Annotated in this window: 48 protein-coding genes (2 of these 48 running past the window's edge); 12 read left to right on the top strand and 36 right to left on the bottom strand. The window is 41.5% G+C overall.

The genetic code is table 11. The features are described 5' to 3' along the window. The 4 genes from tagD to ACFRAK_RS01060 all read left to right on the top strand — a co-directional run. Nucleotides 1-259: the 3' portion of a glycerol-3-phosphate cytidylyltransferase gene (gene tagD, locus ACFRAK_RS01075; RefSeq protein ID WP_057278149.1), read on the top strand. It extends 140 nt beyond the left edge of the window; 259 of the gene's 399 nt are visible here — the last part of the coding sequence; the start codon falls outside the window, past its left edge; it ends in the stop codon at nt 257-259. Further along, nucleotides 252-1,415, top strand: a complete 1,164-nt coding sequence (locus ACFRAK_RS01070) for a CDP-glycerol glycerophosphotransferase family protein (RefSeq protein WP_387601231.1) — start codon at nt 252-254, stop codon at nt 1,413-1,415. The genes tagD and ACFRAK_RS01070 overlap by 8 nt, the downstream gene beginning before the upstream one ends. A gap of 276 nt (nt 1,416-1,691) precedes the next feature. Continuing rightward, nucleotides 1,692-2,726, top strand: a complete 1,035-nt coding sequence (locus ACFRAK_RS01065) for a C40 family peptidase (protein ID WP_387601234.1) — start codon at nt 1,692-1,694, stop codon at nt 2,724-2,726. A 289-nt stretch (nt 2,727-3,015) separates the two neighbouring features. Next, nucleotides 3,016-3,942: an LCP family glycopolymer transferase gene (locus tag ACFRAK_RS01060; RefSeq protein WP_260286801.1), complete on the top strand. Its 927-nt coding sequence runs from the start codon at nt 3,016-3,018 to the stop codon at nt 3,940-3,942. 20 nt (nt 3,943-3,962) lie between these two features. On the opposite strand, the gene ACFRAK_RS01055 is transcribed toward ACFRAK_RS01060, so the two are convergent. The 3 genes from ACFRAK_RS01055 to secA form a co-directional block, all read right to left on the bottom strand. Next, on the bottom strand, nt 3,963-5,750 hold the full coding sequence (locus ACFRAK_RS01055) for an LTA synthase family protein (protein ID WP_387601236.1): 1,788 nt from the start codon (nt 5,748-5,750) through the stop codon (nt 3,963-3,965). Nucleotides 5,751-5,994: 244 nt separating this feature from the next. Then, nucleotides 5,995-6,456 carry an SLAP domain-containing protein gene (locus tag ACFRAK_RS01050; RefSeq protein ID WP_394571180.1) on the bottom strand — a complete coding sequence of 154 codons (462 nt, stop codon included), beginning with the start codon at nt 6,454-6,456 and terminating at the stop codon, nt 5,995-5,997. Further along, entirely contained in the window at nt 6,453-8,837 is a 2,385-nt protein-coding gene (gene secA, locus ACFRAK_RS01045; protein ID WP_394571179.1) for a preprotein translocase subunit SecA, read from the bottom strand. The genes ACFRAK_RS01050 and secA overlap by 4 nt, the downstream gene beginning before the upstream one ends. Before the next feature lie 261 nt (nt 8,838-9,098). Between secA and ACFRAK_RS01040 the strand changes: the two genes are divergently transcribed. After that, nucleotides 9,099-10,532, top strand: coding sequence for an alkaline phosphatase (locus ACFRAK_RS01040; RefSeq protein ID WP_394571178.1), 1,434 nt, complete (start codon nt 9,099-9,101; stop codon nt 10,530-10,532). A gap of 476 nt (nt 10,533-11,008) precedes the next feature. Here the strand turns inward: ACFRAK_RS01040 and ACFRAK_RS01035 are convergent, their stop codons facing one another. The 3 genes from ACFRAK_RS01035 to ACFRAK_RS01025 form a co-directional block, all read right to left on the bottom strand. Beyond that, nucleotides 11,009-13,078: a SpoIID/LytB domain-containing protein gene (locus tag ACFRAK_RS01035; RefSeq protein WP_394571177.1), complete on the bottom strand. Its 2,070-nt coding sequence runs from the start codon at nt 13,076-13,078 to the stop codon at nt 11,009-11,011. A gap of 256 nt (nt 13,079-13,334) precedes the next feature. Beyond that, a complete protein-coding gene (locus ACFRAK_RS01030; RefSeq protein ID WP_394571176.1) occupies nt 13,335-15,341 on the bottom strand; it encodes a penicillin-binding transpeptidase domain-containing protein in 2,007 nt (668 codons plus the stop codon). Between the two features lie 155 nt (nt 15,342-15,496). Next, nucleotides 15,497-16,933 (bottom strand): hypothetical protein, encoded by a 1,437-nt coding sequence (locus ACFRAK_RS01025; RefSeq protein WP_387704468.1) that lies wholly within the window; start codon nt 16,931-16,933, stop codon nt 15,497-15,499. Between the two features lie 465 nt (nt 16,934-17,398). Between ACFRAK_RS01025 and ACFRAK_RS01020 the strand changes: the two genes are divergently transcribed. Next, the gene (locus ACFRAK_RS01020; protein WP_260286816.1) at nt 17,399-17,542 is read left to right on the top strand and encodes a hypothetical protein; all 144 of its coding nucleotides are present in this window, start codon (nt 17,399-17,401) and stop codon (nt 17,540-17,542) included. A 28-nt stretch (nt 17,543-17,570) separates the two neighbouring features. Here ACFRAK_RS01020 and ACFRAK_RS01015 read toward each other — a convergent pair whose 3' ends face one another. Then, nucleotides 17,571-17,888: a hypothetical protein gene (locus ACFRAK_RS01015; protein WP_387601256.1), complete on the bottom strand. Its 318-nt coding sequence runs from the start codon at nt 17,886-17,888 to the stop codon at nt 17,571-17,573. Between the two features lie 545 nt (nt 17,889-18,433). Between ACFRAK_RS01015 and ACFRAK_RS01010 the strand changes: the two genes are divergently transcribed. The 3 genes from ACFRAK_RS01010 to ACFRAK_RS01000 all read left to right on the top strand — a co-directional run bounded on the left by ACFRAK_RS01010 (nt 18,434) and on the right by ACFRAK_RS01000 (nt 24,591). Then, nucleotides 18,434-19,327: a helix-turn-helix domain-containing protein gene (locus ACFRAK_RS01010; RefSeq protein WP_387601259.1), complete on the top strand. Its 894-nt coding sequence runs from the start codon at nt 18,434-18,436 to the stop codon at nt 19,325-19,327. A 673-nt stretch (nt 19,328-20,000) separates the two neighbouring features. Next, complete coding sequence (locus ACFRAK_RS01005; RefSeq protein ID WP_394571175.1) at nt 20,001-21,626, top strand: hypothetical protein; 1,626 nt, start codon at nt 20,001-20,003, stop codon at nt 21,624-21,626. Beyond that, on the top strand, nt 21,619-24,591 hold the full coding sequence (locus ACFRAK_RS01000) for a DEAD/DEAH box helicase (protein WP_394571174.1): 2,973 nt from the start codon (nt 21,619-21,621) through the stop codon (nt 24,589-24,591). Before ACFRAK_RS01005 ends, ACFRAK_RS01000 begins: the two co-directional genes overlap by 8 nt. Before the next feature lie 150 nt (nt 24,592-24,741). Here ACFRAK_RS01000 and ACFRAK_RS00995 read toward each other — a convergent pair whose 3' ends face one another. After that, complete coding sequence (locus ACFRAK_RS00995) at nt 24,742-25,350, bottom strand: LysE/ArgO family amino acid transporter (protein ID WP_387601267.1); 609 nt, start codon at nt 25,348-25,350, stop codon at nt 24,742-24,744. 124 nt (nt 25,351-25,474) lie between these two features. Between ACFRAK_RS00995 and ACFRAK_RS00990 the strand changes: the two genes are divergently transcribed. After that, a complete protein-coding gene (locus ACFRAK_RS00990) occupies nt 25,475-26,920 on the top strand; it encodes an aminotransferase-like domain-containing protein (protein ID WP_394571173.1) in 1,446 nt (481 codons plus the stop codon). 108 nt (nt 26,921-27,028) lie between these two features. Here ACFRAK_RS00990 and ACFRAK_RS00985 read toward each other — a convergent pair whose 3' ends face one another. The 8 genes from ACFRAK_RS00985 to ssb all read right to left on the bottom strand — a co-directional run bounded on the left by ACFRAK_RS00985 (nt 27,029) and on the right by ssb (nt 38,155). Continuing rightward, a complete protein-coding gene (locus ACFRAK_RS00985) occupies nt 27,029-27,445 on the bottom strand; it encodes a hypothetical protein (RefSeq protein ID WP_387704461.1) in 417 nt (138 codons plus the stop codon). Nucleotides 27,446-27,671: 226 nt separating this feature from the next. Further along, entirely contained in the window at nt 27,672-31,409 is a 3,738-nt protein-coding gene (locus ACFRAK_RS00980; RefSeq protein WP_394571172.1) for a S8 family serine peptidase, read from the bottom strand. A gap of 206 nt (nt 31,410-31,615) precedes the next feature. After that, on the bottom strand, nt 31,616-32,518 hold the full coding sequence (locus ACFRAK_RS00975; protein ID WP_387601279.1) for an ABC transporter permease: 903 nt from the start codon (nt 32,516-32,518) through the stop codon (nt 31,616-31,618). Nucleotides 32,519-32,530: 12 nt separating this feature from the next. Then, nucleotides 32,531-33,535, bottom strand: a complete 1,005-nt coding sequence (locus ACFRAK_RS00970; RefSeq protein ID WP_387601282.1) for an ABC transporter permease — start codon at nt 33,533-33,535, stop codon at nt 32,531-32,533. 114 nt (nt 33,536-33,649) lie between these two features. After that, nucleotides 33,650-35,266 (bottom strand): ABC transporter substrate-binding protein, encoded by a 1,617-nt coding sequence (locus tag ACFRAK_RS00965; RefSeq protein WP_387601285.1) that lies wholly within the window; start codon nt 35,264-35,266, stop codon nt 33,650-33,652. A 42-nt stretch (nt 35,267-35,308) separates the two neighbouring features. Further along, the gene (locus tag ACFRAK_RS00960; protein WP_394571171.1) at nt 35,309-36,277 is read right to left on the bottom strand and encodes an ABC transporter ATP-binding protein; all 969 of its coding nucleotides are present in this window, start codon (nt 36,275-36,277) and stop codon (nt 35,309-35,311) included. Next, nucleotides 36,258-37,262: an ABC transporter ATP-binding protein gene (locus tag ACFRAK_RS00955; protein WP_387601289.1), complete on the bottom strand. Its 1,005-nt coding sequence runs from the start codon at nt 37,260-37,262 to the stop codon at nt 36,258-36,260. The genes ACFRAK_RS00960 and ACFRAK_RS00955 overlap by 20 nt, the downstream gene beginning before the upstream one ends. A gap of 530 nt (nt 37,263-37,792) precedes the next feature. Continuing rightward, entirely contained in the window at nt 37,793-38,155 is a 363-nt protein-coding gene (gene ssb, locus ACFRAK_RS00950; RefSeq protein WP_387601292.1) for a single-stranded DNA-binding protein, read from the bottom strand. Nucleotides 38,156-38,515: 360 nt separating this feature from the next. On the opposite strand from ssb, the gene ACFRAK_RS00945 reads away from it, so the two are divergent. Continuing rightward, nucleotides 38,516-38,950 (top strand): YwpF family protein, encoded by a 435-nt coding sequence (locus ACFRAK_RS00945; RefSeq protein ID WP_192207234.1) that lies wholly within the window; start codon nt 38,516-38,518, stop codon nt 38,948-38,950. Between the two features lie 116 nt (nt 38,951-39,066). Here ACFRAK_RS00945 and ACFRAK_RS00940 read toward each other — a convergent pair whose 3' ends face one another. The 8 genes from ACFRAK_RS00940 to spoIIQ form a co-directional block, all read right to left on the bottom strand. Continuing rightward, the gene (locus ACFRAK_RS00940; protein ID WP_387601295.1) at nt 39,067-39,354 is read right to left on the bottom strand and encodes a hypothetical protein; all 288 of its coding nucleotides are present in this window, start codon (nt 39,352-39,354) and stop codon (nt 39,067-39,069) included. A gap of 520 nt (nt 39,355-39,874) precedes the next feature. Then, complete coding sequence (fabZ, locus tag ACFRAK_RS00935; protein ID WP_034315755.1) at nt 39,875-40,303, bottom strand: 3-hydroxyacyl-ACP dehydratase FabZ; 429 nt, start codon at nt 40,301-40,303, stop codon at nt 39,875-39,877. A 127-nt stretch (nt 40,304-40,430) separates the two neighbouring features. Beyond that, on the bottom strand, nt 40,431-40,685 hold the full coding sequence (locus ACFRAK_RS00930) for a DNA-directed RNA polymerase subunit beta (RefSeq protein WP_137016469.1): 255 nt from the start codon (nt 40,683-40,685) through the stop codon (nt 40,431-40,433). A gap of 168 nt (nt 40,686-40,853) precedes the next feature. Beyond that, nucleotides 40,854-41,696, bottom strand: a complete 843-nt coding sequence (locus ACFRAK_RS00925) for a flagellar hook-basal body protein (RefSeq protein ID WP_394571170.1) — start codon at nt 41,694-41,696, stop codon at nt 40,854-40,856. Between the two features lie 53 nt (nt 41,697-41,749). Then, nucleotides 41,750-42,589: a flagellar hook-basal body protein gene (locus ACFRAK_RS00920; protein ID WP_387704451.1), complete on the bottom strand. Its 840-nt coding sequence runs from the start codon at nt 42,587-42,589 to the stop codon at nt 41,750-41,752. Nucleotides 42,590-42,867: 278 nt separating this feature from the next. Next, entirely contained in the window at nt 42,868-43,869 is a 1,002-nt protein-coding gene (gene mreB, locus ACFRAK_RS00915) for a rod shape-determining protein (RefSeq protein WP_260286845.1), read from the bottom strand. 304 nt (nt 43,870-44,173) lie between these two features. Beyond that, the gene (gene spoIIID, locus ACFRAK_RS00910; protein ID WP_034315767.1) at nt 44,174-44,446 is read right to left on the bottom strand and encodes a sporulation transcriptional regulator SpoIIID; all 273 of its coding nucleotides are present in this window, start codon (nt 44,444-44,446) and stop codon (nt 44,174-44,176) included. A gap of 431 nt (nt 44,447-44,877) precedes the next feature. Next, on the bottom strand, nt 44,878-45,816 hold the full coding sequence (gene spoIIQ, locus ACFRAK_RS00905) for a stage II sporulation protein SpoIIQ (protein WP_387601304.1): 939 nt from the start codon (nt 45,814-45,816) through the stop codon (nt 44,878-44,880). Between the two features lie 152 nt (nt 45,817-45,968). Here spoIIQ and ACFRAK_RS00900 point away from each other — a divergent pair, with 152 nt between their 5' ends. Continuing rightward, a complete protein-coding gene (locus tag ACFRAK_RS00900) occupies nt 45,969-46,394 on the top strand; it encodes a VanZ family protein (RefSeq protein ID WP_387601307.1) in 426 nt (141 codons plus the stop codon). A 20-nt stretch (nt 46,395-46,414) separates the two neighbouring features. On the opposite strand, the gene spoIID is transcribed toward ACFRAK_RS00900, so the two are convergent. The 12 genes from spoIID to ACFRAK_RS00840 all read right to left on the bottom strand — a co-directional run. Continuing rightward, entirely contained in the window at nt 46,415-47,452 is a 1,038-nt protein-coding gene (gene spoIID / locus ACFRAK_RS00895; protein ID WP_387704447.1) for a stage II sporulation protein D, read from the bottom strand. A gap of 204 nt (nt 47,453-47,656) precedes the next feature. Next, nucleotides 47,657-48,958 carry a UDP-N-acetylglucosamine 1-carboxyvinyltransferase gene (murA, locus tag ACFRAK_RS00890; protein WP_260286858.1) on the bottom strand — a complete coding sequence of 434 codons (1,302 nt, stop codon included), beginning with the start codon at nt 48,956-48,958 and terminating at the stop codon, nt 47,657-47,659. A gap of 32 nt (nt 48,959-48,990) precedes the next feature. Further along, on the bottom strand, nt 48,991-49,740 hold the full coding sequence (locus ACFRAK_RS00885) for a YwmB family TATA-box binding protein (RefSeq protein ID WP_387601313.1): 750 nt from the start codon (nt 49,738-49,740) through the stop codon (nt 48,991-48,993). 158 nt (nt 49,741-49,898) lie between these two features. Beyond that, the gene (locus ACFRAK_RS00880; RefSeq protein ID WP_192207241.1) at nt 49,899-50,141 is read right to left on the bottom strand and encodes a DUF1146 family protein; all 243 of its coding nucleotides are present in this window, start codon (nt 50,139-50,141) and stop codon (nt 49,899-49,901) included. Between the two features lie 149 nt (nt 50,142-50,290). Further along, nucleotides 50,291-51,817 carry an NADH-quinone oxidoreductase subunit NuoN gene (nuoN, locus tag ACFRAK_RS00875; RefSeq protein ID WP_394571169.1) on the bottom strand — a complete coding sequence of 509 codons (1,527 nt, stop codon included), beginning with the start codon at nt 51,815-51,817 and terminating at the stop codon, nt 50,291-50,293. Between the two features lie 3 nt (nt 51,818-51,820). Then, complete coding sequence (locus tag ACFRAK_RS00870) at nt 51,821-53,344, bottom strand: complex I subunit 4 family protein (RefSeq protein ID WP_394571168.1); 1,524 nt, start codon at nt 53,342-53,344, stop codon at nt 51,821-51,823. Next, on the bottom strand, nt 53,341-55,212 hold the full coding sequence (gene nuoL / locus ACFRAK_RS00865) for an NADH-quinone oxidoreductase subunit L (protein ID WP_394571166.1): 1,872 nt from the start codon (nt 55,210-55,212) through the stop codon (nt 53,341-53,343). Before nuoL ends, ACFRAK_RS00870 begins: the two co-directional genes overlap by 4 nt. A 34-nt stretch (nt 55,213-55,246) precedes the next feature. Beyond that, nucleotides 55,247-55,561 (bottom strand): NADH-quinone oxidoreductase subunit NuoK, encoded by a 315-nt coding sequence (gene nuoK / locus ACFRAK_RS00860; protein ID WP_098371643.1) that lies wholly within the window; start codon nt 55,559-55,561, stop codon nt 55,247-55,249. Next, nucleotides 55,558-56,076, bottom strand: a complete 519-nt coding sequence (locus tag ACFRAK_RS00855) for an NADH-quinone oxidoreductase subunit J (protein ID WP_387601326.1) — start codon at nt 56,074-56,076, stop codon at nt 55,558-55,560. Before ACFRAK_RS00855 ends, nuoK begins: the two co-directional genes overlap by 4 nt. Continuing rightward, nucleotides 56,073-56,492, bottom strand: coding sequence for an NADH-quinone oxidoreductase subunit NuoI (gene nuoI, locus ACFRAK_RS00850; RefSeq protein WP_048685828.1), 420 nt, complete (start codon nt 56,490-56,492; stop codon nt 56,073-56,075). The genes ACFRAK_RS00855 and nuoI overlap by 4 nt, the downstream gene beginning before the upstream one ends. A 33-nt stretch (nt 56,493-56,525) precedes the next feature. Next, a complete protein-coding gene (gene nuoH / locus ACFRAK_RS00845; RefSeq protein ID WP_387601328.1) occupies nt 56,526-57,533 on the bottom strand; it encodes an NADH-quinone oxidoreductase subunit NuoH in 1,008 nt (335 codons plus the stop codon). Further along, on the bottom strand, nt 57,534-57,671 hold the 3' portion of the coding sequence (locus ACFRAK_RS00840; RefSeq protein WP_192207247.1) for an NADH-quinone oxidoreductase subunit D. Its footprint extends 960 nt past the window's final position; 138 of the gene's 1,098 nt are visible here — the last part of the coding sequence; the start codon falls outside the window, past its right edge; it ends in the stop codon at nt 57,534-57,536. It lies immediately after the preceding gene.

Raw genomic sequence — 57,671 nt, 5'->3', positions numbered from 1 at the left:
AGCTTATCATAGCTTTGAAAATAGAAAAATGATCCTTGAATCAATCCGTTATGTGGATGAAGTTATACCGGAAGACAATTGGGAACAAAAGAGGGAAGACATCGTTCGTGAAGGTGTAGATATTTTTGTAATGGGTGATGACTGGAAAGGCCAATTCGATGAATTATCCGAAGTTTGTGAAGTGGTCTACCTTCCAAGGACAATCGGCATTTCGACTTCCCAAATTAAAGATGACCTTTTACAAGTTACTAATGGCTAAAGAATTCGCGATAGGGGTTTATCTTTTTTGTTTCAAAGTTTTATTCTCTATCTTTAAACTTTTCCCTTTACATGACAAAACGACCTTTGTCACATCATTCGGGGACAATTGCCAATATATCGCAGATGAAATGGACAAGCAGGACATTTCCGTTCAAAAAGTTTTTTTAATGAAATCAAGCAGTTCTATACAAGTTAGGGACGATGGGGAAACCATCGTCCTTCCGTTTGAATCAAAAAATATCATTGCCATGATCCAGTCGATTTATCATCTGGCTACATCAAAATGGATCATCATCGATAATTATTTTGGCTTTCTTTCAGCCATTGCATTCAAAAGGCAAGTGACCTGTGTTCAAGTGTGGCATGCGGCAGGTGCCGTTAAGCAATTCGGGGCAAAGGACCCTTCCATTCAAAACCGTTCAGCCGGTGCAAGGAGAAGATTTTTAGAGGTATATAAAAAATTTGATTATGTTACGGCAGGTTCAGAAATAATGGCAGGGATTTATCAGGAAAGTTTTCAACTGCCAGCATCCCATATCCTAAGGACTGGAATACCTCGGACCGATTTCTTCTTTAATGATGAATCAAAAAGAACTGCCCGTAATGCTTTGCTGGCCAAGTATCCAGAACTTGAACATAAGAAAATCATATTATATGCCCCTACATTTCGTAATGACAGCTTGAACGACGGAGAGATTGCACTTGATTTGGAATTGCTCTTCAAGGAACTTCAGGACGAAGATTATGCGTTATTACTGAAACTGCATCCAGCTGTAAAAGCAGAGCATGATTTACAAGATAAATTTCCGGGATTCATTTACCCTGTAATTAGTGAATTTCACGTTAATCAACTGCTGATCAGTACGGATCTTTTAATTACCGATTACTCATCGATACCATTTGAATTCTCTTTTTTGGGAAGACCCATGATATTCTTTGCATATGACTTAGAAAAGTATGTGCAGGAACGGGGATTCTGGGAGGACTACTCTTCTTCCATGCCTGGACCCGTGGTATCTACCACAGAAGAGCTCTTAAGGGAAATCCGTACCGCCGATCATTCATTAATGAAGATCGCTTCCTTTAACCAAAAATGGAATGAATACTCCACGGGAAATTCAAGCAGGGATTTAGTTGATTTCCTTTTTAAATAAAACCACCCACTTCGTAAAACGAAGTGGGTTTTCATTTTTTTCATGCATACCCTAAAAACAGGTGTAGTTTTACAGCAAATGACAAACGAAAACACAAAAATCCACAATGTGAAAAAAGACTCATAATATAGAAAATATTGTAGATTACAATACTCAAACCCCACCAATATAAACCAGTAAAATAATACTATTTTCCCCATGTAATAAAAATGTAATATGTTTATCCCCAAATAATTTGTTAGAATAGGGAAAAAGACATATTAGAGGTGGAAAACCGTGAAAAAAAGTGTTGTCGCATTTTCGACATTAGCCATTTTATCTTCGACTTTTGTTTCTCCTGCCCTTGCCGGTACATATACAGTTAAAAGCGGTGATAACTTAAGTAAAATCGCCCAGAAGCATAATACGACGGTAAAAGACTTAAAACAGCTTAATAACTTAAAATCAGACTTTTTGAGAATCAATCAGAAATTAATTACACCCAACTCCACAACAACATCAAATGCTTCTTCTGTTTCCGTGAAAAAAACAAATAAAACCACATATACCATTGTTTCAGGTGATACCTTAACAAGGATAGCAAACAAGCATGACCTTACACTTGCTGAATTGATGAAAATGAATAACTTAAAATCCGATAGAATTTATGCAGGCGCCAAACTTATCGTATCTAAATCAACTACCACCACTACCATTGATTTACCAGGCAGCTCCAAACCATCCAATGTGACACAGACCCCAGCCGATTCGTCTATATACATAGTGGTAAAAGGTGACACCCTTTCTAAGATTTCCAAGGAAACCAACTTGTCTGTAGCCCAGCTTAAATCAATCAACTCGTTAAAGTCCGATTTAATCAGAGTGGGTCAAAAACTAAAATTAAGTAAATCGGCAAGCACTGCAGATAATAACGATGTTGGAAAAGTGGAAGCCCCAAGTTCGGGGAACAAAGTGGCCCAGCTCGTTTCCGAAGCAAAGAAATTAATTGGTACACCTTATTCGTGGGCGGGTGCCTCCCCATCAGGTTTCGATTGCAGCGGATTTATTTACTATACGTTCAAGAAGGCTGGGTATGATGTTCCGAGGCTTTCATCTTCCACATATTATGATATGGGTAAAAAAGTTACTTCACCGAAAACCGGCGATCTTATCTTCTTTGCAACTGGTTCCAATAAATCAGTGGTAAACCATATGGGAATCTACTTGGGCGGCGGGGAATTCATTCATGCCTCATCAAGTAAGGGAGTAACAATCAGTAGTACTTCAAACTCTTATTTCAAAAGTAAATTCATCGGTTATAGAAGTTTATAAGATTTTCTTGCCAGACTTTCCTCTTAAAGTCTGGCAATTTCATGCAAAAGTATCATAGTTTCTCTATCTCCAGGTTATACAATTTACAAAACATTCGAATGATTTGCCAACGAAGGAATTCGGTTTCTCTAGAATCCTTCGTTTTTTTGGATGAAAAAAGGTAAATATGCACTCTAAGTACAAAAAGAAACTATTCTATTTTTGACAAAAAAAAGGTATAGTTAAAAATACCGACTAGGTACTTTTTCACACCTTCCATTTTGTGGGATGGTTAAGGGAGGAATATTAGATGAGATCCGAACATAAAAAAAAGAAAAAGAAACGCAAAACGTTTAAAATAATAGGCTTCACCCTTCTTATCCTTTTCATTGGCGCAGGTGTTTATGGCGCTTCCGTTTATCAATCATTGGCCGGTGCGATCAGCACCATGCAGGGTACAGCCCATAAAACGGATAAGCGAGTAGAGGACATCAAGTTCAAAAGCAAAGATCCATTTTCATTACTAATTCTTGGTGTGGATGAAAGAAAGAATGACTCAGGTCGATCAGATACGATGATTGTCATGACGGTTAATCCTAAAAAGGAATCGATTGAGTTATTGAGTTTACCGAGAGATACCCGTACGGAGATCATCGGTAAAGGTACAACCGATAAAATGAACCATGCCTATGCATATGGCGGAATTGCCATGTCGATAAATACAGTGGAAGCCTATTTGGATATTCCGATTGATTATTACGTCAAAATGAATATGGAAGGCTTTCAGGATATTGTGAATGCTGTTGGTGGTGTCACAGTCGATAATGATATGGACCTTGCCTATAAAGGATATACCTTCAACAAAGGCACAATCGACTTAAATGGTAAAGAGGCCTTGATTTATTCCCGAATCCGTAAAGAAGATCCCCGCGGGGATTATGGACGGCAAATGCGGCAACGCCAGGTTATCCAAGCTGTCATGAAAAAAGGGGCAAGCCTTTCAACTCTTACCAATTATGACGATATATTCGAAGCTCTGGGTAAAAACGTGGAAACTAATTTAAGTTTCAATGACATGTTAAGTATCCAAAATAACTACAAATCATCCCTCAAAAATATTGAACAATATACACTTGAAGGTGACAATCAACGGGTAAACGGCATTTGGTACAATATCGTTCCAGAAGAAACAAAGCTAGAAGCCCAAAATCGTGTGAAAGCACATCTCGGATTATAATGGATGGAGGATGGCTTTTATCAGTCATCCTCTTTTTTTACCTTTTTCCCAATTGGTTTAAAGTAATCTGAACGTATCACTTGATCACTCAGTTCGATCTCCTTTTGGTCTTCAGGTGAAAAACCATCGACCTTGCCCTCCCCATTTATTTTCATTTGAGAACCATAATCCCCTTTCAATATCAAAGCATCGCCCTCATCGCCATTCAGCATGCTCTCTCCAAAGTATGAAGAACTCTTAATATTAAACAGATCATATAAAGTTGGTAGAATATCGATTTGGCCCGCTACCTTATCAATCGTTCTTCCTTCCATACCCTCCTGATAAATGATCACGGGAATGGGCATATATTTTTCAATCCACTCTTCATCGCTAATTTTACTGCCGTAATACGCTTCAACCTCGTGTTTATCTTTTAAAAATAGGCCATCATGATCTCCGTATATGACAATCACGCTGTCTTTCATTTTCCCGTCATCCTTCAACTTCTTTATGAAATCCCCGATGGCTGAATCTGTATAATGAATCGCTTCAAAATATTTGGTCAGGTAACTGTTATCTTTTCCTGCTTCAGGCTTCAATGTTATCTGTTCTTTCGGCAGTGAAAAAGGTACATGGCTGGTCAAAGTAACGAAAAAGGCGTAATAGGGATTTCGTTTATCTTTTAAGAAATCATAGCTTTGTTTGAAAAAACTGCGGTCTCCCAAGCCCATCGAAATCATCTCATCCTGCTGCATATCCTCTATGGAAAGATAGTCATCAAACCCTAACGAGGGATATGCATGCTGCCTATTCCAAAAGTCTTCTTCATCTCCGTGGAAAGCAAAACTTTGATAATCCGACTTCTTTAATTCCTTAGCAAGACCTGGAAAATCATTATAAGGGAATCGAAAAAAGGTCGCACCTTGCTTTAAAGGAAATAGACCGGTATTCACGATAAGTTCTCCGTCAGATGAATTTCCAAATACCGTCTGTGGATATACATTCGGGAAGTACAATCCCCCTTTCGCCAGTTCATTCATGAATGGCGTGACCTCCTGCCCGGCACTGCTTTGAAATAGCGGAAACGACTGTAAAGATTCCACCTGGATGATAATCAGATTCTTCCCCTCCAAGGATCCGGAATGGACATTTTCCTTTCTTTTCTTTTTGTTGAAGTAATCAGAAACGGCCTTCTTTTCTTCCGAGGACATTCCATGCCTTCCCGAGTCAATAAAATAGGCATATGTATCCAATGCGTGATGACCGATAGGCCCCCAGTTTCGCAAGAAGGTATTCGCCTCATAACGCCGGGTTATATCCACTTTGTCGAAAAAGATATTCTTAACCGGCTTTAATCCTGCTATCATCAGGAATATTACGGCCGGCACTAGTGCCATATGCTTGAGGGGGTATTTTTTCTTTATAAATGATTCAGCAATTGGGATGCCTACCAGAAGAAAGATTGCATCCTTCAGTTCCATCATACTGAATATACTTTCACCTAGCCCATTCAGATTGCTTTTTTGCATCCACATATAGGAAGTTAAAGGTGTCGAATAATAACGATAAAACCAGATGTCCCCAAGGAAAAAGACCATGATCGAAAGAAGGAAAACTGAAAAAATGATGCCCTTTACGATTCGGTTCGTTATCCATTCCTTCAAATAAACAATAAAACCGGCAACACCGATGATTATCGTAATGATTCCAATAGTAAGATCGTTACCCATCCTATCATTTGTATAAGTGAAAAGTATGGTCACGATTGAAAATGACAATATCTCAAATAGCCTCTCCTTCAATCGTTGATTCAGGTTATTCTTCATGCTCCTGCCACTTTCCTCTTCATTATTTCCAAGCCTTAGTAATGCCTGATTGCGGAAGATTACTTATAAATATTACTTAGCGTTGCCATTTATGAGAAATTGCACACAGAAAACAGCATAAATATTTGGCACTAATGACTTCCCTAATAAACAAAAAGCCTTCATCACTAAAAGGATGAGGGCTTTGCTTTGGCACTCCGGCAAAAAAGCTGCAGATTGCCGCTAGACTCATGCTGTTGTTTTCCTACTTTCCCTTCCATTCAAAAGCAATCTTCCAACCTTCATCAGGGATCGATTCCGCCAACATATCTTCTTCCTCGAATAAGAAACGCCATGGCATGCTTGAGAGTGCTGGAACCTCACCAAGCTCTGTAAGATCGAATGTCTTTTTTGCGAGGAATTTTCCATCTCCATCAACTAACAGTAAATCCACGATATCAAACCTGACAGCTTTCTCTATTGAATTTCGTAGAAAAGCCACTATGATTACATCATCTTCCACCCTGGTCAGCTTGATGCCCGAAATTGAAATTTGGTTCGGTTTTAATGCAGGCAGCCTTTTATGGTGGAATTTATATACATATTCCTCTTGCTTAGAAATTTCCCACCCTTTATGAAACATCAGGGCAGTATGAATGGTGTCATCCTGATTTAATAACTCATGTACATATGAAGCTGCATTATCCCTTTTTCCAAATAAACTCATCGTTCCTCACCCTCCAAAGCAGCTGCATCTTCCCGATTGCTTTTCATATATTCCATAAAACGGATGCTTATCTCCGACTCAATTTTACTTAATAGAAGGTTGAATTGACTGAGAGCCGCTTTTTCAAACAGTGTATATGGGTCCTGCTGACCATATCCGCTTAAACCAATGCCTTCCTTCAGACTGTTCATTTCATCTAAATGGTTCATCCAATTTGTATCAATATGCTTCAGCATGAAAGCACGCAACTGGTTTCCCCATTCTGCATCATTTTGAAAGATCATCAGCCTCAGCCTCGATTCCAATTCCCCTAAAGCATCCAACGCTTTTCCTTCAATTTGACCTTCTGGATCCTGAAAATCACTTGCCTGCCAACCTAACGACAGGAAAACATGGGAAAGCTCTTCAATATAGGCATGGGGATCAGGTTCAACCATATGTTCAGGATAATATTTCACTGTGAGCCGAGTAATATATTTTTCGATATATTCAAGTAAAAGGGCCGGCATCCTTCCAGGGTCCATATCAAGTATCCGATCTCTCATTGCATAGATGATTTTACTCTGCTCATTTAATGAATGTTCTAACTTCAATAGATGGTAACGGCTTGATTGATGCATCTGCTCTACTGTTTCCTGAACCATTTTAACGAATTTATCAGGTGCAGGGCTTAGCACCAATCCATTTTCATCCGTTTTGATTTTCTTGATATAACGCCCGATTTCTTCTTCATCATAGTAATCAAACAAATCATCTTCCAAAGAAATGATGAATTGTGTTGAACCAGGATCACCCTGCCGGCCGGAACGTCCTCTTAGCTGCATATCGATCCGGCGGCTTTCGTGCCGCTCCGTACCGATAATATGAAGGCCGCCCAATTCCTTGACATCATTCGCAAGTAATATATCAGTTCCTCTCCCAGCCATGTTCGTAGCCAGCATCACTTGATTTTTTTGCCCGGCATTCGCGATGATTTCCGCTTCATCCGCTTCCGTCTTCGCATTAAGGATTTGATGTTTGATATTGCCCTTCTTTAGTTGAACTGAAATTTTTTCAGATTGCTCAATGGAGGTCGTCCCGATCAGAATAGGTCTGCCTCCATCATGAATCCGTTTTACTTCCGAGACGATTTTGTTGATTTTACTAGTTTCATCTTTATAAATCAAATCAACCTCATCAACTCGAATGATGGGGTCATTAGTTGGAATTTCAATGACGGGGAGCTGATATATTTCCTGGAATTCAGACTTTGATGGCATGGCACTGCCTGTCATCCCAGACATTGAATGATATAATCGAAAATAATTTTGGACGGTAATCATGGCCTGTGTTTCATTCTCTTCGGAAATCTCCAATCCCTCTTTTGCCTCAATCGCTTGATGAAGCCCATCACTGAAGCTTCTCCCTTCCATCACCCTGCCTGTGAATTTATCGATGATTGCAACTCTTCCATCGATGACAATGTAGTCCGCATCCAATTTCATGATTGCATGGGCTTTTAGCGCCTGTGTAACATTATGTAATAACTCTTGATGTTCCATTCCATACAGATTGTCGATACCAAAGGCCTCTTCAATCTTGGCAGACCCTTGATCCGTAAAATAGGCAGACCTTGACTCGCTGAAAATCTCGTAATCATCATTTTCTATAAATGTCTTCATGATTTGTGCCGTGATTTGGTAAAGCTCTGTTCCGTCGCTTGCCCTGCCCGCAATGATTAATGGTGTCCTCGCTTCATCAATCAAGATGCTGTCAATCTCATCGACGATGGCAAATCGGTGTCCTCTCTGAACCCTTTCTTCTCTTCGGTAAACCATATTATCACGCAAATAATCAAAACCGAACTCTGTTGCCGTTCCATACGTGATATCTGCAGCATACGCTTCACGTTTTGCGGAAGGCCCCATTTGGGAAATGTTCAAACCAACCGTCAACCCTAGAAATTCATGAATTTGTCCCATTAACTCCATATCACGTCTGGCCAAATATTCATTGGCCGTAATGATATGGACACCATTACCGTACAGTGCATGTAAATAGCTAGGCAAAGTGGAGACAAGCGTCTTCCCCTCGCCCGTATTCATTTGTGCGATGCCCCTTTCACTCAGGACAAAACCGCCTGCAAGCTGAACATCATGGTGCCTAAGATTGAATACTCGTTTAGAAGCCTCCCTCACGACCGCAAAAGCATCTGTTTGTATATCCAATATATTGTCACCAGCATCCAATACGCTTTTAAATCTATCCTTCATTCCGCTTAATTCCAGATCTGAATAACTTTCATATTTACCCTCTAGCCGATTCACATCTTCTACCAACTTATAAATTCTCTTTAAGTCTTTAGAACCTTCTTTGAAGAACTTTTTCATACTGGATAGCATAGGGTTTTCTCTCCTATTAATTCAATTGAACTTTAGTGAAATTATATCAGTTAAATATTTACTGTTTGTTAATTATCACCTTCATATTGTAATTATATAGAAATCCTTTCTTTTTTTGAAAGATAAATTACGTAAAAAGCGGCTGGATGCCCTTCCATAAAAGGCGCTAAAAAGATTAACTCCATCCTGAAAATCAAGGAGGGGATTTTTTATCGATTTAAACAAATAATAGGAAGACTTTCAACCACTGGAGGATTACAGATGAATAAGACAAGCAGAAAATTCATTCATAAACTTGCACAGCCGCGTCACTTTGGATTATTCGTTCTTATATTTTGCTTTATTTACATGAGCTCCCCTATTCAAGCAGAGACAAAAAACACCCCCAAGAATGTCATATTGCTGATTGGCGACGGCATGGGGGTAGGGGCCATAGAGATTGCCCGGCAATTGGAATATGGAAAGACAGGTGTTCTACATTTGGAACAACTGGAGCATGTTGCCCTGATGCGCACGTATTCCGCCAATAATTTCGTCACTGACTCAGCTGCCGGAGGGTCCGCGATTGCCACTGGTATAAAAACCAACAATGAATCAATCGGTGTCGATGCCAATGGTTCCGAGGTGGATAGTATATTGGATGCGTTTCAGAACGATGGGAAAAAAGTGGGGATCATCTCAACCAATATGGTAGTGGATGCCACACCCGCTGCCTTTGGTGCAAGTGTTCCTAACCGCTGGACAGGTGGCGCAAATATCGCGAGGCAGCTATTTGATAACCGAATCGACGTCATTCTCGGCGGAGGTGCTAGCTATTTCAAGGCGGATAAGCAGAATGGCGAGGATTTAATCGCTAAATTTAAACAAGCTGGATATGGGTTTACGACGACGAAAGAAGAACTGAATTCCATTAATAAACCGGAAAAACTTTTAGGGTTATTTCACCCTACCTATATGAATTTTAAACTGGATAAAGAAGTATTACATTCTCAAGAGCCATCCCTGCCCGAAATGACAGCCAAAGCGCTGGATATTTTATCAAGGGGTGATAAAGGATTTTTCTTGATGACAGAAGGTGCGCGTATTGACCATATGGAGCATGCAGCCGATATCACCGGAATATGGAAAGAAACGATCGAATTTGACCAAACCGTGAAAGAGGTAGTAAATTGGGCAAAAAATCGAAATGATACTTTGATTGTTGTACTTGCAGACCACGAAACAATGGGGACCTCCGCTTCTGAAACAATGGATATCACCGCATTGAAAAAAATCAAGGTTTCATCTGAATATATGTCCAAACAGCTTACATTCGATAAAAATAATGAAATCAATCCAGAAAGTGTCGTTTCCACATTCAAGAAGTATGCACATATATCCCTTACGGATCAGGAAGTCGACCATTTCATCGATAACGTAAAAAAGAATAGAACGCTTGTCTATCGACAACATCAAATCGATTGGGAAATCGGAAGCACCATCGCCAGGCACCATAAGGCGGGTGTAGCTGATCGAAGCATACGGGCAGCCAGTTCCACAGGAGGGCACACAGCCAATATGATTCCCGTTTTCGCCTCTGGTCCAGGAAGTGAAGTCTTCGATGGAGTCCTAGAAAATACGGATATTTCGAAAATCATCACAAAAGCCGCCGATGTTCCGTTCACTCCCGGTCAGCATAAAACAAAAGAGGAATGAAGACATTCATTCGCCTCTTAAAATTCTATCTCATACATTTGATTTTTTTCGGTACGCATTTCTATTGAAGTCCGTTAACTCAAAGCTTTAGTGAGTATACTCGTGAGTTTGGGGCGTTTACTCGGAGTTGTGCCTTTTACTCGTGAGTTTGTGCCTTTTACTCGTGAGTTTGTGACGTTTACTCGTGAGTTTGGGGCGTTTACTCGGAGTTGTGCCTTTTACTCGTGAGTTTGTGACTTTTACTCGTGAGTTCGATGCGTTTACTCGTGAGTTTGGTGTGTTTACTCGTGAGTTTGGCCCATTTACTCGTGAGTTTGTGACTTTTACTCGTGAGTTTGGGGCGTTTACTCGTGAGTTTGTGCCTTTTACTCGTGAGTTTGGGCGTTTACTCGTGAGTTTGCGGTTTACTCGTGAGTTTGATGAAGAATCTAAATATCTTTATACAAAAAGACGCCATAAATTGACGTCCTCCTCATTCATTTTTTTACATGTTTTTTTAATACATACCCAATTTGGCTTCCCTTTTTCACTTTATACCATTCATCTTGTTGAGACAGGATCGTTACGGCTTGGTGCCTGTATAGATTCCCGACCGTTTCAGAGGATGCATTTTTATTTTCTTTCATATATAATTCGCTTGCTGTCACTATTCCCGTGGTCTTCCTAATGGAGACTTTCGTTGAAATGGATTTCTTGTTTTCACTCTTATCCTTAGCGGAGATTGTCACCGTAAACATCCCGTTGGACATATTTTTGAAATCCCAGGTTGCCGATTGCCTGCCTTTATTGAACTGCCTTTCAGAAAGGATGCCAACAACCTTTCCTTTACTGTTCTTAATTGCCACTGTTACATTTGCGTTTTCATTAATGGTATAGGTTATGTTCGCTTTCTCGGTACTATAATCACCCGATGTATTGACATCGGTTATTTTCGGTGCCGACGTATCTTTACTGATCTTAATCGCCATCATGTCCGAACCTTCAATCCCGCTTCGGTCCATTGCTGATATTTCTGCTTCATATGTACCGTTACTTACCGCTTTTGTATTCCAGATTGCTGAATGGGTACCCTTTTTCATTGTTTGGTCACGGACTGGGGTAGCTAAGGCTTTCCCTTTACTATTTTTAATCGTGAGTGTTACCACAGCATCTTCTTTTAGGGAGTATGTGATTCCAACCTCATCATTTAAACGATCCGTCTCCGCTTTCATGTTTACTGAATTCGGTTCCGACTTTACGACAAGTTCCGTTTTAGATCCAGCACCTGGTCCATATTCCTTTTCTATAGTTGTGTCAGGATAATAAAACCCCAAAATCTCTTGATATGATTGGCCTCCCTCCGCTCTGTTTTTCGCTCCAAACTGACTTAGTCCTACACCATGCCCATATCCTAATCCTTTAATGGAAATTATTGAAGGATCGGTAGATGAATGGTCAACCAAATAGCTTTTCATCACCTCTTGCCCCACCATGCCCCTGATTTTGGAAGCCGCGACATTAGTAAGCTTAACCGTTTGCTGCAAAAGTTTCCCCCTGTCATCAACGAGATCCCTTACATAGAAATTCAGTTGGATGGAGCCTTTCGTTACACGGCCTCCCGTTTTTTCATCTGTAAATGTTAACAAGGGAATATCCGTTATTTTAATATCTTTATTCGCATATCCATTATTCTTCAGCCAAACCTTCAGTTTCGGCACAACCGTTTCATCTTTTTCCTTTACACTTGCCCACCATTCTTCCGGTTTAGATAAATCCATTTTTGAAAGGTCGATTTGCTGTTTGTCCAGCATTATCTCCCAATTGGTTTTCGAATCATAGAGATCTTCTTTTATAGATAAATATGCAAGGGGGTTGCCACTTGACCAAACATTTGAATTCAATTCGGTCATTCCTCCATTGCTTGAGGAAAAGAACGCTTCGATTATTTCGCCATCATGTTTGATTACCATGCCCTTTGTCTGTTCAATGGCTGAATTAGTTCGATAGTGACCGGCAGCCCCCCCATATACTTGGTAAGAAAACGTATCATCAATTATTGTGGATTGATGGCGAAGTGCATAAGTCCGGGCGGCAATCGCCTGTGCTTTTAAGGCTTCGGCATGCCATAGTGCGGGCATCTCCAGCGGGACAACACCCTTTAGATAATCTTCCATATAAACATGATTGATTGGCCGGATGTAACCGTCCTCCGCTGTAAATGAAAATGAGCCAAAATACGGACGGCCGTTTATGGACAATGAAGCATCAGGTTTAACTGGAATTGCCTTAAAGGAAGCATAAGACCCCGTTTTCTTAAAACCTTTGTATACGGCAAGTTTAGCCGACTCCACTTTCAAAGTCAGATTTTCACCCGCTCTAATGAATATCTCCCCCCCTGAAGTACGGTAGTCCCCGGTTGCCGTTATTTTGACACTGGTTCTATTCCCCAAATAATTCTTCAGTTTCACTTCCATCGTTGTATTCTCTTCCGCTGCCGTTTCTTCATGAGAAGGAAATGTAAAAAAAATGATAAAGAAAGCGATAAACAAATACCTTAAACTTCTCATTGCTTTTCATCCTCATCCCTATTCTATTTATCTTTAGCATGGGTAATGGCCTGGAAGATGTCACTGCTGCAGAAATCGGATCCCGCTTGCGGTACTCTTTTTACATTCTGTATGTCCGACTCATTATCCTTCAAATCCAGTTTTATTGTCTTAACAAAATGGAATCCTCAACGTGTGAAAAAATAAAAGCAGGACATGGAAGAAACCATGTCCTGCTTTTTAGTGGTAAATGCTTGCTGCATTTTCACCCGCTTCTTTACTTCAAATACTTTTTCAACACCGGTTTCATATGATCGATAACGACATGGCTGCCGCCTCGTCCTTTTACATCTTCCATCATCCATGCCATGAGAAGTTCCGGGTCTTCTGTGTCCATGGCAACAAACCAGCCATTTTCTGTTCCGTCGGCATTTTTGGATGCCTTGATTTCGGCAGTTCCCGTTTTGGCAGCGATTTTGATGCCAAGATCATCTATTCCATGTCCGCTTCCTTTAGGATGTTCCACCACTTGTGTCAGCATCTTGGTGACCTGATTTGCTTGGTCTGCTGATATCGCATGTTCTTTCCATATTTTCTTTTCTGTTTTATCTCCTGTTATTAACGAAGGTGTCAGGATGTTTCCTTCATTCAAGAAGGCTGAATAGGTCATGGCGAGATGTAGCGTGCTCATTTGGACTTGCGCTTGACCATATCCGGCATCCGCCAAGCGCCCCTCACTGTCGATCTTACCGATGCTCGATGCTTTTATCGGATAATCGAAGTTCAAAGACTCATCAAATCCGAATGCCTTGAGTCCATTTGTGAATTTTTCCTTTCCAAGCCCCAAAGCTTTTTGGGCAAAGTAAATATTGTCTGAATAAATTAATGCTTTTTCCATATCGATTGGAACACCGGGGTCCGCCACCCTTGTAATGGAATGATCTTTCCATGTTGATTTGGCCCACGTTTTCCCTTGGATATTGATCGAATCTTTCGGATCCACACCATTTTTCAGAGCGATTGCCGCAGTGATGGCCTTAATGGTTGAACCGGGTGCAAACGTCGAACTGAAGCGGTTCAAAAGTGGTTTGTCCGGGTCTTCTTCAAGCGCCTTTTGTTCCGCCTTTGTTATCCCGAAAATATATTTATTAGGATCGAATGACGGACTTGAAACAAGTGCAAGCGTTTCGCCTGTCTTCGGATCAATTGCCGATGCCGATCCAGTTTCGTTCTTATATTGCTCGAAGATATCTTTTTGAAGCTCGGCGTCGATGGTCAAGGTAATTGTTTCTCCCTCTTCAGCAGGCTTTTCAGCAATCACTTTTTCTTCGCCATCTTCGGTTTTAATAAAGATTTTACCTCCAGGTTCACCTTTAAGCCGCGCTTCCAACACTTCCTCAAGACCTCGCTTGCCAATAACGTCACTTGCGGTATAACCTTTTCCTTTGAATTTCTCCAGATCTTCCGCAGATGCCTCACCGACATATCCAATTAGATGGGCAGTAGCCTCTTTATACGGATATATACGCTCTTCCGTATTATTGACAGATACACCTGCAATGTTCAATAGCTTTTCCAAGGTTGCCGTATTATCATTTGACATCTTCTTGATGGGCACGAAATAGCTTGGCTTTACCCATGATTGTTTTAATTTCTGATTCACTTCGTCGGTTGACATTTTGAGGATTCCAGCGACCTTTTTAACCGTTTCGGATTCGTTGGCCATTTTCTCTGGCACTATCCCCACTTCTGCTACCGTTCCATTCATGGCAAGGCCGCGTTCATTTCTATCGACAATTTCGCCGCGAATGGCTGGATACGATTCAACCGATACCTTCTCTCCGGCTTCCAATTGAGGGAATATATAGCTTTCATCCCACTTGATGTACCAATTTTCTTCCTCGCCTTCCCCTTCCTTGACAAGTGTCGCTTTATGGTCAGAGCTGACAGCACCAGCCATAGTGGACATGTCAACGGTATATGAAAGGCTTACCTTTTCTCCATCTTTATGCTTTTTCTCTTCTTTAGGCTGTTTATAGTCCACCTTTAATTGGTCGGCTTCTATGCCCGTATAGATTTTTTCATAACGCTTCGCAAATTCATCCTCACTGATTTCTTTCTTTGTATCAGGCGACAGATACTCGTACATCTTCGCAAAATCCTGTTTATTCCAAAGCTTCGTATATGCCGCAAAGCGATCTTCCGGACTTGGCTCATTCGAGCAGCCGGCCAGGAACAATACGCTCATCAACAATAAGCTGGAAACTAAAGCTAGTTTCTTCATGATTTCCTCCTAATGAATAGTTAGAATGATATACCTATAGTTTAGCAAAATATTAGGGGATTGGGGGATTTTGCATTCCGAATTTCTTAATTTTTCTAGTCGACCATGTTTTTTCTAAAACAAAAGTCCTGTACATGGTGTACAGGACTTTTATATTAAAGCATTCTTTTTTTTCGGCTTTTTTTCTCTTGCAGCCATTTTTTCAAAAAGAAAAAGCCCAAGATGGCCGAGATGACCAGACCGCTTGTCGTAACAATGACAGCTACCCATTCGTATAGGGTGTAATCCATATAGGCTTTCCACGGTAATTTCCCTTTCCAATCTTCAATATATAGATTCATTCCGAATATCCCGGAAACAACCGTATAGATCGTTAGTATTTGCAAGAGATAATTACTGCTTTTCCCAGACAGTTTATCCTGATTTTGATAAAGATAAGAAAGTGTTTCCTTCACTTCCTTGTAGAGAGCGGCAATCCTGAAGGCATCATCCGTTTTTTTGAATAGCTCTTTACCGATTGACGTACTATTAACTTCAGTGAATAAGTACTTTGCAGAAAACTGAGTGATCATGAAAATCAGCTGTTCCGTATTCGACTGATCTTTTTCCACATCTATCTTGGAATGTTCATGGGACAATTTAAGCAGTACGATTTTATAATAGAAGAAAAGCAACACTGTATAAAAATGCTGGCCATACATTTCGCTTGCCAGTTCCTGCTCCAGTTTACCTTTAGCTTTCGTGACACACGCAAAATGATACATGCTAGTTATATAATAGGTTTCCTTGCCCCACCTGTCATATACCCTTTCTTGATAATACTTGTCTATATAATCGGGGTTTAATGCGCCTATATATGGCTCACCATCATTGTCATACCCGTTCAGCTCACTGATGCGGAATAAATCATTTTTAGTAATATCACGATTCTCAGGGAATGCAGTATAACTGATCACGTACATTCTTTCATCGATGAAGAAGGGTAAACTGCCAAAATATGTAGGGTTACTTTGTTCTTCATCCATATATTCCTCAATTGGCGGCAATAGTTCATTGAAAATGAAATCCTTCACCTGTTCATACTGATTTTCCCGACAGCTTACTTTCGTTTTTTCTTCATCATCAGCGATCGGTTCGAGGATTCGGAATGTATCGCCAAAATAGAGCACATCATCATAAGAAAGCCCCTCAGGCAAAGTAATGCGAAGATTCATCATGCCAATATGAAATGGGCATATGAAAATATCTATAGAGTTGATAATAAATGGGGTATTTAGATAGGGTGATTCGAAGGTACAATCAATATCCAGCTTTTTCGTAAAACGCCGCAAGCCTTCCTTCTGTTTTGCATTGCTTGGAAATAAAATCGGCTCGATGTAAGGCATGAAATACTTTTCCAATTTACGGTGAGAAACATTATGGCCACCGTAAAATTGATTTTCTTGTTCCATATCTTTCAAATTCAAAAAAACGAAATTGTCCTTAAACAACTTTTCCACAAACTTTTCAATCATCTTTCCTTCAAGCGCAAATGGAAAAATGTACTGCTGGAAAGTTCGCTTAGTGGGATCATTTTTCATTTTCACATACATATAATATATTCCTCCGATTAAACTGCTGAAAAAAGGTTTAATTCATCTTATTTCTTATAATTACCCATGTATAGACAAACAAAACGAAACATATTATAGAAATAAAGTGGACAAATTGCCCAAATAAAAAAATCCCCCAAGCAAGTCCTCGGGGGCCATCGAAAAGAGTTCTTCAACCCTCTTCACTTTAGGGTACTAGAAACTGATGTTTCTAATGAAAAATCCGATATTCGGATTATTTTAGCATTTATTTAACGTATGAGAAAACGCGAAATTCCTCCATATTTAGGCAATACCACTTATTATTACCTTATTAATCCTTATATACAGTGATTCGCAGAAGAAAATATAACTATAGGAATAATTATGTAAATTTTTTGTTCATTATTTTTCCCTTTATAATGAAAATCATGTTTTAACTAATGAGAAACGGGTAAACAAAAAAAGCAAAGGAGAGACATCATCATGAAATCCGATAGCAATAAACAACACTTTAAATTTTTTGAAAGAACAAATAACGCTAAACCAAGTGAACGGAAGCAAATGAGCGATTTCATCAAAAAGAAGATGAATACTCAAAACTCTCATTTAAATGGTAAAAACTCATGACGGGTTGTATGTCATGAGTTTTTATCGTTTAAAATGCGATTTCATTTCCCTTAAGGTTATGCTTTATACATTTCTTGATGCCGATTACATTCAAAAAATGTTTGATTTTCTTCATCGAGGTTGCCTGATATTCATCTGCAATGGAAAACTCTTTAATATAAGCGATTTTTTCTTGTATATCTGTATCTATATGATCTTGGTTGTATTCTTTTTGATCTGATTTTTTGCATGTGTACACCACTGCTTCACCAATATTCCTGGTGGCCTTATCAAAATAAAAAGAAAACACAATGGCACATTCATCATCGTAAAAAGAGGGCTGAATCTTCATATTAATATCCATCATTAACCTTACACCTCTCTCCGTTTTGTTATTTACACTATAACAAAATCATTAAAGGGAAATAGGCGTTACAAACTACGCTCACGTTTCTTCCGCACCTACCAAATGAATCTTACACCCTCCATTCATAGATAATTATAACTACAGGAATATGCGCAAAAGAATAATCATTTAATAATGATAAAAAAAACATCTTCTAATGAAGATGCTTGAATGATTGATAGGGATGCTCCATTACTTATTTATATAAACCTGGAAGTTCTGCGTAAAGGCCTGGTAATTCGCTTGGGACAATAACAAAAGCAGCGATGATAAGAAAAGATACGACTAATGCTTTAGTACTTTTTTTCATAGGTCATTCCTCCTTTTCTTTTAAAAAAATATTGGTTAAAATAGAAATTAATTCTATAGTTATATTTAACCACACTTCTAAAAACCATATATTTCGACTAAAGATTCTATTTAAACCGTTCAGGACCTGTACATACCGCTTTCACCGATTTTTCATGACAAAATATAACTCTAGGCATATTTTAAGGAGAATCAAAATGGATTTTTTTGCAGTTGGACAAAAGATCAAAGAGCTACGTAAACAAATCGGGCTTTCCCAGGAAGAGTTGGCATCCGGTATTTGTACACAAGCACAGATAAGCAAGATTGAAAAAGGCGATGTCTATCCATATGCATCCACCCTCTACTTAATTTCCCAACGTTTAGGCGTTGATGTAAACTATTTTTTCGATATTGGAATGACCCCTAGGCTGGATTACGTCGAAGAAGTGATTTATCAATTAAAAATAGCCAGGAGAACCCGTAATTACGAGGAAATGCAGCAGATTGTAAAGGCTGAGGAAAACAGTCCCCTCTTTCTTCAGAATAAAAGGAATCATCAATTGATTCTTTGGCACAAGGGAATATACGAATATGAAAAAAATAAAGATTTAGATAAAGCCATCGAATTCATTAAACAGGCCATCGCCATTACTCATACGACCGACAAAATATATTCTGAACGGGAGCTTGAAATCTTAAGCAGCCTTGGTGTAATGTATGTTGCCGAAGAACAGTACGAAAATGCATTCGCCTTGTTAAGGAAAGCTTTGGATCACTTGAAAGCCCTACCCTTTTTGACGGATAAAACGCTAAAGACACGCCTATCCTATAATTTTGGCAGAGTGTTAACACGCCTGGTCCGATACGAAGAGTCCATTGCCTGCTGCCAAGATGCCATAAAGTGGTGCCTTGAACATGATCAATTATATGCATTAGCTGATTTACACTACCATTTGGGTTACAATTTTGAACTTATAGGTAACTTTGAAGAGGCAAAAGAGTACTTGGAAAAATCAGCGTTTCTATTCGATTTACAAAAAAATCATACCTTTGTTACATTCATCAACAAAAAGTTGGATAGTTGGAAGAACGAAATGAAAATAAACTAATTCTATATTTTTGGCCATTCCCTCGGGAATGGCTCCAGACTGGCAAACTCGATGAAAGTTGAGTTTGTCTACATTTTTTTTAGGAATGTACAATTTGAACGTTGCCTCCAGGCTCCCTCTCCTGTCAACTTTGTATTAACTTTTATAGAGAAACCCATTTGCCTGCAAACTGAGCCATTCATCAGGAATTTGTATAATTTCACACGCATCATTTTCAAAACCTCCATTCTACATTTTAAATTCCAAGCCAAAATGAAGTATAATAAAGAGATGCTTCAAAAAACGCACCTTTAAAAAAGGTTCCCGCCCCTCATCAATTAGTTTTGTGAAGCGTGATGAGGATGAAGGATTTCAGGCATGGTTAACGTTAATGCCAGTTATTCCTGTTTATATCCGAACCGCTTATATTCAAGGGGATTTTTGACGATATTGACTTTTACAGGGTTTTTATGAATATACGGCTAGAAGCAGTGATGCCTTGTTCGATTAACTGGATTAGAACGTAAAGAGAACGGCCATGAAAAAAGCCCGCCAATCAATCTCGGGATGTAATATATGCAAGGCCCAAGAATAACCAGGGGCAGGATTACGATATGTTAAAGAACTGATGGTTCATGATCATACAAAAAATATAAATTTTGTTAAACAGGGCTTGTCCCTGAAGGAGGAGAGTATGGAGCGGGAGTTGTTGTTAGTTGGGGAGCGGCTGGCGGAATTTTTGGAGGCCGGGGATCCGGAAGATTCGGATGTGGTGAATCAAGGGCTCCAGTTATACCGTCAGGGGCTCGTTGATATTAAAGAAGAAGCGGCGGACACGATTGCGGCTGAGGTACAGGATGGGACACGCTTTAAGGCCAGGCTGAATCTGCTCTTCCCTCAGGATGGAAGCTGTACATGTGATTCAAGGTTCATATGCCGGCATCAAATGGCCGTTTTCTTTTCTGCATATTCTGAACACGCTAGTGTTTCCGAATGGCTGAGTGAATGGAAAGCGCCAAAAAACACCTCAACTGCACAAGCACTGCAGCAGGTTAAACGGGCAAGTGAATTACTTAAACAGACGGCGGGGAATTCCATCACCTTAGATAAAAGCTACCCATCATGGAAGCAATTCGTCCATGATGCCTTTGCGGAACATATCGAGCCTCATATAGGCGAGGCTACTTATATGATTGAAAATCATATACAAACTTACTTTAAACGCCTTAGCTCAAAAGCTCCAATGGAAAGGGAATGGAAGTTGCTTTATCATTTCGTTACGCAATTTTGCACGATGCAGCAGACACTGAGAGTGATTCAGCTGCATAAAAGTGAGACGCAAACGATCAGGGTCTTTTATGCACTTGCCGTCGACCTGGCAGAAGAGCTGCATGAATCGGTACAGCCGCTAAGCAGGCAAGCGAGGCCCTTCGCCTTTGATCCCTTCGTTTTCAGCATCAAGGAAGATGTAGCTAAACTACTGGATGGTGGAGAAGGCCTGGAATACGAAAAGATTGACCTCTACCGGGAGATATGGAGCTACTTGTTCTCCAACTCCTCATGGCGTAAAGAGGAACTGGAACGAATCAATAAGGAACTTCCCGACAAGTATATGGGCACTACAGAGAGGACGTCCTATTCCCTCGCAGCCATTCACCTATCCCTTTTGGAGAACCATGATAAACAAGCGATTGAGCTTCTTCATGAATTGAAGAAGGAAGCCTGTCCATACATTTTTTATTGGCTGAATCTCCTGGCTGAATCTGACAACCGGTCACGTGCCATCCCTTTCATTGAATTCATCAATCATAATGTCCAGGAATTCCTTGCCGGTTTATCCGATTATTACAAACGGGTGGATTTCGTCCGAACGTTCACGACTTTAATTAATAGTTGCTGTTATAAATTAAAACGGACTGATTTGCTTGAGAAATTTTACAGGGCCACCCTTCCGCACAGCTATTGGAACTATGCAAATTTCCTTTTTGAACAAGGACAATATAAAAAATGGGTGGAGATGCATATTTACTCGGAAATCAGCATTGACTTAATCAGCAGTGAATCCATCAAAGAAGTGGTTTCAAAAGAACCGGAACTAATCCTGCCCCTTTATTATCATGCGGTCCAGGAAAAGGTTTCTTTAAAAAACCGGCCTGCTTATAAGCAAGCTGTCCGTTATTTGAAAAGGATGCGCACCATCTATAAAAAGAGCAAAAAGGAAGACGTATTCGATCGTTATATACTTTATGTAGCAGATTCAACCAAACGGCTTCGCGCTTTCCAAGAAGAACTAAAAAGGGGTAAGCTTATCGATGTTTAATCCAGGGAAATTAAAAATCAAAATAGCGGCTCTCGAAAACGGAACCTACGCCCTTGGTGTCGTCAATGAAGAGAATACCTTCCTCACTACGAATTATATACGCAGGCTGTTATTCAACTGGGATGACGCAAGCTTTTATGGTACCAAAATGACTACGGATATAGTGGATGGAAATCAAGTATTCATTCTTGACGCTTGGGGACTTCTCAACTTTTTTGCTAGGGAAAGCTTTAACTCCTTCATAGATTGGGAGTGGTCCGAGTTATCCTCCCTCTGCCTTTCAGCAGCGCCCGTTCTACATGAATCCATTGAAGCCGGAATCCCCGTACCGGATTTCACTAATCTTCAGTTGGACTCCATCGGCTGGAAGCTGCCGGAAGAAGTGGAAGAGGAATTCCTCCCTTCCTTTTGGGAAGAAGAAATATCTTTGGATCTCCCTTCACCTGAACTGGAAACCAACCGTACTTTTATCGAAAAGTGGTATAACGGTGCCGCTAATATGTATTTAAAAAACTATTCACCCATGCAGCATAAATGGAGCGAAGCCGTCGGGGCATTAAAGGATACACGACTTTCTCCCGAAGAATTGCAGGCCTTTTTTGACAAAGACAGCTGGCAGGAATGGCTCGGTACGGTTCCTGATCCCAAGCCATTCACTATAGGTCTCCGCTTAACTGAGCCTCCTGATGGCAATGGGCCTTGGATACTCGATGTTACCCTTCGTTCAAAGAGGGATGAGAATATCATTGAAACATATACAGGAAAAAAACTGCCGCGCGGCTGGAATAAGTATGCAAGTGAAGTGGTGCGTGCTACGAAACGCTGGCAGCTCGTCGTGCCATGGCTTGGGGAGAATGGCCGTCTGAAAAGGGAAATTTCGGAAACAGATGCATGGGAATTCTTGACCGATGCAAGCGAAAAGCTCCTGTTTCTTGGCGTCGAAATTCTCCTTCCATCGTGGTGGCTTGCCTTGAAGGAGTCCTCATTGAAGGTCAAGGCGAAAGTGAAGAGCCAATCGAATCGCGGCCCGTCTTATGTCGGGTTAAAAGCTTTAATGGACTTTGATTGGCGGTTCTCATTAAATGGCAAAGAGCTCACCGAGGCGGAGTTCGAGGAGCTCGTCAATGAAAAAAGGCGGCTTGTCTTCATCCGCGGCCAATGGGTCAAGCTTGATCCAGCTTTCATTAAACAAATTCAGGAGCTGATGGAAACAGCTAATGAAAAGGGCATCCAATTGACAGACTTGCTGCAACAGGAACTGTTGAATGGCATAAATGAAGATGGCGATGACGATTCTGAAAACGACGAGATGCTCAGGATTCAATTTGAATTGAACCAGGAGCTCCGTAAAATGGTTGGAAGACTCCGGGAAACCAAGAACATTTCCATCCTGCCCGTCCCTAATGCACTTCAAGGTGATTTACGCCCCTATCAAAAACTGGGCATGAGCTGGCTCCTTTTTTTAAGGGAGCATGGTTTTGGTGCTTGTCTAGCCGACGATATGGGACTTGGAAAAACCGTCCAGATGATCGCCTACCTACTTCATGTGAAAGGCAAGGAAGGAGCCGGTAAAGAGCTCCCCACAGCCCCCAGGGATAAACATAAAAGTGAACCGATCATTGTCGAAGAGGATAGCGGCACAGAGAGCAGTGATGAGGCTGAGATCATTGCCACTGCCCCCGAATCCGTCTCTGTACAATCGGCGCTCATCGTCTGCCCGACATCGGTCCTGGGCAACTGGCAAAAGGAATTGGAGAAATTCGCACCATCACTTAAAGTTCACCTTCATTACGGATCGAATCGTGCTAAAGGTGAAGCATTTACTAAACTGGCAGCCGATCATGATATTGTCTTAACATCATATGGACTGACCCACCAAGATGAGGCTGAACTGACCACCATCCATTGGAGCAGCGTTATCCTTGATGAAGCGCAAAACATCAAGAATGCCCAAACAAAGCAATCCAAAGCGGTCCGCAAGCTAAACGGCAGACATCATATCGCCTTATCGGGTACGCCGATGGAAAACCGTTTAAGTGAGCTGTGGGCGATTTTCGACTTCATCAACAAAGGTTATCTCGGAACGCTAGGTCAGTTTCAGGAAAAATATGTGGCGACCATTGAGCGTGATGAACAGAAGGATAAAATCAAGGAATTGCAGCGTTTGATTCAGCCCTTCTTGCTTCGCCGTACAAAACGCGATAAAGAAGTCGCCCTTAATCTTCCAGATAAGCAAGAACAAAAGGAATTCGTTCCGCTTACCACCGAGCAAGCATCGTTGTATGAACAACTGATAAAAGATACATTCACTGATATCGAACAACTGTCTGCCTTTGAAAGAAAAGGCATCATCCTCCAGATGCTGAATAAGCTCAAGCAGCTTTGCAATCACCCAGCTCTTTACTTAAAAGAGACGGAGAAGGAAAATATCATGAAGGCACCTAACCGATCAGGCAAACTCGAGAAACTGACCGAGATTATCGATGCTGTCCGCGAACAGGATGAAAGCTGTCTCATTTTCACACAATATATCGGGATGGGCAATATGATTAAAGAATTGCTGGAAAAACGATATGGCTTTGAAGTGCCATTCCTGAACGGGAGTGCGAACAAGAAGCAGCGTGATGAAATGATCACCCGATTCCAAGATGGGGAATTCCCCATCTTCATACTCTCGTTGAAAGCAGGCGGCACTGGACTTAATCTTACAGAAGCGAACCACGTGATTCACTATGATCGCTGGTGGAACCCGGCTGTTGAGAATCAAGCCACCGACCGTGCTTACCGAATAGGGCAACAGCGTTTCGTTCACGTTCATAAGCTAATCTGCACAGGGACCCTGGAAGAAAAAATCGACCAGATGCTTGATAAAAAGCAAGCCCTGAACGACGAGATCATCAGCAGTGATAACTGGATCACCGAACTTTCCACAGAGGAAATCAAGGACTTGGTTGCTCTTCAATAACCCGCTCTCACGATGTGAAGATGAATGAGGGCAGGCTGTCAGCTTATCAAGACAAAAAAAGGGAGAATGCATATATGATATGCATTCCCCTTTTTTAATACATAAGCGTCCTGTAACTTTTAAACCCTGGTTCGAATACGTTTATCTGATTCAAAAAAGCGATTTCACCATAAAGAGAGCTGTGATCCAAATGATGATTGCAGAAATTTTATTTAATATTCCAAGGAATTTCCCGGATGTATCAACCTTTTTCAGCAATCGCCCCGCAAGACATAATCCATGGAACCAGCACCATGACACAAAGATGCACGTTATGGTGAATATCATTTTATCTTTCCCAGAATAAACAAGGGAGCTTGAACCGATTACACCTATCGTGTCCAAGATTGCATGCGGATTCAGTAACGAGACTGATAAAGTAAACACAATTTGCTTTTTGGCCGACATCTGCATGGATTTGGCACCTGCCTGTGAATTCGGTTTGGCAAACCAAATCTGAAAACCCATATACAATAAAAATATAACTCCGATTATGATTAATGTAAGGCGCAGCCAATCATATTGCATCACAACCAACGAAACACCTAAAATAGCTAACAGAATGAGCACTGTATCACAAATTGCAGCTGTGATCGTTGCTGGCAATGCTTTTTTTATTGTAGGTTGGATTGCACCTTGATTAAAAATGAATACATTTTGCACTCCCAACGGAAGTATCAGCCCTAATGCCAATAATAATCCATGAAAAAATGGCCCCATACGAATACCCCCTCCCCTCATATTCAGTATAATGAAAACAACAAAGGAATTAACCATCCAATTGGTTGGTTTTCAAACCAACCAATTTATAATGACTATAGAACATGAAAGGAGTGGTTTTCGCATGTTCATCGAATGGAGACCAAACCGGGCTTCCGACCAATCACTTCACCAACAAATTGCAGATTGGGTCAAACAACAAATTACACGAGGCGAATGGCCGGTTGGTACTAAGCTTCCATCACAACGCTCATTGGCCGACTCATTTGGTGTAAACCGAAGTACCCTCATCACAGCCATAGATGAGTTGATTGCAGACGGATTATTGGAAACTAAGATTGGATCCGGCACATTCGTTTCAAATAACACATGGAATGTGCTCGTCTCCAGCAAACAGCCCGACTGGAAAAACTATGTCCGGAATGGCCTTCATGAACCCAATTTAAAAACGATTCAGGACATTAATCAGTATGAAACGGATACCGCCATCATCAGATTGGGCACGGGCGAACTATCTCCAGCTCTATTGCCTACAAAACAAATCGAAAAGACGTTGCGATCCACTTCTTTTGATGCCCGCACATTAGGTTATTCCGAACCAAAGGGTGATAAGAGACTTCGCCAATGTATAAGTGCTTATTTAAAAACAAAAGGGATCAGCGCAAGTCCCAGCTCCCTCATGGTCGTTTCTGGCGGGCTCCAGGCACTCCAGTTGATTTCAGTTGGTTTACTTCAAAGGGGATCGTTGATCTTACATGAATCCCCTTCCTATTTAAATTCCATTCACCCTTTTCAATCTGCGGGCATGCAATTAGTAGGTTTATCAATACAAGGCAGGGAAAGTATTCCCACACAAATAAAGCGCATCAATGGAAGGAAGAAAGCGTCACTATTTTATACTGTTCCAACGTTTAACAATCCAACAAATACTACATGGACAAAAGAAGAAAGACTAAACCTCCTATCACTGTGCAAAAAAGAACAGATTCCGATTATTGAAGATGACGTATATAGTGATTTGTGGTTTGAAAAGGAACCGCCGCCGCCTTTAAAATCCCTTGATGCAGATGGCCTTGTATTGCACATTGGCAGTATGTCCAAAACATTGAGCCCCGGATTGCGTATCGGATGGATTGCTGGCCCGATAACTGTAATTGAACGTTTAGCGGACATTAAAATGCAAATGGATTACGGTTCCAGTGCCCTTTCCCAACACCTTGTGGCAGAATGGTTAGCAAATGGTCAATATTCAAGGCATTTAGAGTGGCTTAGGCATGAGCTGATAGATCGCAGAGATTTTACATTGACCCTACTCGATCAATATTTTAAGGGACTGGCTGAATGGCAAATACCTCAAGGCGGATTTTATATATGGTTAAAATTATGTAAACCCATCGTGAATCCAAACCTTTTCAAGCAAGCGATAAAGGAGAACATACTTCTTAATCCGGGATACATATACGAACCAAATAACCATACACATATACGGCTTTCCTATTCATACGCTTCGAAGGATCAATTAGCTTATGGCATCCAAGCCCTTTCAAAAATCATTCGGCGGATGGTTTGACATTTTGAAGGATAGGAGACGCTTATCATGTCGAGGAGCTGTTCGCGGCAGCTCCATTCTTATTGGGTAAAGTAACATATTAATGTCCTGCAGTTCCAGAAGATGATATTACGGATTGGCAGCTTTCACTTTTACGTTCCGCCCTTTTTGCTGGATGATGAAAAAAGAATGGTGATAGCCATGATTGATCATGATATGATCGAGGATTGCAGTAAGCGCCTCACCCTTATTCGGCTGATATGTCTCTGAACTTTCCTCAATGATGATTTTTTCTTGGTGGGGGTCATATTTAATAGATGTTTTAGCACCTCTTTCAAAAAAAGAAAGGGTTACTTCCTGACATAGAGGAAATTCCTGATAAGGTGAATCTGAGCGGGGATTCTTTTCAAAGGGAGAATGGACGTGCTGAAGTGCATCAAAAAAACTCGGTTTTGTAAGATATGATCTGTCGGTTCCTTTCCTTTCGAATTTCACTTTAATTCCGAGACTACTAACTTTATTGCTGGATTTCTTCTTATAATTCATAGATACCCTCCTTTTAGTAGGTTCTTTATACCTAATTCTTTCATCCTATTCCATATACCTGCCAGAAAATGAAATTACTTCCTCACTAATAGATTTCCATATTTGCACGGTGAAAACGCAGTAAACTACTTCATAATCCTTTCTAAAGAAATTCATTCATCAAATCCATACTCGGGAAATCTGATTACGCAAAAACAGCCCTCCTGGATAAGAGGGCTGTTTCTCATTATTTTTTGGCTTTATTGATATTAAAGGATTTCTTCGATTCATTTCCGGCAAGATCGGTCACCTTGAATTCAAACTTGTTGTTGCCTGTTTTAAGCGGCAACTCCAAATCCTCTATCTTCTTCTTATAGGCACGCATTTTGTATGGTTCCTTGAATTCATGATAGAATACTTCGCTTCCGTTCAGGTAAAGGCGGATTTCATCGAAATTATCCTCTACCGTCACGTCCACTTTTGGATTCTTTCCTTTGGCTCCCACAGTTTCCGGTACACCTTTAACTTTTAAACCTGGCTTTGTTGTATCGACCATAATCGTCCGTTTAAAGGAAACTGTGTTATCCCATTTATCGGTTGCTTTAACCGTGAAGCTTTGGACACCATCTACAAATTTCTTTTCATATGAGAATTGATATTTATTATTCGACTTGTTATACGTTACAGGTACCGTTTTATTGTCGATTTTAAATTCCGTTATTTCCGATGCTTCTTCAATTTCTCCAGTTATTTTGATTTTTGTTTTATTGTTCACACTCAAGGCTTCAGGACTCTTGATCTTTACAGCTGGTGCATGATTATCGATTGGAGCCGAATCGCTTGCTAATTCGGTTTCAGCCGTTTTTTCATTACCTGCATAGTCAATTGCCACAACCTGAACCTTTTCCCCTTTTACATCTGGCAGGGTGAACTGTTTCGCATTCGCCGGGAGCGGTTCTTTCATGATCGATGCTCCATCGACTTGCACATCGTAATAAGCAAGCCCTGAACCATTCAAATTATCCTTACCTTGGATGGTCAATACATTGCCTTTTTTCGAAATTTTGACTGTCGGCTTTACCGTATCGATTTTGATGGGCATTTTAAACGTCTGCCATTTAGCACCCTCGTAATCTATCATCGCTTTGATTTCAAAATAATAGACCCCATCCTTAGCGAGTGCATTATTGATTTTACCGTCCCATTTACGGGCTGGATCCAGGGTGTATGCAGTTCCCCTTCCGCCATCATAATAGTCCTTACGTACATTATTCTCTGTGCGAAGTTTCCGGACTGACTTGTTTTCACCATTCAATATATTGTATTCTACCTTTTTCGCATTCCTTAAGAATGATAGGACCGGCACGAAGTCATCCTGTGCCCCATCACCATTTGGGGAAATTGCAATATTTTTGCCATTGAATGTTTTTCCCGCAGGGTCATAGCCGAGATAAGTGAAATCTTCACCTGCAGTCGATACTCCCCCTGCCATTCCATAGAAAGACTCTTTATCATATTTAGTGCCATCCAGGATCGGGGCTTTGTCCCACTCTCCTTTAAACCCTACATACGGTACATTCAGTTCCGGATTCGTATCGGCTGGATCCTTCAATGAGATGAACCCTTCAACAAAATATCCGTTTGGAAAGATCTTGTCAATGTCTACAAGAGTCTGAAGGTCATCTCCAAGTACCTTTGCATTGGATATGTCCACTTTCACTTCGAATGTAACCGATTTTTTTGCAGGAACGGTAATCTTATTTGTATTTTTATTATTGATTTTAATCGTAGCGTTCTTAATTTCCTGTGCTTCCAGCTCATTAGCGGAATAACCCAGCTGTCCCTGGATTGAATAGTCCGTTTGGATGTTTCCTTTTACATCATACTTGACCGCTTTGTTGCTGAAGTTTTCAACCTTTAAAGTAAAGGCGAACTTATTGCCGATCTCCTTCATTGCAACCTTCGCTTCTTTCGTGAATGCCTCGGTCACGACAGCAGGTGTGGACAATGCGGATTGCAGCTGCATGACCCCGGCTCCCTGCCTGCGAGGCGAGTAAGGGTTTTCCCAGTCAAAGGCCTTATTGACGACCCCCTGATCCGTTAAAGGTTTTGAAGTATTCATCATTAGATTTTTAGCTAAATTAGCCCGGGCAGATCCTTCTAATTTAAATTCTTTATCCACTCTTTCAAGAACCAGTGCCGAGCCTCCGGAAACATGTGGTGCTGCCATTGAAGTACCGCTCATCATTCCATATTCATCGTTGTTCAGCGTCGAATAAATTTGTCCGCCCGGAGCAGTGATTTCCGGTTTGAAATCCAAGTTCGGTGCTACTCCCCATGAACTGAATGAGCTCATTTTCCCTGCTTCTGGATTTACAGCTTTTGTTTTATCCCCATTAAAGGTAATCTTCACCTTTTCACCATCCGTTATGGCCGCTTTCAGCTTTGCACCATCCGATTTCAACATGAACAGCTGAGGTATGGTGATGCTTGGATCTGTAGCCATGGAAATATATCCGTCAGCATTATTGTAAATGATGACTCCTGTCGCTCCTGCTGCCTGGGCATTTTGCGCCTTTTCTATAAAAGAAAGCGTACCGCGCTCGATGAGGGCGAACTTGCCTTTAACATCCACTTTGGAAAGCTCCTCAGGCGTCCCAAGTCCTGCTGCCACCAAGTCATGTGTTTTATCCTTCAAAGCATTGGGGTGTACGCTTGAAGCCGACATGAACGGAGCTTTACCTGCTTGTCCGTTTACATCATAAGTCGCTGCATCCAAATCCATATAGTTATTCTCTACCGATGCCACTTGTACAGAATCGTAAGCAAGCCCAGGTGAACCTGAAACGCCAATATCCGGGTTCGAGGCTGATGGGTTTGCAAAACCATTTCCAAAGTGTGCCGAGTTTCCTGCTGAAATCGACATGAGGATCCCATTATCAACAGCCCTGGATACCGCCTGCTGCTCCGGATCTTCTGCTGATACAAAACCTGCAGTAGAGCCAAGGCTCATATTCAGCACATCCGCCCCAAGGATAATGGCATCATCAATCGCCTTAATGTATATATCGCCCCATGTTGTCTGCATGTCGGGATCATTCCCGAAGACCTTTAAAGCAAGGAGCTGGGCTTCAGGAGCAACCCCTTTAATGCCGCCATTCTCTTCATCTCCATTGGCACCAGCCGTACCCGCTACATGCATTCCATGCATGGAAGCCCCTTCACCAAGGTCAAGGATTTCTTCATTTTCATCCATGTAATTGTATCCATAAGGTACCTTCGCCGTATAATAATTGCCTAATAGATGGCTAGATTCCTTTATCCCGCTTATTTCACTTTCAGTCAGCTCAGCCTTAGTCTCGTCGTTCAGGACCATATCACGGTGAGATGGGTCAATTCCAGTATCGATAATCCCGACGACCATCCCTTCCCCTTTATATCCATATTCCCGCCAAGCTTCCTGGGCTTGGACAAGTTCTTTACTATATAGCATCTCGGGTTTTTCTACAGGACGTTCATATTCATTCGCAATATGTACTTCAGCAACTTCAGGCATGGCTTCCACCTTTTTGATTTCACCATACTGAAGTTCACCACTGAACCCATTTACGACTGTCGTAAAACTTTCAAGTTCCTTGAAAGCTATTTTTTTCTCTTTCACCTTTTTTTTCAATTTCTTCTGATTAGCTAGCTTTTCGGACTTTAATTGTTGTTTCTTACTTTTAGATAACTGTTTAAAAAGTTTCCCTTCTTTCGAAGCTATTTCTATTGCCGGGGCTTCCTTCATCTCTACGATGACCCTGACCTTCTCATTGCTTTTGTACTTCTTCGCCAAATCATTATTCTTCAGCTTTATAATACTTTCCTGATTCTTCTTACCTGCACTGCCCGAGCCTGTCGGGGAATCTGGTAGCTTGGCTGCGGAAACGCTTGCAGTAAATACTAATAGAAAGATTGCTAGAATGGACAAGCTACGTTTAATCAATGAACTTTCCTCCTCTAAAATAATCAATTTTTGGAATATTCTTACTGAGTATAAAAGTATCACAACTTTTGGGGTGATTTTAAGGGGTAATAGTCACTATTTTCCTATTTCGATCTAGGCTTATGTTATTATTTTTCATATTTTAATAGATTTACACGATAAACGAAAAAAGATGGTGATGTTAAACTAACATCACCCTTTTTATTCTAGTTTTTCATTCTTGGATCCAATGCATCGCGCAGCCCATCCCCCATTAGGTTAAAGCCAAGTACCGTAAGCATGATCGCAAGGCCAGGGAAAAGAACCGTCCATGGTGCCTGAATGATGAACGCCCTGGAATCGGCAAGCATTTTTCCCCACTCTGGTGCTGGCGGCTGAGCTCCGAGTCCGAGAAAGCCCAGTGCCGCACACTCAATTATGGCAGTAGCAATCGCCAAGGTACCTTGAACGATGATCGGTGCAAGACTATTCGGAAGGATGTGGTGAAGGAGAATCCGACCATCCCCCATTCCAATTGCCTTCGCAGCCGTTACATATTCCTCTTCTTTCACCGTTAAGACCCGTGAACGTAAAAGCCGGCCGAATATCGGGACATTGACGATGGCAATGGCAATAAGTGCGTTGCGAAGGGAAGGTCCCAAAACGGCTACGACAGCAATGGCAAGCAAGATACTTGGAAAGGCCAGAATGATGTCAAAGACCCTCGATATGATTGTATCTATCCACTTGCCGTAATAACCGGCAATGATTCCTAAAAAAGACCCAACCACGACAGATCCGGCAACAGATAAGAAGCCGACCCCTATTGATATGCGCGAGCCATAAATGACCCTGCTCAAAATATCACGTCCAAATTCATCCGTTCCGAACCAATGCTCTGCAGACGGTGCTAAATGTTTATCACTTAGCCTTTGCCCCTCAAATGAATAAGGTGCAATAAGGGGCGCGAAGATGGCGATTAAGATAAAAAATGCAACAATCCCCAGACCCACAAGGGCTACCTTATTTTTCCTAAAACTCCTCCATCCTTCCTTCCAGGGAGAGATGACCTTTTCCTCTGCCTCTTTTGGAGGAAGGATTGGTGAAGTATTCGTTGCTATTTCAGGCATGAGTTTCCCTCCCTATTTATACTTAATCCTAGGATCGATCGCTGCATACAACAAGTCCACAACTAGATTAATCATGACAAACAAAAAGGCGATGACGAGAATTCCGGACTGTATCACCGGATAATCCCGAGATAGTATTGCATCATAAATATATGTACCGATACCTGGCCATCCAAAAATATTTTCCGTTAATATGGCGCCGCCTAACAGTAATCCTGTCTGCAGGCCGATCACCGTCACCACTGGAATCAGGGCATTCTTAAGGGAGTGCTTGTAAACAACCCAAAACATTCTCATTCCTTTGGCACGAGCCGTACGGATGAAATCCGATCTCATAACTTCCAGCATGGACGAACGTGTCATCCTTGCAATAATGGCCATCGGTATGGTCGCAAGCGCAATCCCCGGCAATATGAGATGTTTGATCACCTCAAAAAACTGATCAACCCTGCCAGCTATGAGTGTATCTATCAAATACAGGCCGGTCATGGCCTCAACGGGATCCCTGATATTATCCCGCCCTGTCGTGGGAAGTAAATCCCATTGAATTGAAACGATGTATTGCTCCATTAATCCCAGCCAGAAAATAGGCATGGACAAACCAATCAACGCAATAACCATGGCGATATAATCAAACCATGAGTTTTGAAACCAAGCTGATATTATCCCTGCATTCACGCCTATGACCACGGCGATGATCATGGCGATCAAGGCCAGTTCTATCGTGGCCATTAGGTATGGCCCAATTTCCTCGGAAACCGGACTATTCGTTTTTAACGAAACACCCAGGTCTCCCTTTAACAAGCCTGATAAATAATCCCAAAACTGGATGAACCAAGGTTTATCCAGACCAAGTTCCTTTGTCATTGCAGCGACTGCCTCTTCCGTTGCTTGCTGCCCTAAAATCACCTGTGCTGGATTTCCAGGAATCGCCCGAATCATCATGAATACAATAAATGCCATTCCAAGTAACACTGGAATGAGAGATCCTAAACGTCGTACGGTATAGGAAAACAAAACAATCACCCGCCTTTTAATAAGGGTCCTTCGAAGCGCCCTTGATCATTTTGAAATACATTCCATAACAAAACCGGGAAGCATGCAAGACTCCATACTACCCGGTTCGTACGGTTAATTTTCTAGTGATACATTAACAAGGGATTGTGAACCAGTTGGATGTGGAACAAACCCTTTGACCGTCTTAGATCCGGCTAACTGCGGTAAAGAGTGTACAAGCGGAACCCATGGAGCATCTTCATGGATGATTTCCTGTGCTTTTCCATACAGCACATTGCGCTTGGCTTCATCTGCCGTGGACTGAGCTTCGATCAGCAGTTTATGGACCTCATCGTTTGCGTAACGGGCATAGTTGTTGGAGCCGATATTATCTTTATCCAATAATGTATAAAGGAAGTTATCCGCATCTCCATTATCTCCTGTCCAGCCCATCATGAAGGATTGGGCTTCACCAGCCTGCACTTTCTCTAAATATGCAGCCCATTCGTACGAAACGATATTCGCTTCGATGCCGACTTGTTTTAGGTTTGCTTGAATGGCTTCAGCCACTTTTTGACCATCTGGCATATATGGGCGCGGTACCGGCATTGCCCATAGGTCCATTTTAAATCCGTCTTCAAGTCCAGCCTTTTTCAGCAGTTCTTTCGCTTTTTCTACATCATAATCATAGTCTTCGACTTTGTCATTGTAGCCAGAAACGGATGGCGGCATAGGATTCTTGGCAGGCTCTGCTGTGCCTTCATAAAAATTATCAATGATTTCCTTTTTATTGATCAAATGCGAGATCGCTTGACGCACTTCTTTCTTGTCGAATGGCGCTTTCTCAACATTGAAAGCAAAGTACCCGACGTTCATGGATGCTCGTTCGAATATTTGCAGGTTTTCATCTCCTGTAACCTTACTGATATCACTTGGGTTCAACCCGTCCATCAGGTCGATTTCACCCTTGATTGCAGCATTTAATCGCGCAGAGTTATCTTTAATGACCTTAAACGTGATTCCATCAAGTTTCGGCAGTCCTTCTTGCCAGTAGTCATCGTTTTTCACCACTTCAATCGTATCGCCAGGTTTCCATGATTTGAATTTGAAAGGACCTGTACCAGATGGATTTTTAGTGAAGTCATCACCCTCTTTTTCAATTCCAGCCGGACTGGCTATTGCAAATGTAGGCATAGCAAGGTTTTTCAGGAACGGCGCCTGCGGACGGTTCAAAGTGAATTCCACCGTGCTGGCATCGACCGCTTTTACTTCTTTGATGACATGGCCTTCATCACCTTCAAATCCTCCGAACATGGAGGCATAGTACGCAAATTTACCCTCATCCTTACTTTGTGCCCAACGTTGAAAGTTTTTTACGACAGCATCTGCATTGAAATCAGTACCATCATGGAACTTGATTCCGGTTTTCAATTTGAATGTGTATGTTTTTGCGTCATCGGACACTTCCCATGATTCTGCAAGACCCGGATTGATTTCCGTATCATCTTCCCCATATTTCACAAGCGTTTCAAAAATCTGCTGTGTGACGATGAATGATTCCCCATCTGTTACGATGGCCGGGTCAAGACCGACAGCGTCTCCGCCTTTACCGTATATCAATACGCCGCCCTTCGCTTCACTCGATCCCCCTTTACCATCATCTTTCTCTTTTGATGTAGACGAGGAGCATCCCGCAAGCGCTAGCGAAAGAGCCAGGATACCAACCAGCAATAATGCCAATGTTTTCTTCATATTCTTCCCCCTTATTATTTGCGAATTTATGTATACGTCGTGTCAATTGTATAAATGACAAGCAACGTAGTGACCAGATTTATGTTCGTTCAGGATTGGCTTTTCCGTACTGCATACTGCCATCGCCCTCGGACATCTTGTATGGAATGGACAGCCGCCGGGCGGTTTTGATGGGCTTGGAACATCTCCCTGCAGGATTACCCTATCCCCCTTGTATCCCACATCCGGGATGGGCACGGCTGATAGTAAAGCCTGCGTATATGGATGAAGCGGATCTTCATAAAGTCCTTCACTTTCCGTCAATTCAACTATATGTCCAAGATACATGACACCGACACGGTCGGAGATATGCCTCACCACTCCAAGATCATGGGCAATGAACAAGTAGGTCAAATCAAAATCTTCCTGCAAATCCTGCAACAGATTCAAGACCTGTGCCTGGATAGACACATCCAGTGCAGACACCGGCTCATCGGCAATGATCAGTTTGGGGTTGACTGCAAGTGCCCTCGCTATGCCAATACGCTGCCGCTGGCCCCCACTGAATTGATGCGGATACCTTTTAGCATGGTAACTGCTTAAACCAACAACCTTAAGAAGTTCCTGCACACGGGCCTTTCGCGCCTTTTTATCTTTAACCCCGTGAACGATGAGTGGTTCTTCCAATATTTTCCCAATGGTATGCCTGGGATTGAGGGAAGCGAATGGGTCCTGGAAGACCATCTGCATTTCACGGCGCATCTTTCTCATTTCACTGGAAGATAAAGCTGTCAGGTCCTTTCCTTCGAAATAAACATTACCCTCACTCGGCTCAAGCAATCGAAGCAATAATCTTCCCGTAGTAGACTTTCCGCAACCGCTTTCACCAACAAGTCCTAAGGTTTCCCCTTTATAAATGGAAAAAGACAAACCATCAACTGCCTTGACCTCTCCGATGGTCTTTCCGAGAACCCCTCCTTTGATTGGAAAATGCTTCTTTAGGTTTTCTACCTTAACCAATGTTTGATTCATGCAAGGCAGCTCCTTTCCCATCTTCATACAGCCAGCAGCGAACATGCTGACCCTCATCGAATTTCAATAGAGACGGGGTCCCATTTATACATTGCTCCATTGCATGGGAGCACCGGGGGGCAAACTGGCACCCGAGGCTGCTTGTCCCAGGTTTTGGCACATTACCCGGTATTGAATAAAGGCGATCTTTCTTTATTCGCATATCGGGAATCGACTGAAGTAAACCGACAGTATAAGGATGCTTGGGGTTTTGGAAAATCGTTTGCACATTTCCTTCCTCTATCACCTTGCCGGCATACATGACAATGACACGTTCACACATTTGCGCCACTACTCCAAGATCATGGGTAATCATCATGATTGCCGTGTCTGTTTCTTTATTTAAATTCTTCATTAACTCCAGGATTTGTGCCTGGATCGTCACATCCAAAGCCGTTGTCGGTTCATCGGCTATGAGGAGTTTAGGTTCGCAAATCATGGCCATTGCTATCATGACCCTTTGTCTCATTCCACCTGAAAGCTGATGCGGATATTCTTTGAGCAATTCCTCGGCACGGCCAAGCCCAACCAGCTTCAGCATTTCCACCGCTCTATGCCGGGCCTGTTTCTTGTTCCATTTTTTATGTATCCGAAGCGTCTCGACCAACTGCTCGCCAATAGTGAACACAGGATTCAAGCTAGTCATCGGTTCCTGGAATATCATCGCTATATCATTCCCGCGAATTTTTCTCATTTTCGCTTCAGAGGCATTCGCGATGTTCTCTCCTTTAAAGAGGATTTCCCCCTCCACCTTACCAGCAGGCGAAGGAACCAGACCCATGATGGACAGAGAAGTTACGCTTTTTCCGCATCCCGATTCTCCTACAATCCCTAAAACCTCACCAGGATTGACATGGAAATCGATTGAATTCACGACAGGAATCACCCCATCGTCCGTACGAAAACTGGTTCGCAGCCCATTCACCTTAATAATTGGTTCGTCCATCAAATCACTTCCTATATATAACTTTTTTTCCAATTATATTATTGGGTTTATTATTGCATCAAAATTAAAATATTACAATATATTTTCTAAAAATTCTAATTTAACAGAATTATTTTTTTATTTTCCCCATTTACACACATTTTGGCACAAAAAAAATGACTGCTTATTTGCAGTCATTACAATGGGGAAATCATATAACTCGATTTTATTGAGGGTAAATCGAGGTTTCCAGCGGGGAAGAAGCTATATTAGCTTTTGGGGAATGAATGGATGAAAGATAATCTATATACTACTGTCACGTTTCACTATATTTCCCTGAGAATCTGTGCATGTATTTTTCATTATGGTCCTATAAATACTTTTATTATTTCCAATGTAGTAAGCATCAAATTGCTCTGTCCTACTATTCATTATTAGAAGTTTTCAAATAGGTCTTCATCACATGTCAAATTTAACTCACCCATACACTTTCTTGAAAACAATCTTGCTTCCGTGCTGGGGCAAGCCATCATTCCACCCTTCACGTAACACTATAAACCAATATGTTCAAAATCTTTGGGCTTAATATCATTTTGTTTAGATCCAATGAATTGAACCCTCTCGGCAACCACTTCAGTTACATATACATATTTGCCCTCCTGATTTTCGTATCTCCTTGTTTGTATTCTGCCAGTTATGCCGATCGTTGCACCCTTTTTACAATATTGAGCAGTATTTTCAGCCGACTTTTTCCATATGATACACTGTACGAAGTCCGCCTCATAGTTACCGACAGTATTACGGAAGTTCCGGTTGACTGCTAACGTGATATTGGAAACAGCCTTGCCCTCGGGTGTGTATCTTAATTCAGGATCCTTCGTAAGCCTGCCGACGAGGGTAACTTGGTTAATCATCTTTTCACTCCTTTCTCTTTAATATGCATTAATCATACTCTTTCTTCCATCTATTAAAAAATCGACGAAATGGTCTTATTACACCATTTTTCTTCATGAAAAACCGTTTGGATGATGCAAAATCGTTTTTTATTGATTGAAACCAGGCGAAAAACGAATAGTTAACAAAATTAAATATTTTGCAAATTTTTATTCTATCCTTCATAATTTAGACAAATGTTGGGTTTTCATTTCATTAAGGAACTTTTTTTTAGTATGATATAATTACCTTTAAAAGGATTAAATCGATATGTACCATTTCAAAAATTTACGTTGAAGAGAGGTAATACCGCTCTTTCTTGCAAGAAACGGAGGAATTAGATGAAATCATTTAAATTGATCTCGTTGCAAATTGTTACTGAAAATTTAAACTTGATCGATATCGCTTTAACAGATGGACTGATTATAAATAAAGAAAACGACGCCAGAACATGGTTACTGGAAGCCTTTGTAGAAGAAAATCATTTCAATAAGCTTCAGCCCTCACTTCCCAATATAGACGGAGAGGTGTATATCCAGGCAGTCATTACCAAAAAGGACAATGAACCGGCTTTGTTCCACACTGTTTTACGAACAATAAGAAAAGTGGGCAACCATTATAGCCTTCTATTCGTTGGCCACATCCAAAAGACACGGAGCAAATATGCAGAACTCCTTCTTGAAGATTTGGTCCAAAAAGGCCTATCCGGCGACGAATTACTAAAAGAGTTCAAGCAAAAAATCCGCTCAAAGCCTAAATTGGCAACTAATAAGTAAAAAACCCTTCCCTTAATTCCCATCCATAATCGAATGCACATAAAAAAGACTGACTTAGACGAATAAGGATACCAATCCTCTTCTTACCTAAGCCAGTCTTTCTCATTCTGTGCTAATTACCTATTTTTGTCGTCATCTTTATTATCGTCTTTAATCAAGTCATCCGCATCATTATCGACGTTATCATTGACGTTATTATCGTTGTTATCAAGTACTCCATCATTATTGTTATCATTCATATCGTTATTATCGTTGTTATCATTTACACCATTGTTATCATCATCCATGATGTTGTTATCATTTTCTGGTGCGGGATTGTTGTCATTATCATTCGTTCCGCATCCAGCAAGGAACATAATTGATAATAAAGATCCCCCAAGTAGTGCAAAAATTTTCTTCATCATTTTTGGCAACCTCCCTTCTTTCTTTATCATTAGCTATTTTGCCCGAATGTGAAAATAACTTGCGCCCTATTTTAAATTAAGGCTGTTTTCGCATACTTTGTTGCTATTTACCAAGTAAAGCGGTGTGGTTGATTTCCCCTCCAGATGCTCGCTTTCCGCGGGGCGGGCGGTGAGCCTCCTCGGCGTAAACGCCTGTGGGGTTTCACCTGTCCCGCTGCTCCCGCAGGAGTCTCGCACTTGCGCTCCAATCAACCTTAAATCGTTTAGTTGTTTTTAAAAACAACAATCTTTACGAAAGGAGCCTAAATTAAAAAAGAAAAATCCGCTTTGCTTACTCAAATAAAAAATGCCGGACATATAAAATGTCCGGCACTCAAAGGGAGAATAAAAAGTTCAAAAACTGCTCTTGCTTTAAAAAAGCAATGCAGTGCTTATTATATACACCGCTTCACGGTTCCTTAAACCCTTTTCCGAGAAATTTAGTTTCAACATTCCATTTCCCTTTCGCGGAAAATGAATCTTATTTGTCACCAAAAGCAAACATGATATCGGCTTCACACGCTGTTTCTCCATCTACCGTTGCCACTGCTTTCCCTTTACCCATTGACCCTCTCATACGCACTATTTCCACTTCCAGACGCAGCTGATCACCTGGTTTAACTTGCTTCTTAAAGCGGCAATTATCAATCCCAGCGAAAAAGGCAAGCCGCCCTTTGTATTCTTCTTGTTTCAAAACGGCTACAGCACCGACTTGCGCTAATGCCTCTACAATCAAAACTCCAGGCATAACTGGATAATCGGGGAAATGGCCATTAAAGAACTCTTCATTTGCTGAGACATTCTTCAATCCAACCGCTCTTTTCCCTTCATCTATTTCTATGATCCGGTCAACTAATAAGAATGGGTAACGATGCGGGATAATTTCCTTTATTTGTGTGATATCAAGCATAATCTTCCTCCTATGACTTAAATATTTCTAACATTACATAAACTCGCCCCTGTCATGTAGACAGAGACGTAGTTGCCATGCAATATAAATTCCGATAACGACAGCAACTACTTAAAAAAACATGGAACTACGCACCCTTGTTCACTATATCAATAATATGGGTCCATGTGGATTTTTGGAAAACATCCATTGCATGTCCTCCACCAATCACACTATATCCTAATAGTGCTCCGGATAATACAGCAATGAAAATCAATCCAATAACAATGAGTAAACGAAGCCAAATTGGCAAAAGACGGACCTTGATCCTACGATTCGGTTTCGCCTCAACTTCCTTTATCTCTTCTTCAATTTGTTGTCTCATTACACGATTTTGTTCCATATAGAATGTGAAAGCTCCTTTTAAGAAAACTCGCCGACTGATTTTCCCTTTACACCAGAAATTCAGCAGCTATGCAAAATGATCGGCACGAATGATTCCTTTTGTTATGAATCCATTATAACCGATTTGCTCTAATTCCGCAGGGAGACATTTTATTTACCAGAAACCTTAACGGATTCCATTGACCAATCCGCTCATTTGATCAGCCATCGTTACAGCCCGGGATTGAAATTGGTAGGACCGTTGAACATTGATTAGATCCGTCATTTCTTTGGAAAGATCGACATTTGATGACTCCAGAGACCCTTGACGGACTGCTGCCCTGTTGCGGGAATCCCCTGTTAATGCAGTCATGATCTCGTCTTTGTTAACACCCAAGGCATTGAAGTTTTTGGGCAGGCCAAGTAAATTTCCGCCTAGCCGGTCAAGAAATTGCGGTTTCTTGACCGAGACGATTCCGAGTCCAAATCTCTTTTCGCCATATTCTTCCGTATCCACTATCAATAAGCCATTTTCCGAAATCTTAATGTCCTTAATGTTTCCGTCAATGAGGATCGGTTCACCATTTTCATCAAGGACTTTATGTCCAGCAGAGGTAACGAGCATCATTTGGTCGTTAGCATTAGGAGATAAATAAAAGGCCCCATCCCTTGTAAGCCTTGTATTGACCCCATTATCATCTTGAACGCTTACTATGAAGAATTGGTCATCGCGGGTGAATGCAGCATCAAGGTTGCGGTCCGTCGTCTTTAAGGCTCCCTGTGAAAGCACCAATTGAGATTGGCTTATCATAGCCCCTGTTCCTTGCCGGATGCCAGGTGTGGTCAATCTTCCTTTTTCCTTGGTCTCACTCGGTTGATTATTGAAGCTCTGTGTCAATAAGTCATTGAAACTCGTTTGGGTCTTTTTGTAGGCAGTCGTGTCCGCATTCGCGATATTATTACCTATTTGGTCGATTTTACTTTGAAGTTGGTTCAGCGTATTCGTCGCAGTCATCATCGTACGATTCATGGTTTTTCCCCTTACATGTTCAAATTTCCAAAGTCATTTTTCCTACTGTTCAATTAAAGCCTGCCAACTTCATTGACCGCTTTATCCAAACTTTTATCATAGGCTTGAAGAACCTTCTGACTCGCTTCAAAAGAGCGGTATGCAGACATCATTTCTGTCATCGTTCTCGATTGGTCAACATTGGAGCCTTCAAGAAAGCCTTGCTTAGTAGAAAAACCGACATCTGCAGCCGCATATGCACTAGGTAAATCCCCATCATTCGCAGCCTTGTATAGGCCTTCCCCATCCTTCATGAGCTGTAATGACGGATCATCCGAATAACCGATGCCCATACGTGCGGTTTGAGCATTTCCTTCTAAAATAACACCGTTTTCCGCTACTGTGAATTGATCGCTATCAAGCTGGATCTTTTCATTATTTTCGTTCAATACATAATGACCGGCAGGCGTAGTCAGATAACCTTGCCCATCCAGGGTGAAGCTGCCGTTACGCGTATAACGGATAGCACCATCATCATCCTGGACAGTAAAAAAAACCGATCCCTGCCGACCCGTTTCAACATTGATCGGAAGGTTTTCATCGACCAAGGAAATATCCGTATTAAGCTGGGTTTCCTCCAATGTGCCCTGGACAAATAAAGGATTTGCCTCCTGTACATAAACACCCGTACTGAGCCCTCCAACCTGGGATAAGTTAGACATGCTCAATTTGCTCTCCGTAGGAACCGTTTTACCACCTATGTTGCTTATGAGCATTTCAGGAAAAGACCTTATACTCATTTGATCCGCTTTATATCCTGTAGTATTCGCGTTGGACATATTGTTTGTGAGCAATTCTGTGCGCCTTTGCTGTGTAAGCATCCCGGAAGCAGCCGTATAAAAACCTCTTAACATCTTCTTCACTCCTCAATTTACATAACTTATCCCGTTCAATTTCTCATATCTATCTTATCGGTCATGAACATCAGTATCTTAAGGAAAGGGACAGCATTAGGCAGAAGAATTTACCTATATCGTAGGCTAGGTCAGATTTAAAGGAATGGTGTTAAACTCTCGACTAAAAGAAGAGGGCCTATTGCTCATCTGTACTAGAACTGCACGCACTTTCACTATGCCTCACGTTTGTCTGAACCTTAGACCCCTATCTTATGGTGCGGCTTTCCATCCGCTTTTTAGTTGAATTTGTGACGTGGCAATTTATCCATATTATCAAGCATGATACCGGTTCCGATTGCTACACAATCCATTGGCTGCTCGGCAACGAGTACTGGGACCTTAAGTTCTTCAGCAAGAAGTAAATCAATCCCGTGAAGCAATGCTCCCCCGCCTGTTAAAATGACGCCGCGGTCGATGATATCTGCAGAAAGTTCTGGCGGTGTCCGCTCAAGCACACTTTTTGCAGCTTGTACAATGATGGAAACCTGCTCGCGAAGAGCTTCCTCAATTTCTTCCGAGTTGACCGAAATGGTTCTAGGCAATCCCGATACCATATCGCGCCCACGGATATCGATGACTTCATTACGGGATCCAGGGAATACGGTTGCAACCTGGATTTTAATGTTTTCCGCTGTACGCTCACCAATAAGGAGCTTGTACTTCCGCTTGATATAATTTAAAATTTCATTATCGAATTTGTCACCGGCCATTTTAATTGAAGAAGATGTAACGATATCCCCCATTGAAAGAACGGCAATATCCGTTGTACCCCCGCCAATGTCTACGACCATATTGCCGCTTGGTTGAAAAATATCCATACCGGCACCGATTGCAGCCACTTTTGGTTCTTCTTCAAGGAATATTTTTTTTCCGCCGCTTTTTTCAGCCGCTTCTTTAATCGCTTTTTGTTCGACACTTGTTATGTTGGTCGGGCAACAGATTAAAATTCTAGGCTTTGAAAGGAAGCCTTTCACATTCAATGTATTGATAAAATGCTTAAGCATTGATTCTGTTACATCAAAATCCGCAATGACACCGTCTTTTAAAGGACGGATTGCGATGATGTTTCCTGGAGTACGGCCTACCATTTTACGAGCTTCTTCCCCGACGGCAAGAACACGGTTCGTATTCTTATCAATCGCAACTACCGAAGGCTCATTTAACACAATTCCTTTACCTTTGACATGTATAAGAACATTGGCTGTTCCAAGATCTATCCCAATATCTCTAGCAAACATTTCTTAAATCCTCCTTGAATATCCTCACATATAACCTACTTCTGTCCTAATTGTTTATTTTACCATATTGCATTGACACAAGTAAGTATGAATTATAAATAAACACTAATAAATACTATTATTCCCTTTTTTGCCAATATGTAAAAAAAATTGATGCCTTATGTACTAAATTTCGCATTTCCCCATAAAAAAAATCCCGGCACGGAACTGCAATCAAGGTTAAGAAAAAAAATGGACATTCACTTTCATGCCCCCTTATCCCAGATTGCCCGATTCACTTCCAATTGCCGGAATGATTCAAGTATCATTTAACGATTTCTTCTTCTCTTTCAGAACGTTTATATTTTAATTTTGTCGCTTCTCCACCTCTAAGGTGGCGAATGGATTTATGATAATCCAATATATCCTTCACTTCGTTAGCCAAATCAGGATTAATTTCTGGCAGCCTCTCAGTCAAGTCTTTATGAACCGTGCTTTTAGAGACTCCGAACTCTTTTGCAATGACGCGGACTGTTTTTCTAGTTTCCACGATATACTTTCCTATCTTGATAGTTCTTTCTTTGATGTAATCGTGCACACCACTCGACCTCCCCAAATTGGATGTGAGAAGTGTGAAATGAGATTCGTATTTTTCGAATCGAATACCGCTGCCCTATAAACAATGAAAGATAGAATTATTCACCTATTAGATAATTTGTAATAAACGATTCCTCACCTCAAACACTCTCTTTGCATGGTTTATAACATCTTATTAGCTTGGTTAAGAATATATGCCTAATGGGACAGGAGGTTTGGATTTATTTCTGATTTTCATCTGTTTATTTTCATTAAGCGTAAATTATTTCCCGAGAAATTTGTCAGAAATTCAAAGGTTTCAGCATATTGGCCAATATTTCCTCGAAAAAAAGGAAGCCGTTCAAAGTGAACGGCTTCCTTTTACCAAATTTTCAGTTGTTGTCATTCGTAACGCTCTAGGTTTTTGTTTTGATTTTATTAAAAATCTTGATCTTAATTAGATTGATTCAACGAATCTTTTAAGGAATCGCTTTCTTCAGTTGTATCTTCACCAGGGACAGAGCCTTCCTCATCAGTGCCACTCTCTAAATCAGTGCTCTCGTCAGTTTCGTCAACTGCAGGAGCTTGCTCCGTGCCAGTTTCAGATTCTTCAACTGCAGGTTTTTCCTCTTTATCAGCTTCAGAACCTTCGACTGCAGGTTTTTCTTCTTTATTAGCTGAATCTTCAAGTTCACTGCCTTCGGCTTCAGTTGCCGATTGAATCGCAGAAGCTTGTTTATCAACAAAATCAAGTGGGTTTAACGCAATGTTATCTTTTCTGATTTCGAAGTGTACATGTACGCCAGCCTCTTCATTGATTTGGCTTTTTCCAGCTGTAGCAATTGCTTGTCCTTGTTTCACTTTGTCACCGACTGCAACCTTAATGTCTTTAACAGATTGATAACGGGTAACAACGCCATCTTCATGTTCTACTTCAACTAAATTTCCAAGTAGCGCATCGTCTTGAACTTTCGTTACATTTCCACTTAAGGAAGCCTTTACATCGAAAGTCTTTCCATCTTCCATTGCAATGTCTATACCTTTGTTTTGCTCATATCTATTGTTGTAGAAAACCAATGCTTCTTCTTGTGCTTTTTCATCTGCATTCACATCATAAAACTGTTTCTTGATAACCGTTTTGTTCGCATCGGCTACAGGCATCTTGATTGTCTCAAGATTACTATTAACCTCTACAGAAGGCTCACCATAGTTTTTTCCTGTTTCAGCTGATTCCTCTTTGCCATCTTTAGCTGAATCGTTAAAACTATTTTGTAATAAGAAGGCCGCGGCTAAGATTATGGCTGCACTTGCGATATAGATTGCTGATAATGCCCAACGTTGTTTTAGTATACGTCGGATTGTGGAAGTTGGTTTCTTTTCTTCCTCTCTCATATTAATCACCTCAGCAATCATTCTGAACATTTTGTTAAGATTATATACATTCAGGAAAAAAATATTTTAGATTTATTTTGTGGAAATGAAACCGATTTTATTCGTAGAATGGTAAAATGTTTGGTATCTTACAGTTGAAGGATGTTTAAATCATGAAAAAAGCTTTTAAATTTGTGTTAACGTTATTGCCTTTCCTATATATGATTGCCATTTGGATAATGTCGAGCAACCCCGATGATATGATTCTTGATCTTCCCTCATCCTCAATTGACCGATTTATCAAAGAGGCACTTCATCTGGTCGAATTTGCCATTTTGTATATATTATTAGTTTCCGCCCTTGCTGCAAACCAAAATCTGAAACCTGGTTTAAGCCTGTTGGCGGCACTTGTGGCTTGCCTTTACGGAGTTATTGATGAATACCACCAATCCTTCGTCCCATACCGCTCCTCTACCTTAATAGATGTCATTAAAGATATCATAGGAGTAGCTGCAGTCTATTTTCATGTCCAATATCATTATTTCAAGCGTGAACGGGGCTTTTTGACCGTTATAGAAAAAATTAGTGCAAAAAAATGAGAGATGGGGATTCCCATCTCTCATTTTTTTGCTGTCATCGTATTCAGCCACTTATTTGAAGACTGAACTTTGACGCCTTTATAATAATATTTCACGATGTCTTCATAGGTTTTACCTTCCCTGGCCATGCCATTGGCACCGTATTGGCTCATTCCAACTCCGTGCCCGGATCCTTTTGTCGTGATGACAATCTGGTTGCCTTGACGCTCCCAGTCAAAATCGGATGATGTCAGCCCGAGCTTCTCACGAATCTGTTTTCCTGTCATTTTCTTTCCTGCGATTTCCACTACACCTACACGATTACCTGATGTTCTTTCAATGACAGTCCCTATTGATGTTCCCGAAGAAAGACTTACACCCAGTTTTTTTTCAAAATCGGCAGCATTCACTACAACTTTATTATAAAATTTTGGTGATTCTTCTTTATCCCACGGACTGGATACACTTTTTAAATAAGGATAATCAGCTTGCCAATAGTCCTCGGAATTTTCCGTGTAGCCATTACTGGTCGAAAAAAAAGTGGCAGTAATCGGTTTTCCTTCATAGGTTAAAATTTGACCCGAAGTTTCTTTTATAGCCTTGTTAATTTTTTGCATCTTCGATTTATAATCAGAGCCCCACTGTTTTTTCAGCTCATCATTATTCTTATAAACTTGGTGCATGACCGTATCGCTTACATCGGCACCATCCGGCAAGCCCAGCCGACTTTCGCTTATAAGCTGATTGACAATGTAAGTTCTCGCTGTCAATGCTTGAGCCTTCAGCGCTTCTTCTTCAAAATCCGCAGGCATTTCAGCCGCAACCACACCAGTCAAGTACGATTCAATCGGCAGTTTTTCAATCTTTTTTGCAGATGTTCGGTAAACGGCAACTTCTACGGAACTCATTTCATTTGCAGCTACCTCTTTACCCTCATTCTTTACTTTCTTTTCTAATTGTTCGGTCAACTGCCCGCTTGTCTTATCATTTGAAAATGGAAGCACAAGCACTGCCGGAATCATGATAATTACGAACGCTACTGCTATGAATAGTACGATCATCGGTTTGATTGCTTTCAAATTCCTGAGCCTCCCTACACTTGTTTTCTCTGCCGTGTTTAATCGTATCCAGCAGGTATCTTTACATAACAAATGTATGTCGGGGGACAAGCTTTTATGAATAGAAAAACGACATCCATTTAACTGTAGCCGATGAATCCGTATCAAGACAAAAAAAACCATTCACGGTTCAATGACTCGAACGTGAATGGTTCTATAAGCTATTTATGCGTTTAAATCTGCAATTTTTTTTGCTTCAGCAGGTACATCTTCGTTAATACGTTCCACATCTGCACCTAGGGATGCCAATTTACCATGGAAATTAACGTACCCTCTGTCAAGATGCTTCAGTTCTGTAACACGTGTAATGCCATCTGCAACCAATCCAGTCAGGATGAGAGCTGCTGCGGCACGTAAATCTGTTGCAGCTACTTCAGCTCCTTGAATGTTAGTTGGTCCATTAACGATTACGGAACGGCCTTCTATTTTAATATTGGCATTCATGCGACGGAATTCCTCAACATGCATGAAACGGTTTTCGAAAACGGTCTCCGTAATCATACTTGTTCCTTCAGCACGCAGTAATAATGCCATCATTTGCGATTGCATATCTGTCGGGAAACCAGGATGCGGCATTGTTTTAATATCAATGGCCTTTAAGGTTTTTGGACCGATAACGCGTAATCCATCTTCTTCTTCAAGAATTTTAACGCCCATTTCCTCCATTTTAGCAATAAGGGAAGTAAGGTGTTCAGGTACAGCTCCTTGAACTAGAACATTGCCGCCAGTAAGAGCGGCCGCAGTCATGAATGTACCAGCTTCGATACGGTCAGGTATAATCGTATGTTCAGTGCCATATAATTTATCGACACCCTCGATTCTCATCGTACCTGTACCGGCACCTCTGACTTTGGCACCCATTTTATTAAGGAGATTCGCAAGATCTACAATTTCAGGCTCTTTGGCCACATTTTCAAGAATAGTTATACCCTCAGCAAGTGTTGCTGCCATCATGATGTTTTCAGTGGCACCCACACTCGGGAAGTCAAGATACACTCTTGCACCCTTAAGTCTGCCTTCTACCTCGGCATCAATGAAACCATTGCCGACCTTCACTTTTGCTCCCATCGCTTCAAAACCCTTTAAATGCTGGTCGATAGGACGTGATCCGATGGCACAGCCACCAGGAAGAGCAACGCGGGCCCGGCCATTCCTTGCTAGTAATGAGCCCATCACTAAAACGGAAGCTCTCATTTTACGTACATATTCAAATGGTGCTTCTTCTAATAACTCTCTTGATGCATCTACAGTTACTTGATTGTCATGAAAGGCAACATCTGCATTTAAGTTGCGCAATACTTCATTGATTGTATATACATCGGAGAGCGTAGGAACATCTTTAATGATACTTTTCCCATCACTTGCTAATAATGTTGCAGCGATAACTGGCAAAACGGCGTTTTTAGCACCTTCTACTTTAACTGTCCCGCTAAGCCTTTTTCCGCCGCGGACGATGATTTTTTCCAAAAGTATTCCCCTCCGCGTCCATTTTCTCTATATTAATATTCAAACGTTATGATTGGTGTGCCAACTACAAAGTTCGTTTGGTCACCCATTCCTTCTGTCCGTAGCCCAAACTGCAAATTTAATTTTTCTTTTGTCAATTGTTGTTTAAACAATGTTGAATGTGCAGATATAGATGTAAAGTTTGTTTCATGCACACTCTCAATTTCCCTTGCTTGGAACATATCTAACAGGTCTTCAGTTTTAGAGTTTAAAACCGAATCCATATTATCATTGATAGACCCTTTAATACAAGAAAAAATTGAAGGAGTTCCTATAAATAGGTCATTCACCCTGTTTTGGAACGTAGCAGTAAAAAATGCCGCATTGGCTTCCTTCCACTCTTTCCCCTCCACTTCGTAAATGACATAGGTAACTTTATCAAATTTCTCTTCCGTTGTCATTATTTTGATAGACTCGGTCAGACCTGAATCGACATTGTAAGTTAACGCCTCAGCCTTCCAGCCGGAAGCATCATCTTTCCGGTGCCATTGAAATTGAGGGTATTTTCGTTTTAAAGCTGTAACTTCGCTTTCAAACTCTTGTTTAGTTGTAATCTCTTTATTTATTTCTCTAGTGAGTACAGACCAATCCCTTATGTCCAAATCTTCATCTTTTTGTAACAGTCCCACCATTTTAACTATATCTGGTTTACTTTCTGCCACAATCGTACTATTCCCAATTAAAATCACCGTCAAACCGAGAAATACTATGTATGTTAACATTTTTTTGTTTAAATTAAACATGTTAAATCCCTCCCCTTTTACACATTCTTTCCACAAGGAGAGAGATCATACTTCAAGTTTTCCGACAATTGGTGACAACTTCCCCTTAAACTGGCAGGAAGCAAAAGCGAATACAAGAGTAGAATCATATTTTGCTATAAGAAAACTCTTACAGCTTATCAGTCATTACTAAACATATACGGGAGTTGGTTTGCAAATCCCAGGTAGTCGAGGAAGAAATTACTTACAGCTGAACCGATGGCAACCGTTAATAAAATATATAAAACCCTGGCCTTGATGACCGAATTGGATCTTAGCATTTTATCAAAATGTAATGCCTGTAAAGCCCACCAGGTAACTGCGATGAAAAACAAGTGTGCAATAATTCCTGTTAAAGCCTGCTGTCCCATGGCTGAAAACATGTACATACCTCCTAAAAGACACCCAAATTATATTCTAACACAAAACCCCTGCATATTTGGAATTTAAAAGGAAGAATTGCAAAATATCTTTTTAAAACTGTAAATAGAGGCTTGATCCAATGGAACAAGCCTCTGATACAGGCATTATATCATTTACTCGAAATAAAGTCTGTAAATTCACCAAATTGATCATGAATAAACTCAAAGGCAATATTTGGTGCCACCCCGAAAAGAATGGTGCCTATCACGCAAATGATCAACACGGCGTAAAGACCCGGACGGATGTTAATAATCTTCTCCGAATGAATGGGTCGGAAAAAGACCTGCACCAATAATCCGAAATAATACACATAGGAAACAATGGTTCCAGCAATCATGATTCCAGCAAGGACAAAATGTCCAGGCTCCGTTATGAATGTTCCTAGAAAAATATTGAGTTTGCCAATGAAACCTGTCGTCCCGGGAATTCCAGCAAGTGCCAGGATAAATACGGTGAATGCCATGGCAAGATACGGTGATTTCCTCCCCAATCCTGCAAGAATGCTAATATCTTCTGACCCACTTTGACTGGAGAGCAGCTGAATGACTGCAAATACACCTATATTCATCAATATATAAGCCATTAGATAAAACCAGACTGTATCCAGCAGGAAATATCCCCCGCCCAATGTTGCCACCGCTACAAGCAGGTAACCCGCATGGGCGATGCTTGAATAGGCGAACAATCGTTTTAAATTTTGCTGCCTTAACGCAACCACATTTCCAATGATGATCGTCAGTCCCGCCAATGAAGCTATATAGATATTATTTTTTTCCAAAAAGTCGAGCGCTCCGAACATATCACCGGAAGCTGTTAGGTACAACGAGAGAAAAATGCGCAGGATGATGATGAAACCCGCCATTTTCGAAATTACACTCAAAAAGGCTGTGACCGGTGTCGGTGCCCCCTCATAGACATCCGGCGCCCACATATGAAATGGGGCGGCAGCTATCTTGAAGGATACACCGACAAATACCATGAAGAAAGCGAGTCCCATAATGTATTGCAGCTGGCCGTCCGTCATTGCAGCCATCGTCCGGCTCATTTCACCTAGATTGACGGAACCGGTCACTCCATATAAATAGCTCATTCCGAATAAAGTTATCGCTGTGGAAATGCCTCCGTTTATCACATACTTCATGGACGCTTCATTGGACTTCCGATCATGCTTCCGTATTCCGACCAATATATAAGATGAGAGTGAAAGAAGTTCCAGTCCAACGAACAGTGTTATCAAATCACCGCTTGAGGACATGACCATCGCTCCAAGCAAAGCGGTCAGGAACAGATAATAAAATTCCCCCCGGTGCTCCCGCAGCCCCTCTTGCGGTTCATATCCTTCAGCCAGAAGGATGATTAGGGCCGCTCCGAATAAAAGCAGCAACTTAAAAGCTTTTGCAAATGAATCTAAACGAAACGTATCGGATAAGATACTGACTGTCTCAAAGGATAGCAGGCTAATCAGTGACAAACAGGCCAAAATGATTCCGGTTAACGCGAACCATGCCAGTTTTCTCCGATTAAAGTGCTTCGGCCAAAATAAATCCAATATCGAAAGAAACATGGCCGTTCCTAGGATGATGAATTCCGGCATCATCGCTCCCCAATCATAAGAAAGCATCGTGTTCCAATCCATCCTTCATCGCCCCCCTAGAGCTAGCATCATGGCTTCAATCGTTCCTTGAAGAGGCCGGCCTAACAAATTTGGGTATACCCCAACAGTTATTATCAAACCGAGAAGAACCAATGCAGGCAAAAACTCCCAGCCCCTAAGGTCCCGTTTCTCTGTTTCTATCAAGCTATCATTTTTCCCGAAAGTCATCAGCATGACCGCCCTCAGTACATAAACAGCGGTTAATACCAGACCGATCACCCCTATTGCCGCAAGCAACGGCTGACTTTTGAATAAACCAAGAAATACCATGAATTCGCTGATGAAGCCGGACATGCCAGGCAAACCGAGTGAAGCCAGCCCACTGGCTAACATGAACCCTGAAAAAATCGGCATCGACTTGGCCAAGCCCCCAAGCTTAGGAAGCATCGTCGTTCCCGTCCGCTCATACAACACTCCCACCAGGAAAAACAACAAAGCGGCAATTAGCCCGTGTGAGATGACTTGAAAAGTGGCTCCCTGAATGCCCGCTTCATTCAAGGCTCCCAGCCCCATCATGACGATACCCATATGTGAGATGGACGAGTAGGCTAAAACGAGCTTGAAATCCGTTTGTACCAACGCTAGAAATGCACCATACAAAAAACTGAGGACCCCAAACAGGACAATGGTAAAGGCCAAGCTTTTATATTGTTCCGGAAATATCCCCATTCCGAACCGGATGATTCCGTATGCCCCTATTTTCAATAGGACACCCGCATGTATCATGACTATGGATGGAGGCGCTTCTGTATGGACCCGCACCATCCAGCTGTGAAAGGGAAAGACGGGCAGCTTTATCGCAAATGCAACGAGAAAGGTGAGACATAAACCATATTTCATCGAACCGGATATGGGTGCAAAAAGCGAAACACCGCCCATTGTCATCATCTGTGTCAATGCCGCAATGTTAGTCGTACCTGTCCTGGCAAACAAAATCAAAATGGCCACCAATAAAACGGCCGAACCAATGCCATTATAAATCAGAAAACTATAAGAAGCTTTTTCCCTCTCCAGAAAGCCCCATCTACCAATTAAAAAGAAAGCTGGAATCAATGTCATTTCAAAAAAGATGAAAAAAAGGATCAAATTTTCTGCCGTGAAGACACCGAGCATTCCGATCTCCAGGATCAAAAATAACAAATAATACCCTTTCCAATCTTTTTTTATATAAATGGACGCGATTGCGGCCAGAGATGAAATGATTGTTGTCAGTAATATGAAGATGAGGCTTAAGCCATCCAGCCCCAACTCAAAGTCAACCGTGAAGAGTTTGGGATCATACATCTCCAAGTTCCCAAACCTGATCCAATTCAATTTAATGTCAAATTCGGATAGGGCCACACCCGAATAATATTGGCTGCATAGAAAGAACGATAGGAAAAGGGGAGGCAGTGTTCCGAAAAAGCCAAATTGTTTAATCGTTCTTTCCTCATTTTTCGGCATGAGGGCAACCATCACTATGCCCAGCAGCGGTGAAAACACTAATAGCGAGAGCAAATAGACATTCATCTTAGATACCCCCCAGTCACTGCATAAATCACCAACAGTACCGCAAGACCCAGAAAGGCTATCATGCCATATTGCTGTACCTGTCCCGTTTGCAGTTTAGACCCAATTTTCCCCAACCCTTCTATTGAACTTGTTACAGTGGAAACCAGGCCACCGACAATGAACCTTTCAATATAAGATAGGAATAAACTAAAGCCTTTGATTGCATAACCTGCAGTAAAATGGTAAATCTCATCAATATAATACTTATTTTCCAAAACCCTATAGACCCCGGAGTTTTCTTTGACAAGCCACTCCCGAGGTAATGTCTTTTTAGCATATATCATATAAGCAAGGCATATCCCGGCCAGCGATACAATCACGGCCATCAACATGACCCAAACAGGCCCCTCACTATGGCTGGCGCCTAGAAGAGATTCATTTCCCTCCACAAGCCACTCCCCAAGGAAGGTTCCAAACCATGGTGTTTGGATATACCCACCGATTATAGCAAGAAAGGCCAATGCGAGCATCGGAATTAACATGATGGAAGGTGACTCCTTGACCTGTTTGACTTGACTGCGCGAATCGCCTGCAAATATCATGAAAAACAGCCGGAACATATAAAACGCAGTTAAAAAGGAGGTAACCACCGCTAGACCAAACAATATATAACTACCATTCTCCCAGGCGGCCATCAGAATTTCATCTTTACTGAAAAAACCCGAGAGCAATGGAAACCCGGATATCGCCAAAGTGCCAGTCAAGAACAGCGGCCCAGTCCAATTCAACTTACCCCATAAGCCGCCCATCTTTTCCATATCCTGTGTATGTATGGCGTGAATAACACTGCCTGCAGCCAAAAACAGCAATGCTTTAAAAAAGGCATGGGTCATTAAATGAAACACCCCGGCCACATATCCCGAAGTACCCAAAGCAAGCATCATAAAACCAAGCTGGGAGATTGTCGAGAAGGCCAATACACGCTTAACATCCTTTTGCACTATGGCAATGCTTGCGGCAAATATGGCTGTAATTCCACCTGTTATTGCGACGACCTGCATCGCAGCAGAACTAGCCATGAATAACGGAAACATGGCCGCTACCAGGTAAACCCCTGCAGCAACCATCGTTGCTGCGTGTATCAATGCGGAAACCGGAGTCGAGCCTTCCATTGCATCCGGAAGCCATGTGTGAAGTGGAAATTGTCCAGACTTCCCAACCGCTCCGATAAAAATCAAAATAGCGATTAATGTCAGTTTTCCACTTGATATCATGCCCGCTTGAACAGCTTGAAAGATCTCTCCATATTCAAAGCTGCCTGTTTCCCAGAATAGAAGAATGATGCCGATTAAGAGCCCTACATCCCCAATCCTGGTCATGATGAATGCCTTCTTCGCTGCAGCCTTAGCTTCCAGTTTATAAAAGTAAAATCCGATGAGCAGGAAAGAACCCACCCCGACCAATTCCCAGAAGATATAAAGCTGTAATAAATTAGGTGCCATGACTAGACCAAGCATGGCAAAGGTGAAGAAGCCCAGATAAGCATAAAAAATGGAGAATCGCACTTCACCCTTCATATACCCCTGCGAATATATCTGGACAAGCAGGCTGACAAGGGAAACGATCACAAGCATCAAGGCATTAAGCTGATTGATCTCGAATCCGGCTGTAAGTTGCGTCCCTCCGAAGGAAAGCCAGTCTATCGATATATTATACGTAGGTTCTTTAAATCGTTCTAACAGGACAAGCAACGATAAAACAAACGAAGCCAATGTACATATTATTCCTATAATAGCCCCTCGTTCCCGCAACCGCCCGCCTGATAGAAGCAGAACCAGAAACGTGACGAGTGGAAAGATCGGTATGAGCCATGCGTGCTCCATCATCGTATCAAATCCCCTTCTTCATTTATATAAACCTTCAATTCTTCATTATTTCCATTTCATCGACATTGACCGTCTTCCGATTGCGATAAAGGGACATTAGTATAGCCAGCCCTACAGCAGCCTCGGCCGCTGCTATCGTAATCGTGAATAAGGAAAAAACTTGACCCGTAATGGATGGCGTTACCCCGAATTTACTGAAGGCAACTAAATTGATATTCGCGGCGTTCAGCATCAGCTCGATTGAAATCAAAACAATGACCGCATTTCTTTTCGTCAAGGCCCCATACAGCCCTATACAAAATAAAACGAGTGCCAATACAAGGTAAGCCGACAAGGGAACTCCCGTCATGATCGCTCTCCCTCCTCATCATCTTTTTTAGCCAATACGATGGCACCGACTAAAGCAACAAGCAGGAGTACCGACATCACTTCAAATGGAATCACATATTTTGAAAAAATTTCGATTCCTATTTGCTTTGTATTTTCCTCATGCAAGGCCGTTGGCTGTACAGGTATATCCAGATTATAAATCCCCAGATAAACCGCCACGGCGAATCCAGCAACCGCTGCGAGCACGGAGAATTTCCCCCAGCCCCCTTTAGCGGGTGCATCATTTTCCTGGTGCTTTGTCAGCATAATCCCGAATAGCATCACGATCGTGATTGCCCCTGAATAAATAAGGATTTGGACAATGGCGACAAACTCGGCGGAAAGCAACATATAAAGGCCTGCAATGCCCAAGAAAGTAAAAACAAGTGCAATTACCATGTGCACCACTTTTGTTAACGTAATCAGCAGCACCCCGCCTAATATCGCGACGAGTGCCAAACCAATAAAGGCAATTAATTCACCCGACAAACTCATACTTTATTCACCTTCCGGATATTTTCATCATTTTCATCCAGCCATTCCAGATTTTTAAATAGATGATCACGGCTATACTCGGCCAGCTCGAATTGGTTCGTCATCACTATCGCTTCTGTAGGGCAGACCTCCGTACATAAATCACATAAAATGCAAATCTCAAAATTGATGTCATACGTATCGATGATTTTCCCTTTTTTCGATGGGTCCGGATGTTTCTTACCGGTTAATTGAATACAATCAGTTGGACAAATCGTCACGCATTGATTGCATACAATACACTTTTCAGGATAGAATTTTTGGATTCCTCGGAATCGGTCAGGGAGCGGAAGCGGCTCATTCGGGTAGTCATAGGTCACTTTTTTCCTCGTCAAGTTCTTTAATGTATAGGTTAAACCTTTTGCTAAACCAAGCATATAAATCCCTCGCTTTCCGACCAGCTTATGTTTCTAAAAAAGGTTAATCAATTCTTTTATTAGTGCCGTCAAAAATATATTTGCTAATGCTACCGGAAGCAGCACCTTCCATCCGAATTCCATCAATTGGTCGGCCCTTATACGAGGAAAGGTTACACGAATCCAGACCAATACATAGAATACGGCACTGAACTTCAGACCGAACCAGATGGCATCCGGAATAAAATCCAAAAACGGAATAGAATTCCATCCCCCTAAAAATAATACAGTGGTTAGAGTTGCCATTGCAAACATATACACATATTCGGATAACATGAAGAAGGCCCATCGAAATCCAGAGTATTCAACATGATAGCCTGCAACAAGTTCTGATTCCGCTTCCGGAAGGTCAAAAGGAACCCTGTTCAACTCGGCAACCGCTGCAATGAAAAACACGATAAACGCAATCGGCTGAAGAAAAATGAACCAAACCTTTTCCTGGGCTGCAACTATATCATTCAAGTTTAAACTGCCTGTTAGGAGGACGATTCCCACTAGCGACATCACCAAGGGGATCTCATAAGATATCATTTGCGCGGCTGCCCTCATTCCGCCAATCAAAGAATATTTATTATTGGATGCCCAACCCGCAGTGACGATGCCGATGGTCGATATACCGGAAACCGCAATATAATAAAGCAGTCCGACACCTATATCCGCAAATTGAAAGGCATTGGTGAACGGCAAGGTGGCAAGGACCATGAAAGCAGGTGCAAAAGCAATTACCGGAGCTAAAATATATAACGGCTTATCAGCTTTTTTTGGTATCGTATCCTCCTTGATCAGGAGTTTTAAAACGTCAGCAACCGTCTGCAAGAGACCCCATTTCCCCCCAATTTGGTTTGGGCCGACACGCATTTGCATGAATCCCATGATTTTTCGCTCTGAAAGGATTCCATAGGTTACAAACCCTAATACGACGAACAGGAGCAGGACTGCCAGACCAAAAAAAATGCCAAAATTCAGCAGGCTTGGAGCGGAGTGGAGAAGATCCTTGATCATTTATCCATCAACCTCCCCTAAAACGATATCGATTGCACCTAATATCGTTATCAAGTTCGCCATATTTTCCCCTTCCAATAATTTCGGTAGAATTTGCAGATTATAAAATGAAGGTCTGCGAAATTTCAAACGGTATGG

Source organism: Peribacillus sp. NPDC056705 (assembly GCF_043656335.1).
The sequence above is the reverse complement of the archived record's forward strand: the minus strand, read 5'-3'. Positions and strand labels throughout refer to the sequence as shown.

What these genes read in the sequence shown, in the direction of transcription:
- ACFRAK_RS01070 (WP_387601231.1), top strand. Translation starts at nt 252, where the DNA reads ATGGCTAAAGAATTCGCGATAGGGGTTTATCTTTTTTGTTTCAAAGTT.
- ACFRAK_RS01060 (WP_260286801.1), top strand. Translation starts at nt 3,016, where the DNA reads ATGAGATCCGAACATAAAAAAAAGAAAAAGAAACGCAAAACGTTTAAA.
- ACFRAK_RS01055 (WP_387601236.1), bottom strand. Translation starts at nt 5,750, where the DNA reads ATGAAGAATAACCTGAATCAACGATTGAAGGAGAGGCTATTTGAGATA.
- ACFRAK_RS01050 (WP_394571180.1), bottom strand. Translation starts at nt 6,456, where the DNA reads ATGAGTTTATTTGGAAAAAGGGATAATGCAGCTTCATATGTACATGAG.
- secA (WP_394571179.1), bottom strand. Translation starts at nt 8,837, where the DNA reads ATGCTATCCAGTATGAAAAAGTTCTTCAAAGAAGGTTCTAAAGACTTA.
- ACFRAK_RS01040 (WP_394571178.1), top strand. Translation starts at nt 9,099, where the DNA reads ATGAATAAGACAAGCAGAAAATTCATTCATAAACTTGCACAGCCGCGT.
- ACFRAK_RS01035 (WP_394571177.1), bottom strand. Translation starts at nt 13,078, where the DNA reads ATGAGAAGTTTAAGGTATTTGTTTATCGCTTTCTTTATCATTTTTTTT.
- ACFRAK_RS01030 (WP_394571176.1), bottom strand. Translation starts at nt 15,341, where the DNA reads ATGAAGAAACTAGCTTTAGTTTCCAGCTTATTGTTGATGAGCGTATTG.
- ACFRAK_RS01025 (WP_387704468.1), bottom strand. Translation starts at nt 16,933, where the DNA reads ATGTATGTGAAAATGAAAAATGATCCCACTAAGCGAACTTTCCAGCAG.
- ACFRAK_RS01020 (WP_260286816.1), top strand. Translation starts at nt 17,399, where the DNA reads ATGAAATCCGATAGCAATAAACAACACTTTAAATTTTTTGAAAGAACA.
- ACFRAK_RS01015 (WP_387601256.1), bottom strand. Translation starts at nt 17,888, where the DNA reads ATGATGGATATTAATATGAAGATTCAGCCCTCTTTTTACGATGATGAA.
- ACFRAK_RS01010 (WP_387601259.1), top strand. Translation starts at nt 18,434, where the DNA reads ATGGATTTTTTTGCAGTTGGACAAAAGATCAAAGAGCTACGTAAACAA.
- ACFRAK_RS01005 (WP_394571175.1), top strand. Translation starts at nt 20,001, where the DNA reads ATGGAGCGGGAGTTGTTGTTAGTTGGGGAGCGGCTGGCGGAATTTTTG.
- ACFRAK_RS01000 (WP_394571174.1), top strand. Translation starts at nt 21,619, where the DNA reads ATGTTTAATCCAGGGAAATTAAAAATCAAAATAGCGGCTCTCGAAAAC.
- ACFRAK_RS00995 (WP_387601267.1), bottom strand. Translation starts at nt 25,350, where the DNA reads ATGGGGCCATTTTTTCATGGATTATTATTGGCATTAGGGCTGATACTT.
- ACFRAK_RS00990 (WP_394571173.1), top strand. Translation starts at nt 25,475, where the DNA reads ATGTTCATCGAATGGAGACCAAACCGGGCTTCCGACCAATCACTTCAC.
- ACFRAK_RS00985 (WP_387704461.1), bottom strand. Translation starts at nt 27,445, where the DNA reads ATGAATTATAAGAAGAAATCCAGCAATAAAGTTAGTAGTCTCGGAATT.
- ACFRAK_RS00975 (WP_387601279.1), bottom strand. Translation starts at nt 32,518, where the DNA reads ATGCCTGAAATAGCAACGAATACTTCACCAATCCTTCCTCCAAAAGAG.
- ACFRAK_RS00965 (WP_387601285.1), bottom strand. Translation starts at nt 35,266, where the DNA reads ATGAAGAAAACATTGGCATTATTGCTGGTTGGTATCCTGGCTCTTTCG.
- ACFRAK_RS00960 (WP_394571171.1), bottom strand. Translation starts at nt 36,277, where the DNA reads ATGAATCAAACATTGGTTAAGGTAGAAAACCTAAAGAAGCATTTTCCA.
- ACFRAK_RS00955 (WP_387601289.1), bottom strand. Translation starts at nt 37,262, where the DNA reads ATGGACGAACCAATTATTAAGGTGAATGGGCTGCGAACCAGTTTTCGT.
- ssb (WP_387601292.1), bottom strand. Translation starts at nt 38,155, where the DNA reads ATGATTAACCAAGTTACCCTCGTCGGCAGGCTTACGAAGGATCCTGAA.
- ACFRAK_RS00945 (WP_192207234.1), top strand. Translation starts at nt 38,516, where the DNA reads ATGAAATCATTTAAATTGATCTCGTTGCAAATTGTTACTGAAAATTTA.
- ACFRAK_RS00940 (WP_387601295.1), bottom strand. Translation starts at nt 39,354, where the DNA reads ATGATGAAGAAAATTTTTGCACTACTTGGGGGATCTTTATTATCAATT.
- fabZ (WP_034315755.1), bottom strand. Translation starts at nt 40,303, where the DNA reads ATGCTTGATATCACACAAATAAAGGAAATTATCCCGCATCGTTACCCA.
- ACFRAK_RS00930 (WP_137016469.1), bottom strand. Translation starts at nt 40,685, where the DNA reads ATGGAACAAAATCGTGTAATGAGACAACAAATTGAAGAAGAGATAAAG.
- ACFRAK_RS00925 (WP_394571170.1), bottom strand. Translation starts at nt 41,696, where the DNA reads ATGAATCGTACGATGATGACTGCGACGAATACGCTGAACCAACTTCAA.
- ACFRAK_RS00920 (WP_387704451.1), bottom strand. Translation starts at nt 42,589, where the DNA reads ATGTTAAGAGGTTTTTATACGGCTGCTTCCGGGATGCTTACACAGCAA.
- mreB (WP_260286845.1), bottom strand. Translation starts at nt 43,869, where the DNA reads ATGTTTGCTAGAGATATTGGGATAGATCTTGGAACAGCCAATGTTCTT.
- spoIIQ (WP_387601304.1), bottom strand. Translation starts at nt 45,816, where the DNA reads ATGAGAGAGGAAGAAAAGAAACCAACTTCCACAATCCGACGTATACTA.
- ACFRAK_RS00900 (WP_387601307.1), top strand. Translation starts at nt 45,969, where the DNA reads ATGAAAAAAGCTTTTAAATTTGTGTTAACGTTATTGCCTTTCCTATAT.
- ACFRAK_RS00885 (WP_387601313.1), bottom strand. Translation starts at nt 49,740, where the DNA reads ATGTTTAATTTAAACAAAAAAATGTTAACATACATAGTATTTCTCGGT.
- ACFRAK_RS00880 (WP_192207241.1), bottom strand. Translation starts at nt 50,141, where the DNA reads ATGTTTTCAGCCATGGGACAGCAGGCTTTAACAGGAATTATTGCACAC.
- nuoN (WP_394571169.1), bottom strand. Translation starts at nt 51,817, where the DNA reads ATGGATTGGAACACGATGCTTTCTTATGATTGGGGAGCGATGATGCCG.
- ACFRAK_RS00870 (WP_394571168.1), bottom strand. Translation starts at nt 53,344, where the DNA reads ATGAATGTCTATTTGCTCTCGCTATTAGTGTTTTCACCGCTGCTGGGC.
- nuoL (WP_394571166.1), bottom strand. Translation starts at nt 55,212, where the DNA reads ATGATGGAGCACGCATGGCTCATACCGATCTTTCCACTCGTCACGTTT.
- nuoK (WP_098371643.1), bottom strand. Translation starts at nt 55,561, where the DNA reads ATGACGGGAGTTCCCTTGTCGGCTTACCTTGTATTGGCACTCGTTTTA.
- ACFRAK_RS00855 (WP_387601326.1), bottom strand. Translation starts at nt 56,076, where the DNA reads ATGAGTTTGTCGGGTGAATTAATTGCCTTTATTGGTTTGGCACTCGTC.
- nuoI (WP_048685828.1), bottom strand. Translation starts at nt 56,492, where the DNA reads ATGCTTGGTTTAGCAAAAGGTTTAACCTATACATTAAAGAACTTGACG.
- nuoH (WP_387601328.1), bottom strand. Translation starts at nt 57,533, where the DNA reads ATGATCAAGGATCTTCTCCACTCCGCTCCAAGCCTGCTGAATTTTGGC.